Source organism: Halalkalibacterium halodurans, assembly GCF_004376175.1.
Taxonomy (GTDB): Bacteria; Bacillota; Bacilli; order Bacillales; family Bacillaceae_D; genus Halalkalibacterium; species Halalkalibacterium halodurans.
Genome location: NZ_SNUY01000008.1, coordinates 55,321 through 96,344 on the forward strand (window position 1 = coordinate 55,321; position 41,024 = coordinate 96,344).

Below are 41,024 nucleotides of genomic sequence, written 5' to 3' on the forward strand. Positions count from 1 at the left end.
TTTAGGTGCGATTTTGAGTGGGGCGAAGGTACATTTTTTTGTCTGAAATTATTTTACTTTCATTACCATTAATGGAAGTGTAGTCAACTGATTTTCTATTTATGATTTGATTAAAAAGGTGCTTTTTGAACAAGCTCTATAAAGAAATTCTTTCCTTGTCAATCTTTTTAGATGTAAAGTTTAGGCCCAGGAAGACCGAAGCTTTCTTTTGTCGATTTGCTTGGTAATCGGTGGCCTTTATTTTTTGCTTTTGCTACTGTTGTTTTTTTCTTTGGCTCTGTTTGATTCTTAATCTCTGCTTTTTTCGTTTTCGGCTGCTGTTTTTCGTTTTTCTCCTCTTGTTCCGCTTTTTCTTCTTGTTTTTGACTGACCCCTTCTTGTGCAGTTGAATCGTCGTCTGTTGCTGTAGCTTCGTCTGTGGACTCATCACTGGAGCCAGGATTGCTCCGTAAAATTTGGAAAATAGCGGGTGCATTTCGAATCAAGGGACCATATTGCTGCACAAGAGGGCCGACCTGTTGGGCAACTCCGATAACCTTTTGTGCATTTTGCAACATTGTCATGACGTTCATTCCGCTTCTTGCTGCTCCAGTAGCTGCCCCGACCGCATTCGCAGCACCTGCGCCTTGACTTGCTGCACCAAACATATTCGCCATCCCCGCTCCTTGACCAGCAGCTCCAAAACCGCCTCCCATCGATTGCATCCCAGCTGCTGCGCTGCGTCCACCGCCGAACAGGCGTGATAATAACCCGCCTAGCCCTCTAGGAGCCGCACCACCTGCCATTGGGTTAATCCCTCCAGAGGAAAAAGCCTGAGGGCCAGCGCCCATGGACCCTCCGCCAAACATTTGCGGACCAGCAAAGGGCTGGTGAGGTGGAACGGGCGGCATTGGGGGACCACTAGGAGGACCCATAAATGGTTGCATAATGTCCCATCCTTTCTTCTAAACAACTTCGTTCTATGGTTACACTATGCATGGGTAAAACAATAGGTGAACGTGGGGAATGAGATTGAGAATTCGCACAAGGTGTATAACTATGGTAAAATATAAGTTCGAAAAGAGAGGAGAATGGCAAGCATAAAGGTAATAACGTCAGAAAAAGCCCCCTCTTGATACGAATCATGGGAAATTAAATGAAAGTAGGAGACATGGATGAAATCAGCTAATTTTGCTCGTTTTCAAATAAAGAAGTTTTTACTAGAAGCATTAAGCGATAAAGGGATTACCCATCCGACAGAAATTCAGGAGCGGCTCATCCCGGCGATCCGAAATGGAAAAGACGTGATTGGTCAATCACAGACTGGAACAGGAAAAACGCTCGCCTTTTTGCTGCCAATTGTGGATCGGATTAAGGGGGAGCGTGAGGAAGTACAAGCTGTGATTACTGCACCGACAAGGGAATTAGCTGGGCAAATTTTTGAAGAGCTCCAAGCCTTGTTACGGCATGTGCCTCACGATGAAGAGATTCGAGCGAAGCTAATTGTTGGAGGAACCGATCGAAGTCGCACTTTAGAGAAGTTAAGGGTACAGCCACAGATCGTGGTCGGTACTCCAGGTCGAATTTCAGATCTTGTCCATGAGCAAGCGCTGAATGTCTACACAGCGACAATGCTTGTCGTGGATGAAGCAGATCAAATGCTTGATATGGGATTTATCGAAGATGTGGACAAGGTAGCTGCTCGGATGGCGGAAAACTTGCAAATGATGGTTTTCTCGGCCACAATTCCAGAAAAGCTTAAGCCTTTTTTAAAAAAATATATGAATGAACCGCGCCACGTTCATGTACAGCCAAAACAGGCGACAGCAAACCTCATCGAGCATCGGATTGTGCCGCTTCGTCATAGGGATAAGCTCGAAATCACAACAGAAGTGGCCAGTGTTTTAAACCCGTTTTTAGCGATCGTTTTTACGAATACAAAAGAGCAAGCGGATGAGTTGGCCGATGCGATGCTGGCGGCAGGGCTTAACGTGGAACGGCTCCATGGGGGGCTCCAGCCTAGACAGCGAAAGCAAGTGATGAAACGAGTGAAAAATTATGAAGTGCAATATTTAGTGGCGACAGACCTAGCGGCAAGAGGGATTGATATTAAAGGAGTGTCCCACATCATTAATCATTCGTTGCCGAAAGATTTGGATTTCTATGTCCATCGTGTGGGGCGGACTGCACGTGCTGGTGCTGACGGAATTGCGTTAACCATTTTTGCGCCAGAGGACGAACAAGCGGTGCATAAGTTAATGAAACGAGGGATTCAATTTACGTACTATGACCTTAAAAAAGGGGAATGGCAAAAGTTAGACAAGCCTCCACTTGGTGTACCGGGTGAAAAGCGGCGAAAAGAGGATAAAGGTCTCGAGGCACCGATGGTGAAAAAGGCGAAGAAAGTGAAGCCTGGTTATAAAAAGAAGGCACGTCTTGCACAAGCAGACCAGCAGCGGAGACAACGCCGGTTGAATCGAAAAAAGAAATAGAGAATAGCGCAATAGAAAGGGAGAAGGACGATGACATTACATTTAGGATCACATGTGTCAATGAACGGGAAAAAAATGCTCCTTGGTTCTAGTGAAGAAGCTGTATCATACGGAGCTAATACATTTATGGTTTACACAGGGGCACCGCAAAATACTAGAAGAAAACCAATCGAAGAGCTGAATATTGAAGCAGGTAGGGCCCATATGAAAGAAAATGGTATTGACCATATCATTGTTCATGCTCCATATATCATTAACATCGGTAATTCGGAAAAGCCAGCTACCTTTAAGCTAGGCGTCGATTTTTTACAGTCTGAAATTGAACGGACACAGGCCCTTGGAGCGGATCAAATTGTCCTTCACCCAGGTGCACATGTAGGTGCAGGGGTTGATAAAGGGATTGAAAAGATCATTGAAGGATTAAACGAAGTGTTAACGGAAAATGATGGTGTCCAGATTGCACTTGAAACAATGGCAGGAAAGGGATCTGAATGTGGGAGAACGTTCGAGGAGATCGCTCGAATTATTAATGGTGTGACTCATAATGATCGACTTTCCGTTTGCTTTGACACGTGCCATACGCACGATGCTGGATACAATATCGTAGAGGATTTTGATGGTGTTCTGAATGAGTTTGATAAAATCATTGGCGTGGAGCGAATCAAAGTTCTTCATATTAATGACAGCAAAAATCCACGGGGAGCAGCAAAAGACCGACACGAAAACATTGGTTTTGGTCACATTGGCTTTAAGGCGCTTCATTACATCGTCCATCATCCACAGTTGCAAGACATTCCTAAAATTTTGGAAACACCGTACGTAGGTGAGGATAAGAAAAATAAAAAACCACCGTACAAATTTGAAATTGATATGATTCGTAACGGGACATTTCATGAAGGCTTGTTAGAGAAAATCGTTGCGCAATAAATAAAGAAAAGGCCGAGCTTGGAATCCGAGCTCGGCCGCTTTAAGTATACTGCTAAGGTAAGAGATGACTAAATTGTGTGAGCAATTGGTTGATCGTTTGCGCGAGCTGAGGGTCTGTTTCCTGTTGAAGGCGTTCGATTAAACGTTTCACTTGCGCTTCGTTCCCAACATCTACCGATTCCGAACGAAGGATTGCAATCACGTCTTTTGCTTGATTTCCTGTTAGGGGGATGCCATATTGTTTTGCCAGTTGTAGCAATTCCGGGGCAGTTAGACTATTTAATTTTTGGTTCACCATTTGAATCATAAACGGATTCATGAACAAGCCTCCCTGTTTAAGGTATCTGCAACACTATATGCCAAAGAAATGAGAAGGTGAAAGAGGATTTCAATATCTTCATCGCGAAATAAAACAAATAGAGCAAAAAAAGACAGGTCCTCGTATTTGAATAATTATGCTATGAAAGTATAATGAAACATGTAGAGCGACGTTAACCGATCGTTTACCTTTAGATGGCGGAGAAGGATAAGAGTAAAGGTAGGAGGGCTTTATGATTGAACGAAATGGAAATAAAGGATTAAAGCCTCAAACAAATCATGGTTCTTGTACAGTCCAATTAAAGGAGCTAGAGTTGACTACACAACATCATTCTTATTTAGAGAGCTTATTTTTTGAAGAGTTGAATTTACCGCTTATTAAGATTTCAAAGGATAATGAAGTGGTAAAATGGAATGAGGAGACCGTTGCGTTACTAGACATCTCCGATAAGGCTTTTTCCTATTTGACAATGGAAGAGTTGAACATTCGTTGGCCGATCATGAAGCGAGTGATGGCTGTGGTGGACATGAGTCGAGAAAGAGGGGAACCTGTAGAGGAAGAATTCGAGTGCGAAGATCTAACGGTGAAAATAAGAGCCTTATCGCCAACAGGCGAGGAAACTACGTATGTGATGTTTTTTGATCTATCCATACAAAAGCAGTTCGAAAGTTTACTTACGTTTCACCATCAAATGGAAGCGGTGTCTCATATTGCCGCAGGGGTAGCTCATGAATTGCGCAATCCATTATCAGTCATTAAAGGCTTTTTGCAGCTTTCACAATTAACCGATGGTTTCTCGAAATACTATGATACGATCATGTCGGAATTAAACCGGATGAATGGAATCATTGAAGACTTTTTATCTGTCTCGAGGAAAAAGATTGAACGAAAAGCACAATCACCTAAGAAAATAATGGACTCATTAACTGAAATTATTAAGTCCGAATGTTTGTTACATAATGTTTCTTTTGAAATTGATCTTCAACCTACAAGTAAGATGGTTTATGTCAATGAGTCAATGATTAAACAAGTAATCCTCAACCTTCTCCGCAACTCAATTGAAGCGTTTGGTGACGCTAAAATCGATCGGTTATTTCGTGTTCAAACCATTCCGAAAGAGCACGAGTATGTGTTAACGGTGGAAGACAATGGGAAAGGAATGACCAAGGAAGTGTTAGCACAGCTCGGAAAACCATTTTTTACAACAAAGGACCGTGGAACAGGAATCGGTATCCCACTGTGTAAGAAAATCATAGAAGATCATAATGGAACGTTCCAAATTGAGAGTGAGCGTTACAAAGGAACGAAGGTGACGATCCGATTACCGTTCTCTTCTTAATGAAAAGGAGCTGTCTCAAAAGTCTATCTTTTGAGGCAGCTCCTTTTTTCGTGCTTTTTTTGCAATGAACAATCAAAATCATTTACAAGAAGAAAAAGGACAGCTATAATTGGAGTTAGCATAAAAAGTTTACTTAGAGAAACTTTTGTTCCTGTGATAAAATTTATCGTTCCGCACTGATGGACCTTACATGTCATATATGTAATAAAGAATGGGGGGATGACATAAAAAAGTTGAATAACGCCAAATTAAAATAACATCGTACGTTTTAGGTTAGCCTCTTGGAAGGAAGGAGAATGGGCCATGAATCCAGTTGTAAAAGTCGACAATCTATCTGTTTTTTACGAACAACATCAAGCGATTAAAAACATTCGTTTTCAAGCTGGGTCGGGACAGATGATTGGAATTTTAGGTCCAAATGGGGCCGGGAAATCAACGTTAATGAAAGCGATTCTAGGATTGGAAAGATATACAGGAACGGTGAAAGTATTGGACAAACACGTAAGGCATGTGCGAAAACAAATCTCTTACGTCCCACAGCGAAATGCAATTGATTGGGATTTTCCTGTTTTGGTTGAAGATGTGGTGATGATGGGACGCTTTGCCCATATCCCTTGGTTCAAACGTGCTGGTAAAAATGATAAACGACTCGTGGAAGAATCTCTTAAGAAAGTAGGGATGGAGGAGTACCGTAGCCGGCAAATTGGAGAATTGTCAGGGGGGCAACAGCAACGCGTGTTTATTGCCCGAGCATTAGCTCAGGAATCTGAACTTTTTTTCTTGGATGAGCCGTTTGTTGGCATTGATGTGACGTCAGAATCGATCATCCTGTCATTACTTCAAGAATTGCGTGACCGTGGAAAGACAATTTTTGTTGTTCATCATGATTTAAGTAAAGTGGAAAAATACTTCGATCAAGTATTGATGCTAAACAAAGAATTAATTGCATACGGTCCCGTAGCGGATGTCTATACGCCAGAGATGGTGGCTAAGACCTATCAAGGAAATCTTGCCACGTTTTCAAAGAAAGATGAAGTCTTGGTGGTGAACGTCTAATGGGCAATCTAACATTCTTTTTCGACCAATTGCTGAGTTACTCTTATTTGCAACAGGCCCTTACTGCTGCAATTTTAGTTGGCATCCTTTGTGGAGTGATCGGTTGTTTTATTATTTTACGGGGAATGGCATTGATGGGGGATGCCATTTCTCATGCAGTATTACCAGGTGTCGTCATTGCTTACATGATCGGTGCGAGCTTTTTTATTGGCGCCGTCATTACGGGTGTCATTACGGCACTTGCGATTGGTTATGTGTCACAAAACAGTCGAGTGAAGGAAGATTCAGCCATCGGCATTTTATTTACAGCAGCCTTCGCATTAGGGATTGTGTTAATAACAGGAATGCGCGGCACGGGAGTGGACCTTTGGCATATTTTGTTCGGAAATGTGTTAGCGGTATCGCGCACAGACCTATGGGTTACCCTCGGGATTGGTCTGTTTGTCCTGCTCATTATTATTCTCTTTTACAGACCGTTGTTGCTTAGTACATTTGATCCCGTTATGGCACAAGCGACTGGAATTCCCGTCCAAATGATTCACTACTTGTTAATGCTGCTTTTATCTCTCGTCACGGTAGCGGCCTTGCAGACAGTTGGGATCGTTCTTGTGGTAGCGATGCTCATTACACCAGGTGCAACTGCTTATTTATTAACGAACCGTTTGCCTGTTATGCTCTGTTTAGCGGCGATGTTCGGGGTCATATCCGCCATTGCTGGAATCTATTTTTCGGTGATTTATGATGTGGCCTCAGGGGCTTCCATTGTTCTAGTCGCTTCTACTTTGTTTGCACTTGCCTTCTTTTTCTCACCAAAACAAGGTGTGTTGACACGCTATTGGCGAGGAAAGCGGGCGAAGGAAATGAGTGCAACCTCGTAAAAATGGACCAGTCGTACCAATTAAGGAAAAAGTCGGGGTTGACAATATTCTGACGAATGAGTATTAGGAAGAATGTACGAGGATGACGAACGTATTAAAAGGATAAGGCCTATTTTATCGAAAAGACTTTGCATTATACGAAATACGATCCTTATAAGGGGCTCGTTCATGTTTGAACTCTCCCTCTTGATTCGCTACGATAAAGAGCATTGAAAGAGAGGGAGTGACATCATGAAAAAGAAGTGGCAATTATCACTTGTCATTGTGTTTGCCATGACTACATGTATTTTATATATTTATCAAATGCAGCTGAAGGAAAAAGTGGAAACGTATCGTGAAGAGTTAATGATAAAAAATGAAATGGAAGAACTGGAACATCATCTTACGAATAAGTCATTCGTTGAGGAAGGCTGGCTTGATTATACGACATGGGAAGCATCTAATGAATTAGCAGAAATGTTGTATAAAGATAGCGAAGGGGCCTTTGAGAAAGAGTGGGGTTGGTTTTTAGCCGGGATCAGTCAACAATATGGAGTAGATCCTTTGATTGTCTACGAATTGTTACGGACAGAGACAGGAGGTACGTTTGACCCGACGTTGGTTGGACCAGAAACCCAATACGGGCGCGCGTATGGAATGGCTCAGTTTATGCACAATACGGCACCGTGGATTGCTGAAAAAGCAGGTCTACCGTACGAGGACGATTTGTTGTTTGATCCGGTGTACTCTATTCAGCTTGCGGTAGTCTATTTAGATTTCCTTTACGATAAGTATGAGGATTGGGATCACGCTTTGACTGCATACCATCGTGGCATGTATGGACTTGAGAAATACATTGAGGAAAACGGAAATGCTGAAAGTTGGTACGCCGTTGAAATTCAAGAAAATGCCGAGAATTATGATTGGGTTGCTTTTACTGGTGAATAAAAACCTGAGTGTGAGAACGAATCGATTTTTCATTCAAAGGAGCTTGGAACAAAACGAAAAAGGTTCGGATCATTTTATTTTGATGATCCGGACCTTTTTTCTGTTGATTCAATGTTTGTGTATACACATTACTAGACGGCTTTTCCTCTTTTCAAAGTTGATTGTTAAAAGCACGAGACGCCCCGCGGCAAGCGAGTGGTTTTTGAAACGAAACTGTGATTTCACCTGCTCCGTTTTAATACTTCTACTCCGCTTCGCTGTCGCTGAATCGAGAAGCCATATCGAAAAACGTTAATTGACTCTGAACGGGTTGCTCAGACGGATTCCGCTTCACGTATCGGTATTGACCGAACTGATTTTGCTCCCGTGCTTTCATATTATCAAGGAGGGTAATCGTTAAAATTTCGATGATTCGTCTCTTCGTGGATTGTTGATAAATCGGGAACAAAATTTCAATTCGCTTCTCCATATTCCTTGTCATCCAGTCTGCAGACGAAAGGAACACTTTGTCGTCGCCGCCATGATGAAAATAAAAGATTCGGCTATGTTCAAGGAATCGATCGACGATGCTAAAGACGCGAATATGTTCACTTACATTTGGTATTCCAGGGCGTAAGCAGCAAATGCCGCGAACGATTAGTTCGATTCTTACACCTGCGCGGGAAGCTTCATAAAGCTTTAAAATAATCGGTTTATCTGTAAGTGAATTCATTTTCGCAATGATGTGGCCATTTCCATTTTGTTTGTGACATTCAATTTCTTGATCAATTAAATCTAAGAAGGTGTCCCGAATTTCAAACGGAGCGGTTGACAGATGGTGCCACTGCGGCTTTTCACTATAACCGCTCAAATGATTAAAAAAGTTCGTGGCATCAATGCCAAATTCTTCGTCCGCTGTTAAGAGACCCATGTCGGTATATAACTTTGCGGTAGAATCGTTATAATTTCCGGTCCCTAAATGGACAAAACGTTGAATTTCATCGTTATGGTGGCGAACGACCAACGTGATTTTACTATGTGTTTTCAAGCCGGTAATCCCGTAAATGACGTGAACCCCTGACTTTTCTAACTTTTTTGCCCACTGAATGTTATTTTCCTCGTCGAAGCGAGCCTTTAATTCCACAAGCACGGTTACTTGTTTGCCGTTTTCCGCAGCTCTTGCCAATGCATTGATAATTGGAGAATCACCGCTTACTCGATACAACGTCTGTTTGATTGCTAACACTTGAGGGTCTTCCGCAGCGGTTGCGATAAAGTCGATGACCGGTTGAAACGATTCGTACGGATGGTGCAAAAAAATATCTCGTTTTAAAATCGCATCAAAAATATTCGTTTCACCAATTAAATCTTCTGGTGGCTGTGGAATTAATGTCTCATTCGTTAAATGCTCGTAATCGACGATGAGTCTATTGTATAGCTTAAATAAAAACGTTAAATCGAGAGGACCTTGCAGTGAATAAACGTCATTTTTATGAATTTCCAATACGTCAAGAAGGAGCTTTAGTACATTGGGATCCATAAGCCCTTCTTGCATTTCGAGTCGTACAGCAGCTCCCCATTTTCGTTTCTTTAATTCTTTTTCGATTTCACGTAACAGATCTCTAGCCCCTTCTTCGTGAATGGGCAAGTCGGCGTTACGTGTAATTCGAAACGGAGAGACAGATTTGACTGTATACCCCTTAAAAAGTTTTTCGATAAAATAGCTAATGACATTTTCAAGCAGAATAAATTGATTCTTTCCATCTTCACAAGGTAACAAGATGAAGCGGTTAAGAACGGAAGGTACTTGAACAATCGCGAGTTGCTCTCGGCTATCAGACTCTTTATTCTTAATGACGACGGCTAAATTCAGACTTTTATTAAGTAACATTGGAAATGGCCGATAGGCGTCTACGGCCATGGGAGTAAGAACAGGAAAAATATAATGATCAAACCGTTTTTCTAGGAAAGATCGCTGCTTGTCTGAAAGCTCATCGAACGTTAAAAATTGAATACCGTGCTGTGAAAGCATGGGCATAATCGTTTCCGTGTAGACACGATCTTGGAGTTGGACGAGCTGATGGTTTCGTTCTGAAATTTGCCGTAATTGCTGTTTAGGCGTAAGACCTGCTTTATTTTCTGGCTTGTTGAAACCAGCTTTTACTTGATCCTTTAACCCTGCAACCCGAACCATAAAAAACTCGTCTAGGTTTGAACTGAAAATGGCTAAGAATTTTAGCCGCTCCAGCAAAGGGTTTCGTTCATCAATCGCTTCTTCTAGTACACGCTCGTTAAAAGCGAGCCAACTAAGTTCACGATTGTTATAGAAGGCTGGTTCATTTAAATCGATGTCTGATCTTGTCATTTTCTCCTCAGTCCCCATTTTGCCACTGGAGCCTCCATTCATTCAAAGAAGTTTTCGTCTGCTTGCGAACCGGTAACGAATGGTTCGTAGGCTTGAAAAGGCCCTTACCCTCATTTTATCAGGCGAATGTAAATTTTATGTGAAATTTGATAAAGGGAGAAAGGGAAGCTCTATCGTCTTTTTAATGACCTTCTCTACATGCTTTACGTGCTTTAACGCATAGTCCTGTTCGAACGATGGGTCAAGGTCATAATGGTAATAGAGTGGGAGAACGATCGCGTCTCGTTTTGCCTCGATCGTACCGATTTTACCGATTACATGACGGCGGGTTCGATTTAAGCAATAAGCGAGCTTTAAAATGGCGCCGAGAAATTCGAACCGTTTCAACTGTTTTTTCGAAATCAAGGGCATAAAGGGTGAGGCCATATGCAACAGTTGTGCTTTTGATTTAAAAGAAGACACACAAGCTAGCGCAAGACGCTCCTCATGATTTAATCCATCAATCGACATATTGGTTAGCAAATAAAACGTATGTTGACTGCTTGCTTCTGGGTTAATGTGCTCTCCAAGGTATAGTACCCTTGCCGCCCGATGAATAAGGGTAAGATTTTGCTGATGCTCAAGCTTTCCATTATAAAAAGGGGCCAATTGCTCATATAGCTTCGTCGCGAGCTTCGCCACTTGCTTGACGTGCTCGAGATTAATTTCATATTGGTGGTAGAGTTGATAGAAGCTCTCTTCCACCACATTTGGAAAGCATTCCAAGTTAAGTTGTTCCAAAATTTCGCTGTAAAATAAACCATCCCGTAGTCCTTTTCGGCTCATGATGAATTGGGAAGATCCGACCGTTTTCACAAGGCTGGAAATCGCTTGCGTCCCAGGAATGATGACATCGACCCGATCCTTAGAAAGCCCGTCCAATCCCTCACGTTCTGAGGACGTTAATCGTTGTAGCATTTGAGTAACAGAGTGCAACTCTTCAGCAGGGAAAGAATACTGATGAAGTCCAGCTAGCGGGTAATCGGTCTGACGTTGATGGATTAAGGAAAGATTTCGCGCCGTTCCACCTATGCCAATCACAGGGAGATCTTTGGCATCCTGTAACCATGGCAATGTCGCAAAGGCACTTTCCAAGAATTTCTGCAGCGATGCTAATTCCTCCTCGCTTGGATCGGTGCTGTGAAAGAAATCACGATAAAGTGTAATGGCACCGAACGGAAAGCTATGATAGTGCAGCAGTTTACGGTTGGAAAACCGGGTGATTTCAGTACTTCCTCCGCCAATATCAATGGTGATACCATCTTGGATTGATGTAGAGTTCACGATCGCCAAATAACCAAAATACGCCTCTTCATACTCAGATAACAGCTTTATCGAAAAGCCTGTTTCTTGCTCCGCAAGCTTCAAAAGCTCCTTGCGATTATTGGCCTTCCGCATGGCAGCAGTGGCAACAACGATCGCGCGGTCGCAATGGTGATCCTCCGTTAAGGTACGAAATTTTTGTAGTGTAGTTAGCAAAATGGAGGTTCCTTCTTTCGTAAGGTTCCCTTGAGCGTCAAGATGATTGCTTAGTCGAGCAACGGTTTTGAAATTGTAGAGCTCTTGATAATGACCATGTTCATTTATCGTGTTAATAACAAGACGGATGGAATTGGAACCGATATCAATAATGGCAAGTCGCTGTCTTTTCAATGGAGATTCTCCTTTATCGAAAAAATAAACATCTACTTTTGCTACTAGTATACAAAAAAATGACGGACATGGAACGTGCAACAGTAGACATTCTACCTATAAACGTTATAATAAGGACTGTGATAAATAAATCGGAATGATTCTTAATATATACCTAATAAAGGATTATTCATTTCATGCGATCGGTGGAGGACTGTATATGTATCAATCAAAGGAAGAATTAACGATCGACATCCGGAATGTGGCGTATCGTTATGACTATCGTAACGTGTTGGAAAACGTCACGCTTCCCATTCGTCAAGGAGCATTTGTCGGGTTGGTAGGTCCAAACGGCTCTGGAAAATCAACGCTTATAAAATGCATTTTAGGGCTGCAAAAACCGAGCCAAGGAAGCATAAAGCTCTTTGGACAGCCAGTGGATAAATTCCGGCAGTGGGATCGAATTGGCTATGTATCGCAAAAAGCTAACAGCTTCAATTCAGGATTCCCTGCCACTGTTTATGAAGTCGTTTCGATGGGGCTGTTTGGTAAGGTCGGGATGTTCCGCTTTCTTACGAAAAAACATAAACAGAAAGTGAAAGAAGCTGTTGCAAGCGTCGGGATGAGCGGGTACTTACACCAAAATATTGGCGAGCTTTCAGGCGGACAGCAGCAGCGCGTGTTTATTGCTCGTGCTCTCGTAAGTGATCCTGAGTTGTTAATCCTTGATGAGCCCACGGTCGGAGTGGATGTGTCATCCGTAAAAAGCTTTTATACACTGTTAAGTGAGTTAAACCAAAAGCGGGGGATCACATTGTTACTCGTAACTCATGACATCGGGGCAATGACGGATTACGTGACAGATGTGGCTTGCCTAAACAAGCATCTTCATTTCCATGGTGATACGAAAGCGTTTGAGCAAACCCAAGACTTAACGGCCTTCTATGGACACGATGTTCACTTACTTACACACGATCATGGGGGGCATGGGCATGCTTGAAGTTTTTTTTCGTTATGAATTTTTACAAAATGCGTTTTATACTGGCGTGATGATCGGCTGCCTAGCGCCGTTACTCGGCGTTTTTCTTGTTGTGAGAAGGATGGCGCTCATTGCCGATGCCCTTTCCCACATTACGTTATCGGGGATCGCTTTTAGTTTATTGATTTCCAATTACGCAGCGCTGTTTTTATTTGTCAACCCATTATATATGGGAATTGTATTTTCCGTAGTCGGTTCTTTATTAATTGAAAAATTGCGCCAAGTTTACAAGTTTTATCAAGAAATTGCGATCCCGATCATTTTATCTGGTGGCCTCGGCTTAAGTGTCCTGTTTTTATCTTTAGCCGATGGATTTAACAATGATTTAATGAACTATTTATTTGGGAGCGTCATCGCCGTAAGTCGCTCGGATTTATGGACCATCTTATTTATTACAATTGTGGTCATCATCGTATTAGTCTTATTTTATAAGGAGTTATTCTTTTTATCCTTTGATGAAGAACAAGCCGTTGTATCGGGCATTCAACGTCGTTTCGTTCATTTTATTTTTATTGTGATGGTCGCACTAGTAATTGCCGCTTCTATGCGTATTGTCGGGATTCTCCTCGTTTCGTCTTTAATGACGCTACCAGTTGCTGCGGCGATGCGATTTGCAAAAGGGTTTAAGCAAATGTTTGTCTATTCTATTCTTTTTGGAGAAGTGGCTGTTATTGGTGGCTTAATCTCAGCCTATTATTTGGATTTAGCGCCAGGAGGCACGATTGTGATGTTAGCGGTGCTCATCCTAGTAGGTTCCATTATCGGCAAAAAAGCAGCGACTTCGTGGGCACAAAAGAAAGAGACAATCCCTTCATGATGATTGTTGAATCTGTTACTTTCGTGTAAAATATGAGGGGACGAAAGGGCGTGCAAATGATGAACGTATCTGAAGCGATGAATATTTTAAAAAATAAAGGATACAAACATACGGACAAGCGTGAATTGATGCTCACTATTTTTGCAGATGAAAGCCGTTATTTGTCTGCTAAAGATGTATTGGAACGCTTGCAAAAACAGTATCCAGGATTAAGCTTCGATACCATTTATCGAAACCTTTCCTTGTTTAGCCAGCTCGGAATATTGGAAGAGACAGAGTTGGATGGAGAAAAGCGATTTCGATTCAGTTGTTCCACGACCCACCACCATCATCATTTAATTTGTTTAACGTGTGGGAAAACGAAGCATATTGAAAACTGTCCGATGGATATTGTGAATCAATCCTTCCCAGAGTTTGAAGTAACAGGACATAAATTTGAAATTTACGGCTATTGTAAATCGTGCCGAAACGATTAACTACATTCAAATGAGGTTTTCATACGAAAAGTTTTTGGCAGGAAAACGTGATAAACGCCCAATCCAAATGTTTACCTAGTTCATAGTGTATCATGTAGCCTACTATTGAAAGGAGATGGCATCATGAGTGCACCAACAGGTGGATATGGTTATGGAAGCGGCTTTGCTCTGTTAGTTGTGTTGTTTATTCTTCTTGTAATTATTGGAGCAAGCTGGTCCGGTTGGTACTAAGTTGATTTATGCGAGCATGGGATCCCATGCTCGTTTTATATTTTTTCAAAAGTTGGACAGGGGTAATTTGCCGGGAATAAAAGAAGACCATTCGTGCACCCTAGGGAACAGAGGGGGGAATTTTTCGAATGGAAAATCCAATTGTGAAATGTAATGTATCGAACTGTATGTATTGGGGCGAAGAAAATCGTTGTCATGCTGATGCCATTTTGGTGGAAATTGATGCGAATCAGCATCGTGATTATGACATGGAAGCAGGCCGTGAACCGTATGCAACCGCAGAAAAACGAGAAGTCGCTAAATCTAGCGGCGAAACCTGTTGTTACACTTTTCGTCCCAAAAAGCGTTAACGACACGAAGAAAAGACCGGAAGCATTCCGGTCTTTTCCCATTTTTAAGAAAGTATAGCTGAAAGTGAAAACCCTTTTCTTTAGAAGCCCGAACGTTTAAGCCATTCATCGACCCAGGCCTTGCCTCAGTCCAATGGTTGATTCGGACCACATTTGCAGGTGTTGGCAAACGGTTGTAAGGAGTATCCATTAAAATGACAGGAATGGCGAATGTTTCGGCGATTGCCACCGCATTGTCGTGCTTGTCTTCAAAGAATATGTCGATTTCATGTGTACGAATCGCCTCTATTTTGTCGTGTTTACCGACAAGCTCAATATGGTGAAAGGGAAGGTTTTGTTGTTCAAACCAATTTTTTGTTATTTCTTCAAGGTGACTCGCTCTTGCCGTAATATAAATAAGTTCATGTTCTTGCTTCCATTCCTCTAACACCTGATCGACACCATCTGCTTTTTTTGCTTGTTTGTAAATGGTTTGTTCGTGCTGTTCCATCCATTTCCAAAATTCTTCACTAGTAATTCCAAGCGATTTTGTTAGGTCATAGTCAGTAATATCTTCCAATGTGAGTGTTTTTTGGAACTGTTCGTTCAAATAGGGGAGAAACGTCGCAGGATCGGTGACGGTCCCATCAATATCTAAACCGAATCGTTTTTGTTTTCTCATAGTCATTTTGCGTTCACTCCTTTATGTACTTTCCACCTCATACAATACACGACCTGTTCAATGAAAGCTAGCACGTTCCTTGTGATGAAAAGATTGTCACCGATATTCTTTTGCCGCAGCGTCATACTAAAAATGTTCCCCGAAACAGAAAGAGAGGGAGTCAAATGAGCGAAAATCGAAACGGCAACAACCTAAATGGTCACGACATCGATCGAGATCCTATACGACTTGTGGATGAAAACGATCCAGCTTTGACGCTTGTGGAAGATGATGATCTAGCTGAGGAGGACACGATCGGTGCTTCAATGGACGCAGCAAGATCTCTTGATGATTACGATGAGGAGACAGCTGCCGAATTAGCAGCACCACCGTCCTCTGTACCTTTTCAGCGAGATGAAGAAGAAGCAGATGAGACAGAAGAAGCCAATATGGATGACGCAACAGCAGGGAAGGGAGTAGGGACCTTTGCCATTGTCCTCTCCATCTTATCGCTGTTCTTTTTACCTATTCTGTTAGGAGCTTCGGGAATTGTTATTGGTTATGTATCCCGTCGTTATGGGGCACGGGCGTTAGGAAACTGGGCCATCGGGATCGGCGCATTTTCCATCTTAATGACCGTCCTTTTCTCACCATTTTTCTAGATTAGGGAGTAGGGGAACAAATGAAAAAGCATAAGCGTTACGCTTATGCTTTTTCTAATTCCTTCTGCTTGGCAAAATATTCTTCTGCAATTTTATCGATTTCTTTTTTCAATTCCTCGACCATCGTTTCTTCGGGTACTTTTCGCACGATTTCTCCTTTGCGGAAAAGGAGTCCTTCTCCTCTGGCACCAGCAATTCCAATGTCAGCTTCGCGCGCTTCACCTGGACCGTTAACAGCACAGCCTAGCACGGCTACTTTGATTGGCGCACGAATTTTGGAAATATATTCTTCCATTTCATTGGCAATGCTTATTAAATCAATCTCAATCCGCCCGCATGTTGGACATGAAATTAATGTAGCTGCGTTGGAAGCAAGCCCAAAGGATTTTAACAGTTCTCGTGCCACTTTAACTTCTTCAACTGGATCAGCACTTAACGAAACGCGGACGGTGTTACCAATGCCCATGTTTAAGATGGCACCAAGTCCAGCCGCGCTTTTTACGGTACCTGCAAATAGCGTCCCTGATTCTGTGATTCCTAAGTGAAGCGGGTAATCGAAAGCTTTTGCTGCTTTTTCATAAGCTTCAATGGCTAAATTCACGTCAGATGCTTTCATAGACACAATAATGTCATGAAAATCAAGATCTTCTAAAATTTTGATATGGTGTAAGGCGCTTTCCACCATCCCGTCAGCCGTTGGGTACCCGTATTTGTCAAGGATTCGCTTTTCGAGCGAGCCAGCATTGACACCAATACGAATTGGAATGCCCTTTTCTTTTGCTGCTTTGACGACCGCTTCTACTTTGTGACGCTTACCAATGTTTCCAGGATTAATCCGAATTTTATCGGCACCGCCTTCAATGGCTTTCAAGGCGAGCTTGTAGTCAAAATGAATATCGACAACAAGAGGAATTGAAATCTGTTTTTTAATCGCAGGAATAGCTTCTGCTGCACGCATGTCGGGACATGCGACGCGAACGACTTGACACCCTGCTTCCTCTAACCGTTTAATTTCTGCTACGGTTGCTTCCACATCATGGGTTTTAGTCGTTGTCATACTTTGAACGACCACTTCGTTGTTTCCACCGATCGTCAAGTTCCCGACCTTTACGGGCCTGGTCTTGGTACGATGTGTAATCTCGGTCATTGACCTATCGCTCCTTTTTGTCACGCTTTACGTGAACTGTAGAGATACGATCCTATTTTATCAATCGTGCCTTAATTTTGGCAAGGACAAAGTTTGTCACTTATTCTCCATAGATTGGAAAACGATAACTTTCGCCGATTTGGATATCCTCCGGAGCTAGTCCGTCGTTTAGTTGCGAGAAATCATAAACAATCTCTTGTATGGTGGCACGGATTGGCTCCGTGTGTAAATGTTCGACGATGGAAAGTACAGTATACCCTGGCTCAACAACAACGACTTCATAAGGAGCATCAGGTAACGTATTATTTTCGGCAGCTTCTACAGTAGAGGGGCTGTTCACTAGTGGGGGTAAGGTGCCGATCGTTAGGTCATAATACATACTTGAAAAGATGATCAATAATAAAGTAAAAAACCCGAGTCGTTTCATGAAGCTTGTCCTCCTTACAACGTAGGTTATTCTGTAGTATATGCTGGAAATCATTTCATATGTCATAAAATGTTCGACAATTTTCTGTGCATGGACTCAACGTCAAGTGGTGGATGCAACTGCTTCTAAATTAGGCTTGTCAACAACACCATGTTTTTAAAATAGATTTCAGGTGACATAACGGAAGGAGCATGTGCGTAATTATGACTCGAGTGACCGATACGCTACTTTATGTTGTTTTAGGAATGGCGCCACTTCTCATGGTTCTTGGGAATTCAATGTTTATCCCCATGCTACCAACGATTCAAGCGGAATGGGGATTATCGGTTGTCCAAGGCGGATGGTTGCTTACGTCCTTTACTGTTCCAGCAGCACTCCTAATCCCTATAAGTGGGATTCTCTCTGAGCGATATGGACAAAAGCGCATTGGTTTGGCCTCTCTTGTTATTTTAGGAACGGGATGCGTCCTTTCAAGCATCGCTGTAGTGATCGAGACGCGCCCGTTTTGGCTCCTTTTAACCGGAAGAATCATTCAAGGATTAGGAACTGGAGGATTAACACCCATTTCCTTAATGGTAGCTTCAGAATTATTTTCAGGAAAAAAACGAAATGAAGCGTTAGGCTTTCTTGAAGTAAGCAATGGCATCGGAAAAATCATCAGCCCAATCATTGGAGGTTTGATACTTTTGGCTTCGTGGTATTATTCATTTGTCGTATTATTTGCCCTTGCGTTACTAGCGTTTGTTGGTTTCTATACACTTGTGAATGAACCAAAAAAACATGAAACGACATTATCGGCTCGCGCGTATACTAAAAAGCTATCCCAATCCCTTCAAGAAAACTGGAAAATGTTCGTGCCGATCTTTATCATTGGGAGCTTAGGAATGCTCATCCTTTTTGGCTACTTGTTTGCAGTCTCGAACATGATTGGAGAAGTTTCTCCATTCTGGAAAGGAGTCATTTTAGCCGTCCCGTTCCTTTTATTCGCGGTCGCTTCTTTTTGGACAAGTCGCTGGTTAACTCCGGAATTTGCTTCGTTCCAAAAGGCGATGATGGTCGGGACGACGCTGATGACAGGAGCAATGTTCCTCATGCTATGGCAACATGATCGAACCATTTTGTTTATGCTTGTGAGCTTATTTTCTCTTGGGCTTGGCATGTTTTTTCCTCCTGCCAGTGCAGCGGTTGCGGCATTAACGAATAATGTGAGTCGAAGTGTGATCATGCCTTTATATTCGATGGCCCGCTTTCTTGGTGTGGCGGTTGGACCAGTTATTTTCGGCTTTTGGCTTGAACGAAATATTTCCATTCATACCATGAGTTTTTTTATTATATCGTTAAGTTTTTTTATCATGTGTGTCCTTTGGTATAGTGGGTTTTTAAGAAAAACCAATCTCTCCCATGAATCGAGTTAGTTCAAAAGTCCCTTTTCTTTTTTTGTAAGTTCGTGTTTCCTTTTAATTAGTGTGGACATTATATGAGATAGAGGGGTCACACTTTTGGTTTTAGAGATAAAAGGAGTCGATAAATATGAAAACATGGTTTAACAAATGTATGACTGTAATGTTAGCGATTTTGTTACTTGTACCATCACTTGCACCATCAGTCGCCTTGGCAGATGCTGTAACTGGCGAAGTGATTGTCACTTTAGGACAGGATCTGTCCCAAGAACAAAGACAGCAAATTTTAAATGAAATGGGCGTAGATGATACCGTTGAAATCATCTATGTTACGAATGCAGAAGAGCATCAATATTTAGGAGACTATATTAGCGCTTCACAAATTGGAACAAGGGCGCTGTCTTCATCGAAAATTACATTAACGGAGCCAGGTACTGGGCTTCATGTGGAGTCAAATAATATCGATCGGATTGCAGATACGATGTATGCTAATGCCCTTGTCACTGCAGGGGTTGAGGATGCAGACATTTATGTCACAGCACCGTTCCCGGTTTCTGGTACAGCTGCTCTAACGGGACTTCTTAAAGCATATGAAGTTGCAGCAGATGTCACAATTCCAGAAGAGCAAAAACAAGTGGCCAATGAAGAGATGGTTAAGACATCAGAACTAGCTGAGCGAGTAGGTGTCGAAGAGGCAACGGAGTTAATGAATCGAATTAAAGAAGAGATCGCAGCGAATCCAGTCGAAACAGAAGATGAACTTCGCGACTTGATCCGCCGACTTGCTGAAGAGCTAGGGATCACATTAACAGATGAAGAATTAAATGGACTTGTATCCTTGTTTATGCGGATGAAGGATTTAAATATTGATTGGAACAAAGTTCAAGATGGAATCCAGCATGTACGTGACAATTTAGACGACTTTTTAAATCGGGAAGAAACCCAGTCAATCATTCGTCGAATTCTAGATATGATTAGCGAGTTGATCGATGCCCTCATCGGATTGTTCACGAGCTCAGAATAAAAAAGCGGAGATTTCCGCTTTTTTATTTGCACAATACGTGAGGAAGGGATACATTTGAAGAAGAATACCGCCTAGAAGGTGAATCCTTCTTTCGGTCCATCCTCTATAAAAACTGAAACATTTTTTGCCCTCAAACGTAAATCATGGTGGAAGGAGGTCGAGGATATGGAATGGCTTGATATCGCAAGTGTAGGTTTTGTTGTTGTCTTATTAGGCACATTATTCTTATTTGGCGAGCTTCTCGTTCGTGCTAAAGGTTTATTTGGACTTCTTGGTGTTGCAATTATGAGCTTTTACTTTTCCCATCACCTAACAGGGGATGCAGGGTTTTGGGTTGTGATCCTATACTTAGTAGGTCTTGCGTTGATCATGGTTGATGGTAAGGTGATTTCAGATGGCACGATTGCCCTGCTAGGCATTGCATTAATGATCGTCGGACTTGCGATCCCCTCACCTAGCGTTATTTACGGTATCCTTGTCGGGATGGGATTTTTAGTTGGGGGCTTTAGCTCAGCGTTATTTTTAAAGGTTTTTCCTTCACGAAACATGTGGTCAAAAATGACGCTCCGGGATCGACTAACAGGAGATCAGGGCTATAATTCGATGAATGAAGAATATAAGTCACTCATTGGGAAGCGAGGGAAGACGATAACGCCTTTTCGCCCGACTGGCTCGGTTGAAATTGAAGGGAAGCCATACAGTGGGACGAGCGGCAGTCATTGGCTTCAAGAAAATGAACAGGTTGAAGTGGTTTCTGTTAGCGGAACGTATATTTTAGTAAAGAAAATCGAAGAACAAGATATTGAAGATAAATAAACAGGGGACGGAGTTATCCGCCGCCCTTTTTTTTAGGTTTTGGCAATGTGTAAAGGCTAAATACATAAAGGCCAATAGTAATCATGATCAGCAGGAGGATAGGAACTGAGTGTAATAAGGAATCGATGATTGAAAAGGCAACGGCTGGCATTGTCATAGCTATCGCTGCCATAGACCAGAGAGCTTTATAGGTTAACCGAGCCTCTTTTGGTCGAAGCAGGAGCCCTATGGTAGCAAGCAAGCTAATACCAATATAGGCAAAGTCGGCAAACCCTACATACATAACCAAAATCGAAAGGGAAACAAAGATGAAGAAGACGCCTTGAAATTGTTCAATCGATTGCTGCAATTCGGTAGGGGAAAGAGAATGTATCCCCGAAAACTGATATTGGACCGCTTGCATGTGACCATTGTCCAAGAAAATCATTTCGGTTTTAAGGAGTGCCACCCCATTTTGGTAAGCGCTCAAATCTTTTTCCGTAACCGTACCTGTATCGTCAAGGATGAAGACCCCATCGATAAGTGCGTCTGTTATATAAGGGCGTTCATGGTGCTCCTCTAACTGTAAATGTCCATCAACAATTTGAAACGAGGGAATGTCTTCATGTAAGATCGATTGCAGTTGAGTTACGCCATGTTGCAACGACGAGACGAGCATTATACTTGGGGGAATGATAATGAGCAGTGTCACGAGTAAAATGTGAACGATTGCTTTTGTAATTGGAACAAACCGAGCGTATTTTATCGTTTGTATGAGATATAAGCTTTTAAATAATAGTTGAAATTGGTTCATGTTTGTCCATCCTTTCCCTTCCAAGTGTACGAAAATGCCTTTGTACATTCAAGCAAAAATAAGAGGAGAAGAAAAATGTAAACGCTTTTAAAAATCTTAACAAAACCTTTACAAAAGATTAATAAAGGCTAAATAATTCCCCCGTATGCTTGTAGAGGTTTGTCGAATAGGGGATCGGCAAATGGAACATACTAGTTTCTATTTGAAGGGATGAGAGACTGTGGATGCAGAGTTGCAAACATTGCTATTTATGTTTTTTGGCGGTCTAGGTATTTTCCTATTTGGGATTAAGTACATGGGGGATGGACTGCAAAAAGTAGCAGGAGAGCGCTTGCGTGATTTGTTAGATAAATTTACAACAAATCCGTTAATGGGTGTATTAGCAGGTATCGTTGTTACCGTCTTGCTACAAACGAGTACGGGTACAACTGTTTTGACGATTGGTCTCGTCAACGCTGGTTTTATGACGCTTAAACAGGCTATCGGTGTTATAATGGGTGCGAACATTGGTACAACCGTTACTGCATTCATTATTGGGATTAAAATCTCTGAATATGCTTTGCCGATCATTGCAGTGGGAGCAGCTTTAATCTTTTTTATTAAAAATAAAAAAGTGAACAATATTGGACAAGTTATCTTTGGTTTTGGGACGCTTTTCTATGGTTTGAATACAATGGGAGAAGGACTAAAGCCCCTGCGTGAGCTGCAAGCTTTTGCTGATTTAACGGTAAGCATGAGTGAAAACCCACTTTTAGGAGTACTAATCGGAACGATTTTCACCGCAGCGGTACAAAGCTCCAGTGCATCAATCGGGCTCCTGCAACAGCTTTACGATCAAGGGGCAATGGACTTATTTGCAGCTTTACCGGTCTTATTTGGTGATAACATTGGAACAACGATTACCGCAGTGCTTGCGGCCATTGGTGCATCGGTAGCGGCGAAACGTGCAGCATTAACTCATGTGATTTTTAACTTAATTGGAACGATCATTGTTTTAATTATCATTATTCCGTTTACACACTTTATTGCTTATTTAGCAGAGGTATTTGCTTTGAATCGTCCAATGACGATTGCATTTGCCCACGGAATTTTTAATGTATCGAATACACTCATCCAACTTCCATTTATCGGGATCTTGGCGATCATTGTAACTAAGCTCGTCCCTGGAGACGATTTCTACATTGAATATAAGGCGAAGCATTTAGATCCGCGTTTTGTCGGTAGCTCACCAGCGATTGCCCTTGGACAGGCGAAACAGGAAGTATTGCGGATGGCTGAGTTTTCTGAAAAAGGGCTACTCGAAGTAAGTAAATACATGGAAAATGGTCAAAAGAAACATGCGGAAATGGCGGTTCAATTTGAAGATGCCATCAACAATCTCGATCGGAAAATTACCGAATATTTAATTTCGATCTCCTCTCGCTCCTTGTCGGCTCAGGATTCAAAAATGCACGGAATGCTGATGGATACCGTACGTGATATTGAACGAATCGGAGATCATATTGAAAACATTGTGGAGTTAAAGGATTATCAGAAAGCGAACAAAGTAAAAATTTCAGAAAAAGCACTCCATGACCTTCAGGAAATGTTTGATCTTACACATTCAACATTGACAGAAGCGATCATGTCCTTAGAGACAGGGGATCTTGAGGCTGCTCGTTCTGTTATCGAAAAAGAAGAGCATATCGATCAAATGGAACGTAAATTACGCAAGCAGCATATCATTCGTGTGAATGAAGGGAATTGTACAGGTGCTGCTGGTATCGTTTTTGTCGACATTGTAAGTAACCTTGAACGGATTGGCGACCATTCTGTCAACATTGCTGAAGCGGTCATCGGAGAAAATCGTTAGAAGAAAAGCAGAGACGCCTCTGCTTTTCTTTTCAATATCAACAAAAATCTACAGGAAAAAGCATTGACTAGATGGACAAACAGTGGTAATATTATTCTTGTCTTTCTTGTTCCACAGTAGCTCAGTGGTAGAGCAATCGGCTGTTAACCGATCGGTCGTAGGTTCGAGTCCTACCTGTGGAGCCATGATATGGCGGTGTAGCTCAGCTGGCTAGAGCGTACGGTTCATACCCGTGAGGTCGGGGGTTCGATTCCCTCCGCCGCTATTCCTTTTTTACCGCATGAATGTGTGCTAGAAAGATTAAGATGATAGTTGGACCCTTAGCTCAGTTGGTCAGAGCAGTCGGCTCATAACCGATCGGTCGTAGGTTCGAGTCCTACAGGGTCCACCATGAGTATTTATGTTGGAGGAGTACCCAAGTCTGGCTGAAGGGATCGGTCTTGAAAACCGACAGGCGGGTTAAACCGCGCGGGGGTTCGAATCCCTCCTCCTCCGCCATACATACAGATGTTCAAACTATAGCATGGATGCTGTAGTTTTTTTGTGTTCTAAAATGTTGCTTTCACGATCGGCCTTGGCAACAAACCAAACTACTTTAACTAGCGATGTCAGGGTAGGGGAGCCGAGCACGATGACTTCTGTGAGCCTTCTACAGTCAGCATGAGCACATGAAATAAGCTCGCCGCGATTCCTTAATAGCTGTAGCCTCGGTCAATTGGTTGCTAACGGCTTTTATTTTTTTTTTTAATCGATATGTCGTCTCTGTTAAAAGAAACCCTCTAGGTATAAGGTGAATACACTGGCTAAAACGACTTACAAAAAGGGGCGACGAGGATGATCATTCGGGAAGCAACCGTTCAAGATTATGAAGAGGTGGCAAGGCTACACACCCAAGTGCACGAAGCGCATGTGAAGGAGAGGGGAGATATTTTTCGTTCCAACGAGCCAACGCTAAATCCGAGTTTTTTTCAAGCAGCTGTCCAAGGCGAAAAATCAACCGTGTTAGTGTTCGTTGATGAGCGAGAAAAAATTGGAGCGTACAGTGTGATTCATCTCGTACAAACACCTCTCCTTCCAACGATGCAGCAGAGGAAAACGGTGTATATTTCAGATCTATGTGTAGATGAGACAAGACGGGGCGGTGGAATTGGTCGACTTATTTTTGAAGCGATTATTTCCTATGGGAAAGCCCATCAGGTGGATGCGATTGAATTGGATGTGTATGACTTTAACGATCGGGCTAAAGCTTTTTACCACAGCTTGGGCATGCGATGTCAAAAACAGACGATGGAGCTTCCTCTTTAAGAAAATGGTTTAAGCTATGGTTAAACAGGGTATCGTATAAAAGCATATGGGGAAAGCAAGCCATGAGCGTTTTCGTTGAAAGCTTGTTCGAAATTTGCTATTGTATTGATGGGGCAACTTAATAAACATTTCTATTGACTAACTTGTTTTACTATTTTGGAGGGATTTCCCTCCAAATTCATTCTTTATTATTTCACGTTTATCAAGGAGGAGATCGTATTATGGCTTTTGAACTACCAAAACTACCGTATCCTGCAAATGCACTTGAACCACACATCGATGAGGCAACGATGAACATTCACCACGGGAAGCACCATAACACGTATGTAACAAAATTAAATGCAGCTCTTGAAGGTCACAGTGCTCTTGCTGAAAAGTCAATTGAAGCGCTTGTCAGCGACCTCGATGCTGTACCAGAAAACATTCGTACAGCAGTCCGCAATAATGGTGGTGGCCATGCAAACCACACGCTTTTCTGGCAAATTCTTAGCCCGAATGGTGGAGGCGCTCCTACTGGTGAGCTTGCAGATGCGATCAATGCTGAATTCGGTAGCTTTGATCAATTCAAAGAAAAATTTGCAGACGCAGCAGCAAACCGCTTCGGTTCTGGCTGGGCGTGGCTTGTTGTCAATGATGGCAAACTAGAAATCACAAGCACTCCAAACCAAGATACGCCATTAATGGAAGGGAAAACACCAATTCTTGGCTTAGACGTATGGGAGCATGCATACTACTTGAATTACCAAAACCGTCGTCCTGATTACATTTCAGCTTTCTGGAACGTTGTCAATTGGGACGAAGTAGCGAAGCGTTACAACGAAGCAAAATAAGTCTGATGTTTACATAGAGGGGCCATTTACAATGATGGACCCCTCTTATTTTTTGTAGGTAAATCTCGTTCGATCTCCCCCTGTCTCAATGCATAACGTGACTAAACCGACACACACTAAAACAGAAGGTGGTGGGTCGGTTTGCATGATGTATTAAAAAAAGTTATTGGGGATATTGAAGTTTCAAAAGATCTCATCTTACTACTCGTCATTGGCGGTCTTTATGCACTCGGAATTGCCCTTTCTAATACATTTGTAAATGTCTACTTGTGGAAGCAATCTGGAGAGTTTCTTGATTTAGCTCTTTACAATTTAACGTCTGTGATTATGCAACCACTCACGTTTATTTTGGCAGGGCGTTGGGCGAAGAAAATTGATCGTGTGATCGTCTTACGGTTAGGGGTCATTTTTTTATCGATTTTCTTTTCAACAGTTCTCATGTTAGGGGAAAAGGCAAATCAATTCCTGATCCTTCTTGGCGGATTGCTGGGGATCGGATTTGGTTTTTATTGGCTTGCCTTTAATGTCCTTACGTTTGAAATTACAGAGCCTGAGACGAGGGATTTTTTTAATGGTTTTTTGGGGCTGCTTACCTCCTTTGCTGGAATGATCGGACCCATTCTTTCAGGTTTTTTGATTACAAAGATGGAGAAGATGACTGGATACACGGTAATATTTGCCCTTTCTCTAGGTCTGTTCATTCTTGCTGTCATCATTAGCTTCATGCTGAAGAGGAGAGCAGCAAAAGGAGGGTTTCACTTCCGAGCCGTCCTAAAAGAGCGGAAGCATAATAAAAATTGGGGACGGATTGTCCACGCCCACTTTTTCCAAGGATTACGAGAAGGAACGTTTGCATTTGTTATTGTCGTATGGGTGTATGTGACAACGAAGAGTGAATTAGCGATCGGGACATATGGTCTTGTCGCCTCGGCTACATCGTTTGTTGCTTATTATTTAGCCACTCGCCTCATCAAGCCGAGCTTTCGCAAGAAGTCGATCCTCATTGGAGGATTGGTTTTGTATGCGGCGTTGTTTTTAATTGTTTTTAAGCTGACATTCCCTCGATTAATTATGTATGGGATTGTCATCTCCATCGCTTATCCGTTTCTCCTCGTACCGTATGTTTCATTAACCTATGACGTCATTGGTAAAGCAAAAGGTGCAAAAGACATGCGGGTGGAGTACATTGTCGTTCGTGAACTGTTTTTAAATTTAGGTCGGATTACGTCCATTTGCCTTTTCATTTTAACGATTTCAGTATTACCAGAAAAGAAGGGGATTCCGCTGTTGTTTCTTATTGTTGGTGCCGGGCATACTGTCATCTATTGGTTTATTCGCAACATTCGCTTCCCGGCAAAGAAACATGTTCCTTCCTACATGTTTGCAAGGCAAAAAAATGGTGAAGGTGGTCCAGGAAATTCAACGGTATAAGCGATTGTGTCAATCTTGTAACAGTGATTGGACCTGCTTCTGTTTTCGTTAAAATTGTGCTATACTGAGCTTAGTTTAAAACAGCCTGCTATGTTTGTTAGCTTCTCTAATGTTTCGAACCGTACGTTTAAAAAGGGAGCTCTACATTGACTCTGTGACGACATGCCTCTATTAGGACGTTGGATCAGCTGTCTGCGAGCACCCACCTGCGAGGGTAGGTTCTTGAAACGTGTGAAGCAAACGGCATTCGCGGGTTTTTTTATACGATTGGAGAGTATAAACGATTTCCCAAATGAAAGATCTTAGTATGATCGTTCTGGACGGATCGGCTTCCATGAAAGCTCGGCCATGTCGCCGAGTTTTCTTTCATGAGTCCTGACATATTATAAATGGTAGTATATAGGAGGAACATTAGCGTATGAGAACAGGGCCACGCAAAAAAAAGAACTTTGTATTTAGCCGGTTGAATGTCCTCTTTTTTATCGTGTTTGCGCTCTTTTCCATTTTAATTTTGCGCCTTGGTTTTGTGCAAATTGTGGAAGGAGAAACACATTTAAAGAGTTTGGAAAGGACATCGAACGCCACTGCAAGAATTGATGCGCCCCGTGGTCTCATGTATGACCGCTTTGGCTATGTTTTGGTCGATAACGAACTCGAGCTGTCTTTAACGTACACGAGTCAAAGTCAGACAAGAGACACTGAAGAAATGCTCGATGTTGCTCGCAAGCTAGAACAGCTCATTGAAGTGGATACGAGTAAGATTACGGAGCGAGACCGAAAGGATTATTGGTTGCTGCAAGCCTCTCGTGAAGAACGACTTGAGCTCGTGTCTTTAGAAGAACGAAAAGAGATCGATGATCCTCAGGAGGAGTATGCTCTTGAGCTCGAACGGATTACAGATGAGCATCTTAATAGCTTAACAGAGGAAGATGAACGGATTCTGGCGATCTTTCGCCAAATGAATCAAGGCTATGCACTAACACCTCAGCGGATCAAACGGGATATTTCGGAAGAAGAAGCCCACAGCATCGCTGAAAAGCTAGATGAGCTTCCCGGTGTTGATATCCTTCGTGATTCCAGACGTAAATATCCATATGGCAACTCGCTCAGAAGTGTGTTTGGGAACACAGGCTCCATTCCGCGGGAGCAGCTTAACAATTATTTAGCAAAAGGATATGAACGGTCCGATATTGTCGGAACAAGTTATTTGGAGCTTCAATATGAAGATGTGCTCAGGGGACAAAAAGCAGTTGTTGAAAGCATGACAACATCATCCGCTGGAGACATGATCGAGCAAACGATTAATGAGCAGTTAGGCTCAAGAGGAAATGACCTCGTGTTGGCGATTGATATGGAGATGCAACAATATTTGGATGACATTGTGGAACGGCGAATTTCACAAAATCCTGGGGCGTTTATCAATGAAGGTTCAGCTTATGTGGTGATGATGGACCCGAAAACGGGAGATATTCTCGCAATGACCGGTTATTCAACAAATCAGGAAAATGACCATATTGGCGTTGTCAATAAAGCATTTGAAATGGGATCCTCTATAAAAGGGGCTTCTGTGTTAACCGGTTTTCAAACAGGTGTTGCCTCACCAGGGACCGTGTTTTATGATCGACCAATTGACCTTCCTGGTACCCCTATTAAAAAGTCTGTGCGGAACTACGGGGCTGTTAGTTCTCAGCGAGCCCTTGAAGTGTCATCCAACGTGTATATGTTTGAAATTGCCATGAGGATGGCAGGCTATAATTACAACTCAAAATGCTGCTGGAATAGTGAAACGATTGAGAGAGCTTACAATGAAGCGCGCTATTATTTCAGCCAGTTTGGATTAGGTACAGAGACGGGGATTGACCTCCCGTCTGAGTATACAGGTGTCAATGGTGGAGTTCAACAAGCGGGTAACCTGTTAGACTTAATGATCGGACAGTTTGATACGTATACAACGATGCAGCTCGCTCAATATATTTCAACGATTGCCAATGATGGTTACCGGATGCAACCGCGACTTGTTACTGAAATTCGTGAGCCGAGTGCGGATAAAGATTCACGCGGTGCTGTCGTTCAACAATTTGAGCCACGAGTGTTGAATCGAATCGATATGACCGATGCACAAATTCGTGATGTTCAGCAAGGGTTCAGACGTGTTTCAACAAACGGTACGGCCAGTCGCTTCTTTGCGAACAAAACATATACGACCGCAACAAAAACCGGAACAGCTCAGGTTCGCGTCGCTGTAGGAGAGGGAGAAAACCGTCGCTTTATTGACGGGAACAACCAAGCACTTGTCGGATATGCACCATATGATGATCCTGAGGTAGCATTTGCGATCATCGTTCCTTATGCGAAACGTGATTCAGCTCCAGGTGCCAATGCTGACCTTGCCCGTGATATTGGGGCAGAGATGCTGGATACGTATTTTGAATTAAAGGAAAGGCGAGAAGGCCCTACGTTAGCAGATGATCCTGTTTTAGAGGATTTTGAAGGGAACGATTAAACGCAAAAAACATCCTCTTCAGCGTACGAGCTGGAGGGGATGTTTTTACTTTAGGCTAAAACGATACTCATTGTGAAGCCGCCCATTTTCGTTGCAGCTGTTCTACTTCGGTTAACAGCAGCCCTGTTTTACGGGCAATTTCTTCAGCCTCATAGCCAGCGTCAGATAACTGTCCTACTTCTTCTATTAACAGCGCTTGTTTGTCGTTTGTCTGCGAGAGACTTGCACGTTGACCGACGAGAAGCTCCTCTTCAAGTAAACGCATTTTCTTTTTCAATTGGTAAATTTCTTGCATAAACGTAATCGAGAGGTTATCCAATTGTTCCTCTAATTGCTTCGTTCGATCTTTACGTGCGAAGGAAAGAATGAACAAGATTGAAGAAAATATAAAAAGTCCGATCAACACCCATTCCAAAGCAATTTCCCCCCTTTTCATCTCTGTGTATCTCTTTTATTATAAAGGAAAAAGACAAGGGACACTCCTGTTTTTTTTAACCTTCTATAATGTAAACTTTCTAAAAATTCATTCGATTTTCTGACAAGCTTGTATCTTCTCTTGATCGTTTTACGTTATGATATGAATAGTGCATCAAGTAAAAAGGGACAAAAACAGACATTTTTCCTCTCTTGTTCCCTTTTCTTCCTAAAGGTATGATGAAGTAAATGAATGTTTTTCGAAGGAGTGGAGCAATTGATCGAAGAAATCTTGAAGCTTCGAAAACAAGGTCTTTCGTTTCGGAAAATAGCGCAAGCATTAAACACAACCGTCGGAAAAGTTCATTATCGTTATAAAAAGCACGAAGAGCTTCAACATCAAAAAGGACAAGCTAAGCCAGCCGCTAAAGGCGAGTGGCAGCTTCCTGGCTCTTATCCTGTTACAGAAATCACTCTCCTTCCACAAGGACCGACAACATTGTATGCGTTTTGGGATACCTCTGAACAAACAAGAGGACTCGTTTCCTACCAGACCGATAAGGACTGGGAACAGCTGGAGAAACGTCTTCGCCTCTATGACGTGACATCACTCTTATTCGATGGCCGCCGTGCCAACCGCTATGTAGATATTCACTTACCAGAAATGACAAACAATTGGCTGATTGAACATGTAGAACCAAACTGTACTTATCTTATAGATTTAGGGGTTATCACTCCCTCTGGTGCGTTTTTACCGGTTGTACGTTCCACGCCAATCGAGACGCCAAGACAACGAAACGATCAATATAACTTTCGGAAGGAAGATGTGCTTGACTGGCAATACGGTTTGAGCGAAGAACCGAAGTGGCTTGAGCATTTCAGCACGTATTCCTATTACGAAAAAACGAAATAAGGAGCCCGCGAGATGAGAGAAGGATATTTTTCCCTAGTCTTACATGCCCACTTGCCTTATGTTCGTCATCAAGAAGAAGATCGATTGGAGGAACGTTGGCTGTTTGAAGCCATGTCGGAAACGTATATTCCTCTTTTATGGGCCTTAGAAAAACTGCCCGTAAAACATGCAGTCACCATTTCCTTTACCCCTCCTGTTATGGAGATGCTGAGTGACCCACTTGTGCAAACTCGTTACTTGAATCACCTTGAAAATACCGAACAGCTTTTGAAAAAAGAAGAGAAACGTACAAACGATCAACGAACGCAAAATCTCGTTCAGTTTTATAAGCAGCGCTATGAAAAGCTAAAAGCAACGTTTTTACAGTGGGATCGGAATCTACTCATCGGTTTCCGCAGCTTGATGGAGAACGAGCAATGCACATTAATGACGTCCGCTGCCACGCATGCCTTTTTTCCATACTTAAAAACAAAAGAAGCAATTCGCGCCCAAGTTCGCCACGGAATCGCATGCTTTGAACAACATTTTGGCAAAAAACCACTTGGGTTCTGGCTCCCAGAATGTGCCTTCTCTCCAGGCGTTGACCGAATTTTATTTGAGGAAGGCATCCGTTACACATTTGTAGATGAACACGCTGTTTTGACGGCAGATCCGACTCCGCATAAGGGCTCAGGTGCCCCGATCTATAGCCCGCATGGAATTGCGTTGTTCCCTCGCCATACGGAACTTTCCGCAAAAGTGTGGAGCTCAACGCTTGGGTATCCTGGTGATGTCGATTACCGTGAATTTTACCGTGACATCGCATATGACCGGGAATGGGATTATATTAAGCCGCACGTCCACAAAGACGGGATTCGGATCGATACAGGGTTGAAGTATCATCGGATTACAGGGCATACGGAGGAAAAAGACTTGTATGTCCGTGAATGGGCGGAGAAACGTGTGCAAGAACATGCGAATCATTTTATAGGTGCGATTCATCATGAGATCGATCAACATGGCGGACAAAACTTTCCGCCGTATGTCATGGTCACTCCGTTTGATGCTGAGTTGTTCGGTCATTGGTGGTTTGAAGGGCCAGAGTGGATCGAGGCATTATATGAGCAAGGAGCAGACCGTGTGTCCTTCATAACACCAGAGCTCTATTTGCAGCGTCACTATCAAGATTTTCAGACCGCTCATGTGAGCTTTTCGACTTGGGGGAGAGACGGTTATGGTCACGTTTGGTTAAATGACCATAATGCTTGGATGTATAGACATTATCATCGCATGGAAAAAGATTTAGCGAAAATAGTGGCCATGTATCCACAACCTACAGTTCTCGAAAAGCAGGCCATTCAGCAAATGGTTAGAGAGTGGATGCTCGCTGTTAGCAGTGACTGGGCGTTTATTCTCGACGGTCAAACGGCTGCACAGTATGCGTCAGAGCGTTTCCATGAGCATGTTCGTCGCTTCGACACGATTCAGAGCGCCTTGCTTGAAGATCGTATAGATTCCCAGTGGCTTAAGCAAATGCTTGCAGCGTTTCCTTTTCTGGAGACGATCGACGAGCGCGTATTTTTAAGCCCCCATGATCGTTACGTGCAATCGAAAAAAGAGACCCAGCCATTTGAAGGAACGTGCTCGATCCTTATGCTGAGTTGGGAATATCCGCCTTATGTTGTCGGAGGCCTATCACGTCATGTGGATGCTTTGTCTCAAGCATTAGCAAAAAAGGGGCATGAAATTCACGTCGTTACAGCCGCTATGGATGGAGCTCCCGAGTACGAAAAAAATGGGGACGTCCACATCCATCGGGTCAGCGGGTTACAACCAGAGAGGGAGCCATTTTTAGATTGGGTGGCCAGCTTGAACTTAGCCATGTTTGAACATGTGAAAAAATTATACCGTTTTCGTCCGTTTGACGTCATTCATGCTCATGATTGGCTCGTATCAGGAGCTGCTTTAGCATTAAAACACCTTTTTCAAACATCGCTTATGGCTACTATTCATGCAACGGAGCACGGGCGGAATCAAGGTATCCATACCGAGTTACAGCAAGCGATTCATGACCAGGAAATGAAGCTCGTGACAGAGGCTGATCAAATCATTGTTTGCAGTCAATTTATGAAAGAACATGTTCAATCATTGTTTGTGCCTAATCCTGATAAAGTGGCAGTGATCGCAAATGGTGTGGCTCGTGAGCAAATTGAAGCTGCACGTCTTCAAACGATTTCTCCTGAAAATCGTTTCATTGTATTTTCTGTTGGGCGAATCGTTCAAGAAAAAGGATTTTCTCTCTTGGTTGAAGCAGCTGCAAAATGCAAAGAACTAGGCGAACCGATTCAATTTGTTGTGGCTGGGCATGGGCCTCTACTAGCTGACTATCAACAACAAGTAAAGGAACGTCACCTTGAAGCTTGGATTTCCTTTGTCGGCTATATTAGTGATAGTGAGAGAAATGAATGGTACCATCGCGCGGATGTCTGCATTTTTCCTAGCTTGTACGAGCCGTTCGGAATCGTCGCGTTAGAAGCGATGGCTGCAGGCACACCTACGATTGTATCTGACACGGGTGGTTTAGCGGAAATTGTTGAGCATGGAGACAATGGGCTAAAAGTACCTACTGGTGATGTGGACGCGATTGTAGCTCAATTGTTGTCCCTCTATCATAAACCGCTTTTGCGGGCACAAATTGGTTTTAAAGGTTCACAAGACGTGATCGAGCAGTATAGTTGGGAGACGATTGCCGATCAAACGGAAGCGATCTTAGTGAAAAAAATGAAGCGAGACATCTATGCCTAACACATAAGGGGTGGCCAATGAAAGGGGTAATTCTAGCAGGAGGGCGAGGCACGCGTTTAAAGCCATTAACGGATCAAATACCGAAACCGATGCTTCCGATAGGTGGTGTGCCGTGCTTGGCCCATGGGCTCGCCCACCTTGCTGCCCATGGGATTCGTGATATCGTCATGCTCGTCCATTATCTGAATCATCAAATGAAAGCATATTTTCAAGATGGCTCCAAGTACGGTATGCGAATCACGTATGTTCAAGAAGACGCCCCTCTCGGAACAGCTGGGAGCTTGAAAGCAGCGGAGCGTTATTTAGATGAACCATTTGTCGTGATGAGCGGCGATGTGTTAACTACGATATCAATACAGGAGGCCATCGTTTTCCATAAGCGTCAAAACAGTCTTATGACAATGTTGACGAAGCGGGTGAAAAACGGACAAAACTATGGCGTTGTTCAAACCGGTCCAAACCATCGAGTAGTTGCGTTTCGAGAAAAGCCTACGGAAGACAAGACAAGAGAGGTTTTGGTGAATACGGGTTTGTACGTCATGGACCCTTTTGTTCTCTCTTACATTCCAAAAGGCAGTGCCGTTGATCTAGGAAAAGACGTCATCCCATACCTTGTAGACAGGAAGCTGGATATATTTGCTTTAGAAGGGGGCGGCTATTGGCGAGACATTGGCTCGTTTCATGATTATTTACAGGCAAATAACGATGTAAATAGTGGAAGCGTTCCTTCGTTTGTAGGACGACCGTCGCTTCTTTCTCATGATTAGGTGTAAAGAAAAAACACTTGATTCCTTTAAGTTGTTTTGCTATCATTTATGAAGTGTGAAAAAAGCATAAACGTCTGGAGGGATAACGATGCGTGTACAAGTAACACTTGCTTGCACAGAAACTGGTGATCGTAACTACATTACGACAAAGAATAAACGTACGAATCCTGAGCGTATCGAGCTAAAGAAATATAGCCCACGCCTTAAGCGTCATACGTTGCACCGTGAGACAAAATAAGCAGTTGGTCATGCCACTGCTTATTTTTTTATTTCACCTGAGGAAAGTTTAACTTCTATAAATGATGAGTGTATTCCGGCGTTAAGTCTTGGCAGTAAGCTAAGCTTTTCTAAACTATAACGTTATGTATAATAAAGACTAGGAGAGTCTCTCTGTCATTGAAATGTAGCTAGAATGAAATATAGAATACCTGACGCCTCGGTCATTTTCATGTAAGATTGAAAGAGATTGTTCGTGGGAGAGTGAGGTATGGAGGAGAAAAAAGCTTTACGGAATAGAATAATAAAATTGCTACGATCCCAACCTGAGCAACAGCGGAAGGAAGGATCGCAAAGAGTTGCTGATATCCTTTTTTCACTGCCAGAATGGAACGAAGCTGACGCAATTGGTATCACCATATCCCTACCCCATGAAGTGCAGACAGAACTGATCATTTCCCGAGGATGGGAAGAGGGGAAACAAATAGCGGTTCCAAGAGTTAAAAAAGGGACAACGCAAATGACTTTTTATGAAATTCATTCGTTTTCGGTTTTAGAAGATACATTTTTCGGTTTGCGTGAACCGAAACCATCTGAATGCAGACAGATAGATGGTCAGGAGTTAGATTTACTCCTAGTCCCAGGGGTCGCCTTTGATCAAAAAGGAAACCGCCTAGGCTATGGTGGGGGTTACTATGATCGATTTCTACATTCCTATAAAGGGAAGACAATCGCTCTCGCGTACTCGCAGCAACTTGTGGAATCTGTTCCGACCGATGAACGGGATGAGCGGGTTCAAATGATTGTCACTGAACGAGGGGTGTACCGATGATTGTCCTTGCATTGCTAGGGGTTTTGTTACTCTCTGTGTATGCCTACAAGACTAAAAAGCTAACCCTCTCTGGAGCGATTTCTGCCTTTGTAGTAGGGGCACTTATTTCCTTTGGTCTTGGCTTTAAAGGCTTGCTCCTTTTGGCGATCTTCTTTTTTACGTCGGGATTTTGGAGTCGTTTTTATCAAGAACGAAAGGAAAATGAAATTACGGCGAAAGGTTCCACACGGGACGGCTGGCAAGTGTTGGCCAACGGTGGATTTGCTGCGATTTGTGCCCTGTTATTTTCCATTTTGCAGGACCCAATTTACATTTGTGGATTCGTAGCAAGCTTAGCTGCAGCAAATGCTGATACATGGGCTTCCGAAGTAGGGCCGCTTGCAAAAAGAAGGCCGATACATATTATTAAGTGGAAGCCGGTCGATGCAGGGACATCAGGAGCTGTGTCTGCCATTGGTACGGCGGCAGCTTTTGCAGGGTCGTTTATCATTGTCGTTGTGAGTATCTTTTTTTGGTGGTCGAGTTCCTTTGCTAGCCATCATCTTTTGTTTAGTTTGACGCTGGCAGGCTTTTTAGGGAATCTTTTTGACACGTTGGTTGGAGCAACGGGTCAAGTGCTATACCAATGTCCGCGCTGTGGGCTGGAAACGGAACGGAAAATTCATTGTAACGGGCCAACCGAGAAAAAATATGGACTTCGCTTTTTAAATAATGATACGGTGAATGCTATTTGTACTGGAACAGGTGCTCTTTTTGGGATCGTCGCAGGTCTTATCTTGCTATAAGGCTGAATAGGAAAGGAGTCTCATCATGACTGACAGACTGGAAGAACGCTATTCACGGCAAATGCTCTTTGCCCCCATCGGAAAAGAGGGGCAACAGAAATTGCAGAACAGTGCTGTCCTCATTGTCGGAATTGGTGCACTAGGGACCGTACTTGCCAATCATTTTGTCCGAGCAGGAATCGGTCACGTTCGAATGGTGGATCGAGATTATGTCGAGGCTAGTAACTTGCAAAGGCAGTTATTGTTTGATGAAGATGATGTACGAGAGTGTTTGCCAAAAGCGGTCGCAGCACAGCAAAAACTACAGAAAGTGAACAGCGACATCAAAGTAGAGGGGATCGTCGCTGATGTAACAGTTGAAAACATTCATGAGTTGATGGAAGGTATGGATTTAGTCCTTGACGGTACGGACAATTTCCAAACACGGTTTCTTATCAATGACGCTTGTTTTCAAATGGGCCTCCCGTTTATTTACGGTGGGGCCGTAAGTTCAAGGGGCATGACGGCGATGTTTATTCCAGAAAAAACGCCATGCTTACGCTGTTTTATTCAAGAAGGACAGGGGTCAGGACAAACATGTGACACAGTAGGTGTTTTAGGTCCTGTCGTTGATATCGTTGCCTCGTTTCAAGCGATTGAGGCGTTAAAATATTTAACGGACAATGAGCAGGCTTACCGTCACAGTCTCATGAGCTTTGACGTATGGCGAAATCATCGATACGATATGAATTTTGCAGCGGCAAAAGCCAATTGTCCCACATGTGGAACTAAAGCATTTCCGGCGTTACACCCTGCGGCACACGATTCAGTTACTTCCCTATGCGGGCGTGAAACGGTCCAAGTTCATACCGGTAGGCCGTTCGATCTTTCAGAATGGGGAAAGCGCCTTGATAGGATCGCTGACGTACAGACTACTCCGTTTTTAGTAAGAGTACAATTAACCGAAGGCGAGCGACTCGTTTTGTTTAAAGATGGACGGGTGCTCGTCCAAGGGACAGAAGACGTGTCACGAGCGAAAACACTTGTGAGCAAATACATCGGGCTATAACGATGGATAAAATCCTTCATCATTTGGAAAAGTAACGAAGAAGGAGGGATTATCTGTGTTTGGTCGAATTGTATCGGTTGTCGCTTTAATTGGTTCTCTTTATTTTGCCGTGAAATACAGGTATCGTGTGCTTAATGCGATGCTGGGGCAGCGCTGGTTACGACGAATAGCGGTATCATTTGCCATGCAAATACCGTTTGTTCGTAACAACCTCATGGGGAATTTGTTCAACCAACGCAGCCCGCAAGGATAACGAACTGGGCAACGCCTCTGAAAATCGCTAATGCTTATGCGATTTTAGGGGCGTTTTTCATAGAAGCGTCTTTTTTCGGCTCTACAATAAATGTTGGGGTTTTTGCACAAAAGAGGGGCAAAAAAAATGCACGCAGGCTCCTTTATCCATTATCCTTGAATTGTCCAGAAACAAAGAAAGGATAGGAGCTGCGTGTACGATGAATTTTACCATGGATTTGCCCGGATTAAAAGGTGTGAAGGTCACAAAGATGGAGGAACGAGAGGGCTTTATCGCGCTCCATGTAGAAATGCCGCGAACGCCTCATCGTTGCCCATCCTGCGGGGAGAGAACCGAGAGAATCCATGATTACCGCATCCAAAAAGTTCAACATCTCAAGCTCTTTGAACGGTGGGTGTATCTATTCTATCGAAAGCGCCGGTACGCGTGCAGATGCGGGAAGCGGTTTGCGGAGAAAGCCTGTTTTGTAGAGCGATATCAGCGTCAGACAGTGGAATGGAATCAAGCGTTTCGCTTACGGCTCATTCAAGGGAAGAACTTTACGGACACAGCGAATCAATTCCAAACGTCCGTGACAACTGCCATGCGCCGGTTTGATCAATTGGCGGCCCCCCTCGTGAAGAAGGTGGATCACCTTCCTCCTCGGATTGCGATTGATGATTACAAAGGGGATACGAAAGCGGGGAAATATCAAGTGATCATTGCGGATGCAGATACACGGAAGCCACTGGATATCTTACCGGATCGTAAAGCCGATACGCTTAAACGATATCTTCAAGAGAAGGGTCATCAGGTGAAAACAGTCGTGATGGATCTCAGTTATACCTTCAAGTCGGCTGTTCAAAAGGCCTTAGGCCACCCGCTCATCATTGGGGATCCGTTCCATTTCTGTCGTTACCTCTACTGGGCTCTGGAAGGGGTTCGCCGCCGAGTGCAAAAAGCGTTCCATCCGTATCATCGAAAACGATGTAAACGGATCAAACATCTGTTTCAGAAAGAGAGAGAAGGACTGGAGGATAAGCAAAAGAAGAAGGTGGAGCGGTACCTAGAGCTATCCCCTGATTTAAGGGAAGCGTATGAGCTAAAAGAACATTTTCGTCGGTGGTATCAAGAAGCGAAGATGCAAGGAACGGAAGGACGAATGAGCGAGGTGAAGCAAGGGCTCTACGCCTTTTACCGAAGAGAGGAGGCGAGCCCGTTAAAGGAGTTCCACCGAGCCAGTCAGACGCTGAAGAACTGGCAGACCGAGATCTTGAATAGCTTCGCGGTTGGCTTAAACAATGGTTTTATTGAAGGACTGAATAATCAAACGAAGGTGATTAAGAGAAATGCCTTTGGTTTTCGGCGTTATGATCGCTTGCGAAACCGTATTCTCTTGCATCATCAATTCAAACATCAAACATTCGGGGTAGGATAAGAGGGGCTCGCCCTCCTATCCACCCCAACATTTGACTAAGAACCCTTTTTTCGAGCGAATGGATGCAAAATCATCCAACTATCGGCCCCAGTCTTGTTATACTAAGGGTATGTCTGATTCCCCCTATAAAGAAAAGGTGAGACGATGAATGTTATGAGGCATGATTTATATTTTTGGCAAGTGGTGCATCATCTCGTTGTTGAAGAAGGTTATCGCGTGCTCGATATGGAGCAGAGCGAAGTATGGCTTGAATCTGATGCTTTGAAAGATCGAACCGTTATTCGAATCAAACGGATCGATGTGGATTGGGGCAATCAGTTGCGGGCTGATTTCGAACAGGTTCGTAAAAAAATGCTTTGGTTAAAACGGCAATTGGGTGTCCGCCGTCTTCGGGGAGAAGCGATCTATGTGACGATGTATCCTCCTGTCGATGATTGGTCCTCGTTTGAAGCTGAAGAGAAGCTAGATCGAAATGGGAATGTCACACTACGTCCGACGCTCATTGTTGCGGAAGAATCAGAACGTAAAGCGACAATTGCCGCCGTGAATGAACGATTGTCTATCCATCTTCCTCACGTAGCGCTTTTAGATGAAGATGGCTACCAGATGGAGCAAATGGCCCGTTATCTGCGGCAACAAATTCGTCATACGGCCAATGCCACTCAGCAAAAAGAACGGAGATTGTTTCAATACGGTAAGCCCTATGCAACCTATGGGTTGCTCGTTGTCATTGCTTTCATGTACGTCCTGCTTGAAATGAACGGAGGGAGTACCGATATGCCAACGCTTATTGAGTTTGGGGCAAAATACAATCCAGCCATAGCGGATGGCGAATGGTGGCGCCTTTTATCCTCGATGTTTTTACATATTGGAATTCTTCACTTCATGATGAATTCATTAGCTCTTTTTTACTTAGGGGGAACGGTTGAACGAATTTATGGCACGAGTCGATTTTTCATTATTTACTTCATTGCTGGTTTGGCGGGTTCAATCGCCAGTTTTGCTTTAAATGCCCACGTTTCAGCAGGGGCTTCTGGGGCGATCTTTGGATGCTTCGGTGCGTTGCTGTACTTCGGAACCGTCCACAAAAAGCTGTTTTTTCGAACGATGGGGTCTTCTGTTTTGCTCATTCTTGTTTTCAACCTCGCGTTCGGTTTTATCATTCCGATGATTGATAACGGGGCACACATTGGTGGGCTCATTGGGGGCTTCCTTGCTTCTGCGGTGGTCCATTTACCGAACCATCGGCCAAGGTTACGCCAGCTTAGTTTTTTGCTACTTACAGTTCTAGCTCTTATCGGTTCATTTGCCTTTGGGTTTGTAAACGAACATAAGGCTGGCGCTGATCTTTTGGCCTTGCAAAATGCGCAAGACCTCATTGAGGCCGAAGATATAGAAGCGGCGTATGAGGTGTTACTGGAAAGTGTAGAAAAAGGGAATGAGCGTGCGGAAGCTTATTTCCTCTTGTCTTATACAGAGGCCGTGCTCGGGAAATACGAGGAGGCCGAGGAGCATTTACAAAAAACGATTGACTTAGAGCCAAAGATGCACGAAGCTCATTATAATCTGGCCCTCGTTTATGATGAATTAGATGAGAGACAGAAGGCGCTTGAATCTGCTCAAGAGGCTGTTCGGCTTGATCCAGGCAATGAAAAGTATGAAACGTTTCTTCGCTCCTTAGAAGAATAAACGTGTCATTCGTTCATCTGTTCCACCGTAAGAAATGGTATAATTTAGCCTCGAACATCATTCGAGAGTAGAGAGGCAACTTCGACTCTACTCGGCATAAAAGGCTATAAGAGCTTGTTCAAAAAGCCATAAAATCCGAAAAAAAATAAAAATGCACCTTAGCGAAAAATGGTAAAATGGAAGTAACGAATCAACCAAAAATACCAATTTGCGAGGTGCATTTTCATGGAT

General features: G+C 43.1%; 38 protein-coding genes, 4 tRNA genes, 1 other RNA gene and 1 pseudogene. 35 read left to right on the plus strand and 9 right to left on the minus strand.

Annotated features, from left to right (window positions below; translation table 11 throughout):
* Nucleotides 1-167: 167 nt before the first annotated feature.
* Nucleotides 168-926, minus strand: coding sequence for a VrrA/YqfQ family protein (vrrA, locus tag E2L07_RS04265; protein WP_134228931.1), 759 nt, complete (start codon nt 924-926; stop codon nt 168-170).
* Between the two features lie 228 nt (nt 927-1,154).
* Between vrrA and E2L07_RS04270 the strand changes: the two genes are divergently transcribed.
* Nucleotides 1,155-2,471, plus strand: a complete 1,317-nt coding sequence (locus E2L07_RS04270; protein WP_134228932.1) for a DEAD/DEAH box helicase — start codon at nt 1,155-1,157, stop codon at nt 2,469-2,471.
* 30 nt (nt 2,472-2,501) lie between these two features.
* Complete coding sequence (locus E2L07_RS04275; RefSeq protein ID WP_053431510.1) at nt 2,502-3,398, plus strand: deoxyribonuclease IV; 897 nt, start codon at nt 2,502-2,504, stop codon at nt 3,396-3,398.
* Nucleotides 3,399-3,450: 52 nt separating this feature from the next.
* Here E2L07_RS04275 and E2L07_RS04280 read toward each other — a convergent pair whose 3' ends face one another.
* On the minus strand, nt 3,451-3,717 hold the full coding sequence (locus E2L07_RS04280; RefSeq protein ID WP_010897552.1) for a DUF2624 domain-containing protein: 267 nt from the start codon (nt 3,715-3,717) through the stop codon (nt 3,451-3,453).
* A gap of 232 nt (nt 3,718-3,949) precedes the next feature.
* On the opposite strand from E2L07_RS04280, the gene E2L07_RS04285 reads away from it, so the two are divergent.
* The 4 genes from E2L07_RS04285 to E2L07_RS04300 all read left to right on the plus strand — a co-directional run bounded on the left by E2L07_RS04285 (nt 3,950) and on the right by E2L07_RS04300 (nt 7,917).
* Nucleotides 3,950-5,056: a two-component system sensor histidine kinase NtrB gene (locus E2L07_RS04285; protein WP_134228933.1), complete on the plus strand. Its 1,107-nt coding sequence runs from the start codon at nt 3,950-3,952 to the stop codon at nt 5,054-5,056.
* A 303-nt stretch (nt 5,057-5,359) separates the two neighbouring features.
* Entirely contained in the window at nt 5,360-6,112 is a 753-nt protein-coding gene (locus E2L07_RS04290; RefSeq protein WP_134228934.1) for a metal ABC transporter ATP-binding protein, read from the plus strand.
* On the plus strand, nt 6,112-6,990 hold the full coding sequence (locus E2L07_RS04295; RefSeq protein WP_134228935.1) for a metal ABC transporter permease: 879 nt from the start codon (nt 6,112-6,114) through the stop codon (nt 6,988-6,990). Before E2L07_RS04290 ends, E2L07_RS04295 begins: the two co-directional genes overlap by 1 nt.
* A gap of 231 nt (nt 6,991-7,221) precedes the next feature.
* On the plus strand, nt 7,222-7,917 hold the full coding sequence (locus E2L07_RS04300) for a lytic transglycosylase domain-containing protein (protein ID WP_134228936.1): 696 nt from the start codon (nt 7,222-7,224) through the stop codon (nt 7,915-7,917).
* 244 nt (nt 7,918-8,161) lie between these two features.
* On the opposite strand, the gene E2L07_RS04305 is transcribed toward E2L07_RS04300, so the two are convergent.
* On the minus strand, nt 8,162-10,279 hold the full coding sequence (locus E2L07_RS04305; RefSeq protein ID WP_053431505.1) for an RNA degradosome polyphosphate kinase: 2,118 nt from the start codon (nt 10,277-10,279) through the stop codon (nt 8,162-8,164).
* 117 nt (nt 10,280-10,396) lie between these two features.
* The gene (gene ppx, locus E2L07_RS04310) at nt 10,397-11,953 is read right to left on the minus strand and encodes an exopolyphosphatase (protein WP_053431504.1); all 1,557 of its coding nucleotides are present in this window, start codon (nt 11,951-11,953) and stop codon (nt 10,397-10,399) included.
* 199 nt (nt 11,954-12,152) lie between these two features.
* On the opposite strand from ppx, the gene E2L07_RS04315 reads away from it, so the two are divergent.
* The 5 genes from E2L07_RS04315 to E2L07_RS04335 all read left to right on the plus strand — a co-directional run bounded on the left by E2L07_RS04315 (nt 12,153) and on the right by E2L07_RS04335 (nt 14,845).
* Entirely contained in the window at nt 12,153-12,932 is a 780-nt protein-coding gene (locus E2L07_RS04315; protein WP_010897559.1) for a metal ABC transporter ATP-binding protein, read from the plus strand.
* A complete protein-coding gene (locus E2L07_RS04320) occupies nt 12,925-13,788 on the plus strand; it encodes a metal ABC transporter permease (RefSeq protein WP_010897560.1) in 864 nt (287 codons plus the stop codon). Before E2L07_RS04315 ends, E2L07_RS04320 begins: the two co-directional genes overlap by 8 nt.
* A 59-nt stretch (nt 13,789-13,847) precedes the next feature.
* Nucleotides 13,848-14,264, plus strand: a complete 417-nt coding sequence (locus E2L07_RS04325) for a Fur family transcriptional regulator (RefSeq protein WP_010897561.1) — start codon at nt 13,848-13,850, stop codon at nt 14,262-14,264.
* Between the two features lie 123 nt (nt 14,265-14,387).
* On the plus strand, nt 14,388-14,495 hold the full coding sequence (locus tag E2L07_RS04330; RefSeq protein ID WP_010897562.1) for a YjcZ family sporulation protein: 108 nt from the start codon (nt 14,388-14,390) through the stop codon (nt 14,493-14,495).
* A 128-nt stretch (nt 14,496-14,623) separates the two neighbouring features.
* Nucleotides 14,624-14,845, plus strand: a complete 222-nt coding sequence (locus tag E2L07_RS04335) for a DUF1540 domain-containing protein (protein ID WP_010897563.1) — start codon at nt 14,624-14,626, stop codon at nt 14,843-14,845.
* An 80-nt stretch (nt 14,846-14,925) separates the two neighbouring features.
* Here E2L07_RS04335 and E2L07_RS04340 read toward each other — a convergent pair.
* Nucleotides 14,926-15,512: pseudogene (locus E2L07_RS04340) on the minus strand (5' nucleotidase, NT5C type).
* A gap of 158 nt (nt 15,513-15,670) precedes the next feature.
* On the opposite strand from E2L07_RS04340, the gene E2L07_RS04345 reads away from it, so the two are divergent.
* Nucleotides 15,671-16,147 (plus strand): hypothetical protein, encoded by a 477-nt coding sequence (locus tag E2L07_RS04345; protein WP_053431503.1) that lies wholly within the window; start codon nt 15,671-15,673, stop codon nt 16,145-16,147.
* A 43-nt stretch (nt 16,148-16,190) separates the two neighbouring features.
* Here the strand turns inward: E2L07_RS04345 and ispG are convergent, their stop codons facing one another.
* Complete coding sequence (gene ispG, locus E2L07_RS04350; protein WP_010897566.1) at nt 16,191-17,294, minus strand: flavodoxin-dependent (E)-4-hydroxy-3-methylbut-2-enyl-diphosphate synthase; 1,104 nt, start codon at nt 17,292-17,294, stop codon at nt 16,191-16,193.
* A gap of 100 nt (nt 17,295-17,394) precedes the next feature.
* Nucleotides 17,395-17,721: a hypothetical protein gene (locus E2L07_RS04355; protein WP_010897567.1), complete on the minus strand. Its 327-nt coding sequence runs from the start codon at nt 17,719-17,721 to the stop codon at nt 17,395-17,397.
* A gap of 203 nt (nt 17,722-17,924) precedes the next feature.
* Between E2L07_RS04355 and E2L07_RS04360 the strand changes: the two genes are divergently transcribed.
* From E2L07_RS04360 to E2L07_RS04370, 3 genes are all read left to right on the plus strand, one after another.
* On the plus strand, nt 17,925-19,136 hold the full coding sequence (locus E2L07_RS04360; RefSeq protein WP_010897568.1) for an MFS transporter: 1,212 nt from the start codon (nt 17,925-17,927) through the stop codon (nt 19,134-19,136).
* 115 nt (nt 19,137-19,251) lie between these two features.
* On the plus strand, nt 19,252-20,145 hold the full coding sequence (locus E2L07_RS04365; RefSeq protein WP_134228937.1) for a DUF1002 domain-containing protein: 894 nt from the start codon (nt 19,252-19,254) through the stop codon (nt 20,143-20,145).
* Between the two features lie 165 nt (nt 20,146-20,310).
* Complete coding sequence (locus E2L07_RS04370; protein WP_134228938.1) at nt 20,311-20,961, plus strand: NfeD family protein; 651 nt, start codon at nt 20,311-20,313, stop codon at nt 20,959-20,961.
* A 13-nt stretch (nt 20,962-20,974) separates the two neighbouring features.
* Here the strand turns inward: E2L07_RS04370 and E2L07_RS04375 are convergent, their stop codons facing one another.
* Entirely contained in the window at nt 20,975-21,754 is a 780-nt protein-coding gene (locus E2L07_RS04375; protein WP_166740017.1) for a DUF1189 domain-containing protein, read from the minus strand.
* Between the two features lie 250 nt (nt 21,755-22,004).
* Here E2L07_RS04375 and E2L07_RS04380 point away from each other — a divergent pair, with 250 nt between their 5' ends.
* The 10 genes from E2L07_RS04380 (at nt 22,005) to E2L07_RS04425 (ending at nt 29,675) form a co-directional block, all read left to right on the plus strand.
* Entirely contained in the window at nt 22,005-23,606 is a 1,602-nt protein-coding gene (locus E2L07_RS04380; protein ID WP_166740018.1) for a Na/Pi cotransporter family protein, read from the plus strand.
* 110 nt (nt 23,607-23,716) lie between these two features.
* Nucleotides 23,717-23,791: transfer RNA gene (locus E2L07_RS04385), tRNA-Asn, on the plus strand.
* Nucleotides 23,792-23,797: 6 nt separating this feature from the next.
* Nucleotides 23,798-23,871: transfer RNA gene (locus E2L07_RS04390), tRNA-Met, on the plus strand.
* A 49-nt stretch (nt 23,872-23,920) separates the two neighbouring features.
* A tRNA-Ile gene (locus E2L07_RS04395) sits at nt 23,921-23,997 on the plus strand.
* Nucleotides 23,998-24,011: 14 nt separating this feature from the next.
* A tRNA-Ser gene (locus E2L07_RS04400) sits at nt 24,012-24,104 on the plus strand.
* A gap of 336 nt (nt 24,105-24,440) precedes the next feature.
* Nucleotides 24,441-24,911, plus strand: coding sequence for a GNAT family N-acetyltransferase (locus E2L07_RS04405; protein WP_010897573.1), 471 nt, complete (start codon nt 24,441-24,443; stop codon nt 24,909-24,911).
* Between the two features lie 221 nt (nt 24,912-25,132).
* Entirely contained in the window at nt 25,133-25,741 is a 609-nt protein-coding gene (gene sodA, locus E2L07_RS04410) for a superoxide dismutase SodA (protein WP_010897574.1), read from the plus strand.
* A 141-nt stretch (nt 25,742-25,882) separates the two neighbouring features.
* Nucleotides 25,883-27,172, plus strand: coding sequence for an MFS transporter (locus E2L07_RS04415; RefSeq protein WP_010897575.1), 1,290 nt, complete (start codon nt 25,883-25,885; stop codon nt 27,170-27,172).
* Nucleotides 27,173-27,251: 79 nt separating this feature from the next.
* Nucleotides 27,252-27,432, plus strand: a non-coding RNA gene (gene ssrS / locus E2L07_RS04420) — 6S RNA.
* Nucleotides 27,433-27,590: 158 nt separating this feature from the next.
* Complete coding sequence (locus E2L07_RS04425; RefSeq protein WP_134228940.1) at nt 27,591-29,675, plus strand: peptidoglycan D,D-transpeptidase FtsI family protein; 2,085 nt, start codon at nt 27,591-27,593, stop codon at nt 29,673-29,675.
* 67 nt (nt 29,676-29,742) lie between these two features.
* Here the strand turns inward: E2L07_RS04425 and E2L07_RS04430 are convergent, their stop codons facing one another.
* Entirely contained in the window at nt 29,743-30,081 is a 339-nt protein-coding gene (locus tag E2L07_RS04430) for a hypothetical protein (protein WP_243854902.1), read from the minus strand.
* Between the two features lie 276 nt (nt 30,082-30,357).
* Between E2L07_RS04430 and E2L07_RS04435 the strand changes: the two genes are divergently transcribed.
* The 10 genes from E2L07_RS04435 (at nt 30,358) to E2L07_RS04480 (ending at nt 40,793) form a co-directional block, all read left to right on the plus strand.
* Nucleotides 30,358-31,002: a DUF4912 domain-containing protein gene (locus E2L07_RS04435; RefSeq protein WP_233422105.1), complete on the plus strand. Its 645-nt coding sequence runs from the start codon at nt 30,358-30,360 to the stop codon at nt 31,000-31,002.
* Between the two features lie 12 nt (nt 31,003-31,014).
* Nucleotides 31,015-33,786: a 1,4-alpha-glucan branching protein domain-containing protein gene (locus E2L07_RS04440; protein WP_134228943.1), complete on the plus strand. Its 2,772-nt coding sequence runs from the start codon at nt 31,015-31,017 to the stop codon at nt 33,784-33,786.
* 17 nt (nt 33,787-33,803) lie between these two features.
* Nucleotides 33,804-34,553, plus strand: coding sequence for a nucleotidyltransferase family protein (locus E2L07_RS04445; RefSeq protein WP_134228944.1), 750 nt, complete (start codon nt 33,804-33,806; stop codon nt 34,551-34,553).
* Nucleotides 34,554-34,641: 88 nt separating this feature from the next.
* On the plus strand, nt 34,642-34,791 hold the full coding sequence (rpmG, locus tag E2L07_RS04450) for a 50S ribosomal protein L33 (RefSeq protein WP_003323811.1): 150 nt from the start codon (nt 34,642-34,644) through the stop codon (nt 34,789-34,791).
* Nucleotides 34,792-35,040: 249 nt separating this feature from the next.
* Nucleotides 35,041-35,601 carry a 5-formyltetrahydrofolate cyclo-ligase gene (locus E2L07_RS04455; protein ID WP_134228945.1) on the plus strand — a complete coding sequence of 187 codons (561 nt, stop codon included), beginning with the start codon at nt 35,041-35,043 and terminating at the stop codon, nt 35,599-35,601.
* Nucleotides 35,598-36,386, plus strand: coding sequence for a DUF92 domain-containing protein (locus tag E2L07_RS04460; protein ID WP_010897583.1), 789 nt, complete (start codon nt 35,598-35,600; stop codon nt 36,384-36,386). The genes E2L07_RS04455 and E2L07_RS04460 overlap by 4 nt, the downstream gene beginning before the upstream one ends.
* Nucleotides 36,387-36,411: 25 nt before the next feature.
* Complete coding sequence (locus E2L07_RS04465) at nt 36,412-37,434, plus strand: thiazole biosynthesis adenylyltransferase ThiF (protein WP_053431492.1); 1,023 nt, start codon at nt 36,412-36,414, stop codon at nt 37,432-37,434.
* A gap of 55 nt (nt 37,435-37,489) precedes the next feature.
* Nucleotides 37,490-37,687, plus strand: coding sequence for a hypothetical protein (locus tag E2L07_RS04470; RefSeq protein WP_053431491.1), 198 nt, complete (start codon nt 37,490-37,492; stop codon nt 37,685-37,687).
* 199 nt (nt 37,688-37,886) lie between these two features.
* Nucleotides 37,887-39,104 (plus strand): ISL3 family transposase, encoded by a 1,218-nt coding sequence (locus E2L07_RS04475; RefSeq protein WP_134228946.1) that lies wholly within the window; start codon nt 37,887-37,889, stop codon nt 39,102-39,104.
* A 144-nt stretch (nt 39,105-39,248) separates the two neighbouring features.
* Nucleotides 39,249-40,793, plus strand: coding sequence for a rhomboid family intramembrane serine protease (locus tag E2L07_RS04480; RefSeq protein WP_134228947.1), 1,545 nt, complete (start codon nt 39,249-39,251; stop codon nt 40,791-40,793).
* Nucleotides 40,794-41,024: the final 231 nt, after the last annotated feature.

Coding starts and splice junctions, on each gene's coding strand:
- E2L07_RS04295 (WP_134228935.1), top strand. CDS start 6,112: ATGGGCAATCTAACATTCTTTTTCGACCAATTGCTGAGTTACTCTTAT.
- E2L07_RS04425 (WP_134228940.1), top strand. CDS start 27,591: ATGAGAACAGGGCCACGCAAAAAAAAGAACTTTGTATTTAGCCGGTTG.
- E2L07_RS04305 (WP_053431505.1), bottom strand. CDS start 10,279: ATGGGGACTGAGGAGAAAATGACAAGATCAGACATCGATTTAAATGAA.
- rpmG (WP_003323811.1), top strand. CDS start 34,642: ATGCGTGTACAAGTAACACTTGCTTGCACAGAAACTGGTGATCGTAAC.
- E2L07_RS04280 (WP_010897552.1), bottom strand. CDS start 3,717: ATGAATCCGTTTATGATTCAAATGGTGAACCAAAAATTAAATAGTCTA.
- E2L07_RS04375 (WP_166740017.1), bottom strand. CDS start 21,754: ATGAACCAATTTCAACTATTATTTAAAAGCTTATATCTCATACAAACG.
- E2L07_RS04300 (WP_134228936.1), top strand. CDS start 7,222: ATGAAAAAGAAGTGGCAATTATCACTTGTCATTGTGTTTGCCATGACT.
- E2L07_RS04270 (WP_134228932.1), top strand. CDS start 1,155: ATGAAATCAGCTAATTTTGCTCGTTTTCAAATAAAGAAGTTTTTACTA.
- E2L07_RS04275 (WP_053431510.1), top strand. CDS start 2,502: ATGACATTACATTTAGGATCACATGTGTCAATGAACGGGAAAAAAATG.
- E2L07_RS04315 (WP_010897559.1), top strand. CDS start 12,153: ATGTATCAATCAAAGGAAGAATTAACGATCGACATCCGGAATGTGGCG.
- E2L07_RS04345 (WP_053431503.1), top strand. CDS start 15,671: ATGAGCGAAAATCGAAACGGCAACAACCTAAATGGTCACGACATCGAT.
- E2L07_RS04380 (WP_166740018.1), top strand. CDS start 22,005: ATGTTTTTTGGCGGTCTAGGTATTTTCCTATTTGGGATTAAGTACATG.
- ispG (WP_010897566.1), bottom strand. CDS start 17,294: ATGACCGAGATTACACATCGTACCAAGACCAGGCCCGTAAAGGTCGGG.
- E2L07_RS04355 (WP_010897567.1), bottom strand. CDS start 17,721: ATGAAACGACTCGGGTTTTTTACTTTATTATTGATCATCTTTTCAAGT.
- E2L07_RS04480 (WP_134228947.1), top strand. CDS start 39,249: ATGAATGTTATGAGGCATGATTTATATTTTTGGCAAGTGGTGCATCAT.
- E2L07_RS04405 (WP_010897573.1), top strand. CDS start 24,441: ATGATCATTCGGGAAGCAACCGTTCAAGATTATGAAGAGGTGGCAAGG.
- E2L07_RS04320 (WP_010897560.1), top strand. CDS start 12,925: ATGCTTGAAGTTTTTTTTCGTTATGAATTTTTACAAAATGCGTTTTAT.
- E2L07_RS04440 (WP_134228943.1), top strand. CDS start 31,015: ATGAGAGAAGGATATTTTTCCCTAGTCTTACATGCCCACTTGCCTTAT.
- E2L07_RS04445 (WP_134228944.1), top strand. CDS start 33,804: ATGAAAGGGGTAATTCTAGCAGGAGGGCGAGGCACGCGTTTAAAGCCA.
- sodA (WP_010897574.1), top strand. CDS start 25,133: ATGGCTTTTGAACTACCAAAACTACCGTATCCTGCAAATGCACTTGAA.
- E2L07_RS04455 (WP_134228945.1), top strand. CDS start 35,041: ATGGAGGAGAAAAAAGCTTTACGGAATAGAATAATAAAATTGCTACGA.
- E2L07_RS04475 (WP_134228946.1), top strand. CDS start 37,887: ATGAATTTTACCATGGATTTGCCCGGATTAAAAGGTGTGAAGGTCACA.
- vrrA (WP_134228931.1), bottom strand. CDS start 926: ATGCAACCATTTATGGGTCCTCCTAGTGGTCCCCCAATGCCGCCCGTT.
- E2L07_RS04365 (WP_134228937.1), top strand. CDS start 19,252: ATGAAAACATGGTTTAACAAATGTATGACTGTAATGTTAGCGATTTTG.
- E2L07_RS04335 (WP_010897563.1), top strand. CDS start 14,624: ATGGAAAATCCAATTGTGAAATGTAATGTATCGAACTGTATGTATTGG.
- E2L07_RS04330 (WP_010897562.1), top strand. CDS start 14,388: ATGAGTGCACCAACAGGTGGATATGGTTATGGAAGCGGCTTTGCTCTG.
- E2L07_RS04285 (WP_134228933.1), top strand. CDS start 3,950: ATGATTGAACGAAATGGAAATAAAGGATTAAAGCCTCAAACAAATCAT.
- E2L07_RS04465 (WP_053431492.1), top strand. CDS start 36,412: ATGACTGACAGACTGGAAGAACGCTATTCACGGCAAATGCTCTTTGCC.
- E2L07_RS04360 (WP_010897568.1), top strand. CDS start 17,925: ATGACTCGAGTGACCGATACGCTACTTTATGTTGTTTTAGGAATGGCG.
- E2L07_RS04460 (WP_010897583.1), top strand. CDS start 35,598: ATGATTGTCCTTGCATTGCTAGGGGTTTTGTTACTCTCTGTGTATGCC.
- E2L07_RS04290 (WP_134228934.1), top strand. CDS start 5,360: ATGAATCCAGTTGTAAAAGTCGACAATCTATCTGTTTTTTACGAACAA.
- E2L07_RS04325 (WP_010897561.1), top strand. CDS start 13,848: ATGAACGTATCTGAAGCGATGAATATTTTAAAAAATAAAGGATACAAA.
- E2L07_RS04370 (WP_134228938.1), top strand. CDS start 20,311: ATGGAATGGCTTGATATCGCAAGTGTAGGTTTTGTTGTTGTCTTATTA.